This window comes from Streptomyces colonosanans, assembly GCF_001866645.1.
In the GTDB taxonomy this organism is placed as follows: domain Bacteria; phylum Actinomycetota; class Actinomycetes; order Streptomycetales; family Streptomycetaceae; genus Streptomyces; species Streptomyces colonosanans.
In genome coordinates, this window is the sequence record NZ_MLYP01000037.1 from 1 (window position 1) to 57,671 (window position 57,671).

General features: G+C 69.6%; 48 protein-coding genes and 3 pseudogenes (1 of these 51 running past the window's edge). 16 read left to right on the forward strand and 35 right to left on the reverse strand.

Going from position 1 to position 57,671, the window contains the following annotated elements:
* Nucleotides 1-251: pseudogene (locus BIV24_RS34815) on the reverse strand (hypothetical protein); the annotation flags it as partial.
* Nucleotides 252-540: 289 nt separating this feature from the next.
* Here BIV24_RS34815 and BIV24_RS13385 point away from each other — a divergent pair.
* On the forward strand, nt 541-1,743 hold the full coding sequence (locus tag BIV24_RS13385; RefSeq protein WP_071366499.1) for an amino acid deaminase/aldolase: 1,203 nt from the start codon (nt 541-543) through the stop codon (nt 1,741-1,743).
* A gap of 7 nt (nt 1,744-1,750) precedes the next feature.
* Here the strand turns inward: BIV24_RS13385 and BIV24_RS13390 are convergent, their stop codons facing one another.
* From BIV24_RS13390 to BIV24_RS13405, 4 genes are all read right to left on the reverse strand, one after another.
* Complete coding sequence (locus BIV24_RS13390) at nt 1,751-2,668, reverse strand: DUF2510 domain-containing protein (protein WP_071366589.1); 918 nt, start codon at nt 2,666-2,668, stop codon at nt 1,751-1,753.
* Nucleotides 2,669-3,078: 410 nt separating this feature from the next.
* Complete coding sequence (locus BIV24_RS13395) at nt 3,079-3,870, reverse strand: 3-oxoacyl-ACP reductase (protein WP_071366500.1); 792 nt, start codon at nt 3,868-3,870, stop codon at nt 3,079-3,081.
* Nucleotides 3,867-5,246 (reverse strand): aldehyde dehydrogenase family protein, encoded by a 1,380-nt coding sequence (locus BIV24_RS13400; RefSeq protein WP_071366501.1) that lies wholly within the window; start codon nt 5,244-5,246, stop codon nt 3,867-3,869. Before BIV24_RS13400 ends, BIV24_RS13395 begins: the two co-directional genes overlap by 4 nt.
* Before the next feature lie 11 nt (nt 5,247-5,257).
* Nucleotides 5,258-6,628: a glutamine synthetase family protein gene (locus BIV24_RS13405; protein WP_071366502.1), complete on the reverse strand. Its 1,371-nt coding sequence runs from the start codon at nt 6,626-6,628 to the stop codon at nt 5,258-5,260.
* Between the two features lie 75 nt (nt 6,629-6,703).
* On the opposite strand from BIV24_RS13405, the gene BIV24_RS13410 reads away from it, so the two are divergent.
* On the forward strand, nt 6,704-7,450 hold the full coding sequence (locus BIV24_RS13410; protein WP_071366503.1) for a FadR/GntR family transcriptional regulator: 747 nt from the start codon (nt 6,704-6,706) through the stop codon (nt 7,448-7,450).
* 78 nt (nt 7,451-7,528) lie between these two features.
* A complete protein-coding gene (locus BIV24_RS13415; protein ID WP_071366504.1) occupies nt 7,529-8,236 on the forward strand; it encodes a gamma-glutamyl-gamma-aminobutyrate hydrolase family protein in 708 nt (235 codons plus the stop codon).
* Nucleotides 8,237-8,495: 259 nt separating this feature from the next.
* On the opposite strand, the gene BIV24_RS13420 is transcribed toward BIV24_RS13415, so the two are convergent.
* A complete protein-coding gene (locus BIV24_RS13420; RefSeq protein WP_071366505.1) occupies nt 8,496-9,419 on the reverse strand; it encodes a LysR family transcriptional regulator in 924 nt (307 codons plus the stop codon).
* A 70-nt stretch (nt 9,420-9,489) separates the two neighbouring features.
* Here BIV24_RS13420 and BIV24_RS13425 point away from each other — a divergent pair, with 70 nt between their 5' ends.
* On the forward strand, nt 9,490-10,611 hold the full coding sequence (locus tag BIV24_RS13425) for a TDT family transporter (RefSeq protein ID WP_071366506.1): 1,122 nt from the start codon (nt 9,490-9,492) through the stop codon (nt 10,609-10,611).
* Between the two features lie 150 nt (nt 10,612-10,761).
* Here BIV24_RS13425 and BIV24_RS13430 read toward each other — a convergent pair whose 3' ends face one another.
* The 3 genes from BIV24_RS13430 to BIV24_RS13440 all read right to left on the reverse strand — a co-directional run bounded on the left by BIV24_RS13430 (nt 10,762) and on the right by BIV24_RS13440 (nt 15,543).
* Nucleotides 10,762-11,337, reverse strand: coding sequence for a helix-turn-helix domain-containing protein (locus tag BIV24_RS13430; protein ID WP_071366507.1), 576 nt, complete (start codon nt 11,335-11,337; stop codon nt 10,762-10,764).
* Nucleotides 11,338-11,849: 512 nt separating this feature from the next.
* On the reverse strand, nt 11,850-14,465 hold the full coding sequence (locus BIV24_RS13435) for an ABC transporter permease/substrate binding protein (protein ID WP_071366508.1): 2,616 nt from the start codon (nt 14,463-14,465) through the stop codon (nt 11,850-11,852).
* Nucleotides 14,458-15,543 (reverse strand): quaternary amine ABC transporter ATP-binding protein, encoded by a 1,086-nt coding sequence (locus BIV24_RS13440; protein WP_071366509.1) that lies wholly within the window; start codon nt 15,541-15,543, stop codon nt 14,458-14,460. The genes BIV24_RS13435 and BIV24_RS13440 overlap by 8 nt, the downstream gene beginning before the upstream one ends.
* A 199-nt stretch (nt 15,544-15,742) precedes the next feature.
* Here BIV24_RS13440 and BIV24_RS13445 point away from each other — a divergent pair, with 199 nt between their 5' ends.
* Nucleotides 15,743-16,663, forward strand: coding sequence for a 5'-3' exonuclease (locus BIV24_RS13445; RefSeq protein WP_071366510.1), 921 nt, complete (start codon nt 15,743-15,745; stop codon nt 16,661-16,663).
* Between the two features lie 102 nt (nt 16,664-16,765).
* Nucleotides 16,766-17,608, forward strand: a complete 843-nt coding sequence (locus BIV24_RS13450; protein ID WP_071366511.1) for a siderophore-interacting protein — start codon at nt 16,766-16,768, stop codon at nt 17,606-17,608.
* Between the two features lie 51 nt (nt 17,609-17,659).
* On the opposite strand, the pseudogene BIV24_RS33265 reads toward BIV24_RS13450, so the two are convergent.
* From BIV24_RS33265 to BIV24_RS13455, 3 genes and pseudogenes are all read right to left on the reverse strand, one after another.
* Nucleotides 17,660-17,818: pseudogene (locus BIV24_RS33265) on the reverse strand (ABC transporter permease); the annotation flags it as partial.
* Nucleotides 17,819-17,827: 9 nt separating this feature from the next.
* Nucleotides 17,828-17,971, reverse strand: a pseudogene (locus BIV24_RS33270) (ABC transporter); the annotation flags it as partial.
* 146 nt (nt 17,972-18,117) lie between these two features.
* Entirely contained in the window at nt 18,118-18,693 is a 576-nt protein-coding gene (locus BIV24_RS13455) for a GNAT family N-acetyltransferase (RefSeq protein WP_071366590.1), read from the reverse strand.
* Between the two features lie 83 nt (nt 18,694-18,776).
* Here BIV24_RS13455 and BIV24_RS13460 point away from each other — a divergent pair, with 83 nt between their 5' ends.
* A complete protein-coding gene (locus BIV24_RS13460; protein WP_079168245.1) occupies nt 18,777-19,718 on the forward strand; it encodes an RluA family pseudouridine synthase in 942 nt (313 codons plus the stop codon).
* A gap of 72 nt (nt 19,719-19,790) precedes the next feature.
* On the opposite strand, the gene BIV24_RS13465 is transcribed toward BIV24_RS13460, so the two are convergent.
* The 11 genes from BIV24_RS13465 to BIV24_RS13515 form a co-directional block, all read right to left on the reverse strand.
* Nucleotides 19,791-22,598 (reverse strand): DEAD/DEAH box helicase, encoded by a 2,808-nt coding sequence (locus BIV24_RS13465; protein ID WP_071366513.1) that lies wholly within the window; start codon nt 22,596-22,598, stop codon nt 19,791-19,793.
* A gap of 131 nt (nt 22,599-22,729) precedes the next feature.
* Entirely contained in the window at nt 22,730-23,674 is a 945-nt protein-coding gene (gene tatC / locus BIV24_RS13470; protein ID WP_177198710.1) for a twin-arginine translocase subunit TatC, read from the reverse strand.
* A 47-nt stretch (nt 23,675-23,721) separates the two neighbouring features.
* Complete coding sequence (gene tatA, locus BIV24_RS13475) at nt 23,722-24,006, reverse strand: Sec-independent protein translocase subunit TatA (protein ID WP_071366514.1); 285 nt, start codon at nt 24,004-24,006, stop codon at nt 23,722-23,724.
* Between the two features lie 254 nt (nt 24,007-24,260).
* A complete protein-coding gene (locus BIV24_RS13480) occupies nt 24,261-24,455 on the reverse strand; it encodes a hypothetical protein (protein WP_071366592.1) in 195 nt (64 codons plus the stop codon).
* 10 nt (nt 24,456-24,465) lie between these two features.
* Complete coding sequence (locus tag BIV24_RS13485) at nt 24,466-24,759, reverse strand: hypothetical protein (protein ID WP_071366515.1); 294 nt, start codon at nt 24,757-24,759, stop codon at nt 24,466-24,468.
* A complete protein-coding gene (locus BIV24_RS13490; RefSeq protein WP_071366516.1) occupies nt 24,756-25,793 on the reverse strand; it encodes a helix-turn-helix transcriptional regulator in 1,038 nt (345 codons plus the stop codon). Before BIV24_RS13490 ends, BIV24_RS13485 begins: the two co-directional genes overlap by 4 nt.
* Nucleotides 25,794-25,810: 17 nt before the next feature.
* Complete coding sequence (locus BIV24_RS13495; protein ID WP_071366517.1) at nt 25,811-26,788, reverse strand: helix-turn-helix transcriptional regulator; 978 nt, start codon at nt 26,786-26,788, stop codon at nt 25,811-25,813.
* Nucleotides 26,789-26,968: 180 nt separating this feature from the next.
* Nucleotides 26,969-27,340 carry an FKBP-type peptidyl-prolyl cis-trans isomerase gene (locus BIV24_RS13500; protein ID WP_071366518.1) on the reverse strand — a complete coding sequence of 124 codons (372 nt, stop codon included), beginning with the start codon at nt 27,338-27,340 and terminating at the stop codon, nt 26,969-26,971.
* 70 nt (nt 27,341-27,410) lie between these two features.
* Nucleotides 27,411-28,415, reverse strand: a complete 1,005-nt coding sequence (locus BIV24_RS13505; protein WP_071366519.1) for an FKBP-type peptidyl-prolyl cis-trans isomerase — start codon at nt 28,413-28,415, stop codon at nt 27,411-27,413.
* 128 nt (nt 28,416-28,543) lie between these two features.
* Nucleotides 28,544-29,905: a Pup--protein ligase gene (pafA, locus tag BIV24_RS13510; RefSeq protein ID WP_071366520.1), complete on the reverse strand. Its 1,362-nt coding sequence runs from the start codon at nt 29,903-29,905 to the stop codon at nt 28,544-28,546.
* 9 nt (nt 29,906-29,914) lie between these two features.
* Nucleotides 29,915-31,174 (reverse strand): MFS transporter, encoded by a 1,260-nt coding sequence (locus BIV24_RS13515; protein WP_071366521.1) that lies wholly within the window; start codon nt 31,172-31,174, stop codon nt 29,915-29,917.
* Between the two features lie 128 nt (nt 31,175-31,302).
* Here BIV24_RS13515 and BIV24_RS13520 point away from each other — a divergent pair, with 128 nt between their 5' ends.
* Nucleotides 31,303-32,313: a LacI family DNA-binding transcriptional regulator gene (locus BIV24_RS13520; RefSeq protein ID WP_071366522.1), complete on the forward strand. Its 1,011-nt coding sequence runs from the start codon at nt 31,303-31,305 to the stop codon at nt 32,311-32,313.
* 78 nt (nt 32,314-32,391) lie between these two features.
* Here the strand turns inward: BIV24_RS13520 and prcA are convergent, their stop codons facing one another.
* The 6 genes from prcA to arc form a co-directional block, all read right to left on the reverse strand.
* On the reverse strand, nt 32,392-33,144 hold the full coding sequence (gene prcA / locus BIV24_RS13525) for a proteasome subunit alpha (RefSeq protein ID WP_071366523.1): 753 nt from the start codon (nt 33,142-33,144) through the stop codon (nt 32,392-32,394).
* A 61-nt stretch (nt 33,145-33,205) separates the two neighbouring features.
* Nucleotides 33,206-34,048, reverse strand: a complete 843-nt coding sequence (prcB, locus tag BIV24_RS13530; protein WP_071366524.1) for a proteasome subunit beta — start codon at nt 34,046-34,048, stop codon at nt 33,206-33,208.
* Complete coding sequence (locus tag BIV24_RS31830; RefSeq protein ID WP_079168247.1) at nt 34,000-34,512, reverse strand: endonuclease domain-containing protein; 513 nt, start codon at nt 34,510-34,512, stop codon at nt 34,000-34,002. The genes prcB and BIV24_RS31830 overlap by 49 nt, the downstream gene beginning before the upstream one ends.
* Before the next feature lie 120 nt (nt 34,513-34,632).
* Complete coding sequence (locus BIV24_RS13535; RefSeq protein ID WP_020939002.1) at nt 34,633-34,851, reverse strand: ubiquitin-like protein Pup; 219 nt, start codon at nt 34,849-34,851, stop codon at nt 34,633-34,635.
* A gap of 179 nt (nt 34,852-35,030) precedes the next feature.
* Nucleotides 35,031-36,542: a depupylase/deamidase Dop gene (gene dop / locus BIV24_RS13540; RefSeq protein ID WP_342745249.1), complete on the reverse strand. Its 1,512-nt coding sequence runs from the start codon at nt 36,540-36,542 to the stop codon at nt 35,031-35,033.
* Between the two features lie 233 nt (nt 36,543-36,775).
* Nucleotides 36,776-38,542 carry a proteasome ATPase gene (gene arc, locus BIV24_RS13545; RefSeq protein WP_071366526.1) on the reverse strand — a complete coding sequence of 589 codons (1,767 nt, stop codon included), beginning with the start codon at nt 38,540-38,542 and terminating at the stop codon, nt 36,776-36,778.
* A gap of 245 nt (nt 38,543-38,787) precedes the next feature.
* On the opposite strand from arc, the gene BIV24_RS13550 reads away from it, so the two are divergent.
* Nucleotides 38,788-39,090 carry a ferredoxin gene (locus BIV24_RS13550; RefSeq protein ID WP_071366527.1) on the forward strand — a complete coding sequence of 101 codons (303 nt, stop codon included), beginning with the start codon at nt 38,788-38,790 and terminating at the stop codon, nt 39,088-39,090.
* An 84-nt stretch (nt 39,091-39,174) separates the two neighbouring features.
* Here the strand turns inward: BIV24_RS13550 and BIV24_RS13555 are convergent, their stop codons facing one another.
* The 3 genes from BIV24_RS13555 to BIV24_RS13565 all read right to left on the reverse strand — a co-directional run bounded on the left by BIV24_RS13555 (nt 39,175) and on the right by BIV24_RS13565 (nt 42,603).
* Nucleotides 39,175-39,750, reverse strand: a complete 576-nt coding sequence (locus BIV24_RS13555) for a hypothetical protein (protein ID WP_071366528.1) — start codon at nt 39,748-39,750, stop codon at nt 39,175-39,177.
* 215 nt (nt 39,751-39,965) lie between these two features.
* Nucleotides 39,966-40,868 (reverse strand): tRNA (adenine-N1)-methyltransferase, encoded by a 903-nt coding sequence (locus tag BIV24_RS13560; protein WP_071366529.1) that lies wholly within the window; start codon nt 40,866-40,868, stop codon nt 39,966-39,968.
* A gap of 130 nt (nt 40,869-40,998) precedes the next feature.
* Complete coding sequence (locus tag BIV24_RS13565; protein WP_071366530.1) at nt 40,999-42,603, reverse strand: site-2 protease family protein; 1,605 nt, start codon at nt 42,601-42,603, stop codon at nt 40,999-41,001.
* Between the two features lie 232 nt (nt 42,604-42,835).
* Here BIV24_RS13565 and BIV24_RS13570 point away from each other — a divergent pair, with 232 nt between their 5' ends.
* Together BIV24_RS13570 and BIV24_RS13575 are read left to right on the forward strand one after the other, a co-directional pair.
* A complete protein-coding gene (locus BIV24_RS13570; protein WP_071366531.1) occupies nt 42,836-43,723 on the forward strand; it encodes a RecB family exonuclease in 888 nt (295 codons plus the stop codon).
* Nucleotides 43,724-43,834: 111 nt separating this feature from the next.
* Entirely contained in the window at nt 43,835-44,506 is a 672-nt protein-coding gene (locus tag BIV24_RS13575) for a response regulator (RefSeq protein WP_071366532.1), read from the forward strand.
* Between the two features lie 261 nt (nt 44,507-44,767).
* Here BIV24_RS13575 and BIV24_RS13580 read toward each other — a convergent pair whose 3' ends face one another.
* From BIV24_RS13580 to metH, 3 genes are all read right to left on the reverse strand, one after another.
* Nucleotides 44,768-46,369, reverse strand: coding sequence for an ABC transporter substrate-binding protein (locus BIV24_RS13580; RefSeq protein WP_071366533.1), 1,602 nt, complete (start codon nt 46,367-46,369; stop codon nt 44,768-44,770).
* A 422-nt stretch (nt 46,370-46,791) separates the two neighbouring features.
* Nucleotides 46,792-47,493 (reverse strand): HAD family hydrolase, encoded by a 702-nt coding sequence (locus BIV24_RS13585; RefSeq protein WP_071366534.1) that lies wholly within the window; start codon nt 47,491-47,493, stop codon nt 46,792-46,794.
* Between the two features lie 209 nt (nt 47,494-47,702).
* The gene (metH, locus tag BIV24_RS13595; RefSeq protein ID WP_071366536.1) at nt 47,703-51,227 is read right to left on the reverse strand and encodes a methionine synthase; all 3,525 of its coding nucleotides are present in this window, start codon (nt 51,225-51,227) and stop codon (nt 47,703-47,705) included.
* Between the two features lie 270 nt (nt 51,228-51,497).
* On the opposite strand from metH, the gene BIV24_RS13600 reads away from it, so the two are divergent.
* From BIV24_RS13600 to BIV24_RS13620, 5 genes are all read left to right on the forward strand, one after another.
* On the forward strand, nt 51,498-52,262 hold the full coding sequence (locus BIV24_RS13600) for an IclR family transcriptional regulator (RefSeq protein WP_071366537.1): 765 nt from the start codon (nt 51,498-51,500) through the stop codon (nt 52,260-52,262).
* Nucleotides 52,263-52,772: 510 nt separating this feature from the next.
* On the forward strand, nt 52,773-53,570 hold the full coding sequence (locus BIV24_RS13605; RefSeq protein ID WP_071366538.1) for an MIP/aquaporin family protein: 798 nt from the start codon (nt 52,773-52,775) through the stop codon (nt 53,568-53,570).
* 86 nt (nt 53,571-53,656) lie between these two features.
* A complete protein-coding gene (gene glpK, locus BIV24_RS13610) occupies nt 53,657-55,216 on the forward strand; it encodes a glycerol kinase GlpK (RefSeq protein ID WP_071366539.1) in 1,560 nt (519 codons plus the stop codon).
* 6 nt (nt 55,217-55,222) lie between these two features.
* A complete protein-coding gene (locus BIV24_RS13615) occupies nt 55,223-56,830 on the forward strand; it encodes a glycerol-3-phosphate dehydrogenase/oxidase (RefSeq protein ID WP_071366540.1) in 1,608 nt (535 codons plus the stop codon).
* Nucleotides 56,831-57,016: 186 nt separating this feature from the next.
* A protein-coding gene (locus tag BIV24_RS13620) for a FadR/GntR family transcriptional regulator (protein WP_071366541.1) crosses the window boundary here: on the forward strand, nt 57,017-57,671 show its 5' portion. It continues 65 nt past the right edge of the window; 655 of the gene's 720 nt are visible here — the first part of the coding sequence; the start codon lies at nt 57,017-57,019; its stop codon lies beyond the right edge, outside the window.

Here is a 57,671-nt window from a genome sequence, read left to right on the forward strand (position 1 = left end):
TCGGGGAACCGCGCGGAGGCCGCCGGCGGGGGCGGGGGGGCGGGCCGCACCGGCACGTCGAAGGACGGCGGATTCCCCGTCGTGGGCGGGTGCCCCGGGCGGGGCGGGATCGTTCCGGCGGCGCCGTTGCGGGGCGTTGCCGACTCACCCTCGGGTATGGACTCGGCGGCCGGTTCAACCGGCGGGGCCGACGGGTGGGGCGGGATCGTGGGGCGCGGAGGGATGGAGGCGCGGCGCGCTTCCGTGCTCATGCACCCCCCGTTTCGTTGTGGCCGGGCCGCCCCGGGGTCCGCCGGGGTGTTCGACCGCCGTGGGGCGGCCGGGACGCGGGGGCGGGGACGCGCCGCCGTCCTTGGGCAGGCATACCCGCATGGGCGGACGCCCATCCCGGGTGCATGCGCCCGGGCGGCGTCGCAACTTCCCCACGTGCGCGTCACTCTACGGGTTGAACCGCCTCGAACGGGACCCGGTCCGCGGCACCGGGGTATCTGCCCGGAACATCCCCTACCCTGCGATGATCGCATCTGGCAGGCTTCGTTCATGACTGCCCGCGCCGCAGACCGGGCCCGCTACGACCGGGCCACCGCTCATCTCGAAGCGCCTGTCGCGATCGTGGACCTGGAGGCGTTCGACGCGAACGCCGAGGACCTCCTGCGCAGGGCCGGCGGCAAGCCGATCCGCGTCGCCAGCAAGTCCGTCCGCTGCCGCGCGCTGCTCGAACGCGTCCTGGCCCGGGACGGTTTCGCCGGCATCATGTCGTTCACGCTGGCCGAGTCCCTGTGGCTGGCCCGGTCCGGTTTCGACGACGTCCTGCTCGCCTATCCGTCGGCCGACCGGCAGGCTTTCGCCGAACTGACCGCCGACCCCAAGCTCGCCGCCGCCGTCACGGTGATGATCGACGACCCGGCCCAGCTGCGCCTCATCGACGACGCCCGCCAGGGAGGCACCGAAGTGGTGCGCGTCTGCCTGGAGTTGGACACATCGCTGAAACTGCTCGGCGGGCGCGTCCGGGTCGGCGCACGGCGCTCGCCCTTGCACTCCCCCGCCCAGGTCGCGGAGCTGGCCCGCCGGGTGGCGCGCACGCCCGGCTTCCGGCTGGTGGGGGTCATGGCGTACGAGGGTCACGTCGCCGGGGTCGGGGACGCGGTGGCCGGGCGGCCGGTGCGGTCGCGGGTCATCCGGTTGATGCAGGCCGCGGCGCGCCGGGAGCTGGCCCAGCGGCGCGCCGACGTGGTGCGCGCCGTCCGGGAGGTGGCCCCGGAGCTGGAGTTCGTCAACGGCGGCGGGACGGGCAGTGTGCAGTACACGGCCGCGGAGAACGCGGTGACGGAGATCGCGGCGGGTTCGGGGCTGTATGTGCCGCGGCTGTTCGACAACTACACCTCGTTCAGGGGGCGTCCGGCCGCACTTTTCGCCCAGCCGGTCGTGCGCAGGCCGGGGGTGGGTGTGGTGACCGTGCTGGGCGGCGGCTATCCGGCGTCGGGCGTTGCGGGCCGCGACCGGCTGCCGGTCCCGTATCTGCCCGAGGGACTGGAGTACGACCCCCAGGAGGGTCCCGGCGAGGTGCAGACGCCGCTGCTGGGCGCACCCGCCGACGACCTCCTCATCGGCGACAAGGTGTGGTTCCGGCACGCCAAGGCGGGCGAGCTGTGCGAACGATTCGACGCGCTGCACCTGGTCGAGGGTGACGCGGTCACGGCGACCGTGCCGACGTACCGCGGCGAGGGACGGACCTTCCTCTGACGGGCGGTCAGCGTCCGGTGCCGATGCTGCTGCCCACTCCCCCGCCCGTCGCCGCGTCGTCGACCGGCCTGATCCCCCTGGTGATCCGGTCCATGTCGGCGAGCGGCGGCCCGTCGGGGCCGGCGTCGAAGGCGAAGCGGACGAGGACGGGCGCCTGCGAGCCCGCGCTGGAGGGGAAGGCCAGCGTCTGGACGTACCCTCCGGGCCCCTTCGCGGTGGTGACACGCCAGCGCACGAAGTACCCGGCGCGCCCCGCGACCGCGATCTGACCGGACTTCACCAGCCGGTGGGACGTGATACCGCCGAAAGGCTTGCTGCCGGTCCCGTCGCGGTCGTACACCGTGTTCGCGGCGTCCTCGATGTCGCCCTTGGCGAGGGTCTCGGGGGCGACGCCGGCGGCGGCGGTGCGCGAGGACACCTGGCCGTGCTCGCAAAGGCCGGGGTCGCCCGGGCAGTGGTACGTGCCCGGTGTGCTCAGCACGATGTCGTCGTCGGCGACGTTGTCGGGCCCGGTCCAGCCCTCGATCACGGGGAAGGTGATGCCGTTGAGCTCGTCCGTGACGACGTTCGGATCCCCGGTGGCGGAGGCGGACGGTGGGGGCGAGGACGCACCGTGGGTGGGTGGCGAAGTCGCCGCCGTGGGCGAGGTCTCGGCCTGTGCCGCGCCGCCACCGCCGCGGCCGAGGACGACCGCGCCGGTGACGACGGCCGCGGCCAGGACGACCCCGGTCAGGGTGAGTACGACCGTGTTGGTGCGCCGGGGGCCGCCGCGGCCCGGGGGTGTGGGGGCCGGCGGGGACGCCAGGGGTGGCTCGGGCATCTGGGGCTGACGCCGGTGGTCGCTCCATGCGACGCCGTCCCACCAGCGTTCGGTGAGCGGGTACGAGGGGTCGCGGTACCAGCCGGGCGGGGGCGCACTGCTCACCCTGGCCACTCTAGGCGGTGTCGCACACGACCGCACCAACTCCCGGTCGGACGGAGACAGTTCGTGATCATCCGTGGTGGCCGTCGGTGCGGCCACCGGGGCGGTGGCCGCGACCGGGGGCCACGCCTGGTGCTCGAGCGGGAGGTGCCCCCACGACGCCGCTCCTTGACGGGCAAACGCTGCCCGCCGCGGCACGAGGGCCTGTTCTGAGTTCCCAGTCGTCCGCGCGGAGCGCGGGCGCAGCGGCGTTCGGTGCGTGCGATCGGCGTGCGGTGTCGCAGTTCATGTGGCGGAGCCACCTGTCCTGCGGCGCCGTGCGGCATGGGGGTCCCCCCTGCTCGAGCGAAGCCGAGAGCTTGGGGGAGTGCGTGCCGAACGCCGCTGCGCAGACGGGGAACTCAGAACAGGCCCTAGAGGGGGGTGACGTACGCGCCCGAGATCCCGCCGTCCACCAGGAAGTCGGTGGCGTTCACGAACGAGGAGTCGTCGCTGGCGAGGAACGCGACCGCCGCGGCGATCTCCTCGGCCTCCGCGAAGCGGCCGGCCGGGATGTGGACCAGCCGGCGGGCGGCCCGCTCGGGGTCCTTGGCGAACAGCTCCCGCAGGAGCGGGGTGTTGACCGGGCCCGGACACAGGGCGTTGACCCGGATGCCTTCCCGGGCGAACTGCACCCCCAGCTCGCGGGACATGGCGAGCACACCGCCCTTGGAGGCCGTGTACGAGATCTGCGAGGTGGCCGCGCCCATGCGGGCCACGAACGACGCCGTGTTGATGATGGAGCCCTTGCCCTGGCGCCGCATATAGGGGATCGCCGCCTTGCAGCACAGGTACACGGAGGTCAGATTGACCTCCTGGACCCGTTTCCAGGCCTCCAGCCCGGTCTCCAGGATGGAGTCGTCGTCCGGCGGCGAGATGCCCGCGTTGTTGAAGGCGATGTCGACGGAGCCGTAGGTGTCGTACGCGGCCTTGAAGAGCGCCTCGACCTGCTCGGCGACGGTGACGTCGGCCTTCACGAAGAGCCCGCCGACCTCCTCGGCCGCCGCCTTGCCACGGGGCTCGTCGACGTCGCCGCAGACGACGTGGGCGCCCTCGGCGGCGAGCCGGCGCGCGGTGGCCAGGCCGATGCCGCTGCCGGCGCCGGTGATGACGGCGGTACGGCCGGTCAGGCGGCGGCAGATGATGTCCGGTGTCTGTGAGGTCACTGTGCGGGGCCCTCCGTGCTGATGAAGATGTTCTTGGTCTCGGTGAAGGCGGTCAGGGCGTCCGGGCCGAGTTCGTGGCCGATCCCCGACTGCTTGAAGCCGCCGAAGGGGGTCCAGTAGCGGACGCTGGAGTGGGAGTTGACGGACAGGTTGCCCGCGCGGACGGCCCGCGAGACGCGCAGCGCCCGGCCGACGTCCCGGGTCCACAGGGAGCCGGAGAGGCCGTAGGGGGTGTCGTTGGCGAGGCGGATCGCGTCGGCCTCGTCCTCGAAGGGCAGGACGACGGCGACCGGGCCGAAGACTTCCTCGACCGCCACGCGCGCGTGTGGGTCGACGCCGGTGAGGACGGTGGGCGGGAACCAGAAGCCGGGGCCTTCGGGGGCCTTGCCGCGAATGCCTTCGGCGTCCGGGGAGACATACGAACGGACCTTGTGCAGCTGGGTCTTGGAGATCAGCGGGCCCATCTGCGTGCTCTCGTCGGCCGGGTCTCCGACGCGGAACGACTCGACGAGGGGGGCGAGGAGGTCGAGGAAGCGGTCGTACACGGAGCGCTGGACGAGGATGCGGGTGCGGGCGCAGCAGTCCTGGCCCGCGTTGTCGAGGAAGGACAGGGGGGTGGCGGCCGCGGCGGCTTCGAGGTCGGCGTCGGCGAAGACGACGTTGGGGCTCTTGCCGCCGAGTTCGAGGGTGACGCGCTTGAGGTGGGCGGCGCCCTTCGCCAGCACCTGTCGGCCCACGGTCGTCGACCCGGTGAAGACGACCTTCGCCACGCCCGGGTGCTCGACGAGCGCGTCGCCCGCGACGGGGCCGAGACCTGGAAGCACCTGGAAGAGCCCGTCCGGAAGCCCGGCCGCCAGGGCCAGTTCGGCCAGGCGCAGGGCCGTGAGCGGGGTGGCCTCGGCGGGCTTGAGGATCACGGCGTTGCCCGCCGCGAGTGCCGGGGCCGTACCCCATGCGGTGATCGGCATCGGGAAGTTCCAGGGTGCGATGACGCCCACGATGCCCAGCGGTTCGAGGATCGTCACGTCCAGGCCGCCCGGGACCGGGATCTGGCGGCCGGTGAGCCGTTCCACTCCCCCGGCCGCGTAGTCGAGCAGGTCGCGGACGTTACCCGCCTCCCAGCGGGCGTTGCCGATGAGATGGCCGGCCTCCCGCACTTCCAGCCAGGCCAGTTCTTCGAGGTGCTCGTCGACGGCGGCGGCGAACCGGCGCAGCAGCCGGGCGCGGTCGCCGGGCGGGAGCAGGGCCCACCGGCTCTGGGCCTGCGAGGCCCGTACGACCGCCGCGTCCACGTCCGCGGCGGTGGCGGCCGGCACGGTGGCGACGACCTTTTCGGTGGCCGGATCGAGTACCTGCAGCTCGTGCTGGTCGGACATGGGAAGACCTCTCACATGCGTTCGAAGGAGCGGCGCAGCTCCCAGTCGGTCACCGCGGCGTCGAAGGCCGCCAGTTCGACGCGGGCCATGTTGCGGTAGTGCGCGACCACCTCGTCGCCGAAGGCGGCCTTGGCGAGGGCGCTGTTCTCCCAGAGTTCGGCGGCCTCGCGCAGGGTGGTGGGCACGTGCGCGTACGCGGCGGTGTACGCGTTGCCCGGGCACGGTTCGGGAAGCTCCAGCTTCTGCTCGATGCCGTGCAGTCCGGCGGCGACCATCCCGGCGACCGCGAGGTGCGGGTTGACGTCACCGCCGGGCACCCGGTTCTCGAAGCGCAGCGAGCGGCCGTGGCCGACGATCCGCAGGGCGCAGGTGCGGTTGTCGTACCCCCAGGCGACGGCGGTCGGGGCGAAGGAGCCCTGCTGGAAGCGCTTGTAGGAGTTGATGTTGGGGGCGTACAGGAGGGAGAACTCGCGCAGGGCGGCGAGTTGGCCGGCCAGGAAGTGGCGCATGGTCTGCGACATCCCTCCGGGGTCGCCGGAGGACCCGGCCATGACGCTGCGGCCGTACTCGTCCGCGAGCGAGAGGTGGATGTGGCAGGAGTTGCCCTCGCGCTCGTTGTACTTGGCCATGAAGGTGATCGAGACGCCCTCCTGGGCCGCGATCTCCTTTGCGCCGGTCTTGTAGATCGCGTGCTGGTCGCAGGTGACGAGGGCGTCGTCGTAGCGGAACGCGATCTCGTGCTGGCCGGGGTTGCACTCGCCCTTGGCCGACTCGACGGTGAGCCCGGCGCCCGCCATCTCGTTGCGGATACGGCGCAGGAGGGGCTCGATGCGCCCCGTCCCGAGCACCGAGTAGTCCACGTTGTACTGGTTGGCCGGGGTCAGCCCCCGGTAGTTGGCGTCCCAGGCCTGCTCGTAGGTGTCCTTGAAGACGATGAACTCCAGCTCGGTGCCGACCTGTGCGGTGTGGCCGAGGGCGGCGAGGCGGTCGAGCTGGCGGCGGAGGATCTGGCGGGGCGCGGCGGCCACGGGCGAGCCGTCACTCCAGGCGAGGTCGGCGAGGAGCATGGCCGTGGTCTCGTGCCAGGGCACCCGGCGCAGTGTGCTCAGGTCGGGGCGCAGGACGAAGTCGCCGTAACCGCGGTCCCAGGAGGACATGCCGTAGCCGTCGACCGTGTTCATCTCGGTGTCGACGGCGAGGAGGTAGTTGCAGCCTTCGGTGCCGTGCTCCAGGACCTCGTCGAGGAAGAAGCGCGCGGCGAATCGCTTGCCCTGGAGGCGCCCTTGCATGTCGGGGAAGGCCAGCACGACGGTGTCGATCTCACCGCCGGATACGAGGACATGCAGTTCCTCGACGCCGAGCGGGGACGTTCGGTCTGCCACGGGAGGTCTCCTTAGGTCCGCCGAGAGCCATAAGGTATTCGTGAGAACCATTACTTGGGAAGGGGGCGCGGCCATATGTCGCAGACGGAACCCGGTGACGGCCCCGGCGGCCCGCAGGACCGGCTGACACCGGTACTGCGGCCGGTGCGGGCCGGCAACGGCTTCGAGGAGGCGCTGGAACAGATCCTTCAGATCGTCCGCCTCGGGCTGGTGCCGGACGGTGAACGGCTGCCCTCGGAAAGGGAGTTGGCGGAGCGGCTGGGGATCAGCCGGGTGACGCTGCGCGAAGTGCTGAAGGTGCTCCAGGACCAGGGCCTGGTGGAGTCGCGGCGCGGGCGGTACGGCGGCACGTTCGTGCTGCCGCGGGCCGACGGGGGCGGCGAGGACGAGCTGCGCCGGCGCGTCGAGAAGGTCGACATCGAGGACGTACTGCGCTTCCGCGAGGTACTGGAGGCGGGCGCGGCGGAGCTGTGCGCGACGCACGACCTGACGGGACCCCCGGCGGCACGGCTGCGGGAGGCACTGTCCCGCACGCAGGACGCACCGCTCGCCGAGTACCGGCGCCTGGACACACTGCTGCACCTCACGCTGGCCGAGCTGTGCGGGTCGCCGTCGCTGACGGCGCAGTACGCGGCCGTACGGGCGACGGTGAACGACCTGCTGGACTGCATCCCGCTGCTGGTACGCAACCTGGAGCACTCCCAGCGCCAGCACGAGGCGCTGGTGGAGGCGGTGCTCGACGGGGACGCGGACGGCGCGCGGGAGATGATGCGGCAGCACTGCGCGGGGACGGCGGCACTGCTGCGGGGGTTCCTGGCCTGAGCATCGGCCCGGGACCTTGCCGTTCACCACACCCTCGGCAAAGGTATGAAGTGATTCCTTTGCGGGGCGGGAGGGCGCATGACGGGCAGGCCGTTGATCGGCGTCAGTACGTACCTGGAGGCCGGGGCGCGCTGGGGCGTGTGGGAGCTGGAGGCGGCACTGCTGCCGGCCGGGTATCCGCGGCTCGTGCAGCGGGCGGGCGCTCTTGCCGCGATGCTGCCGCCGGACGACCCGGTGCACGCAGCGGCGGCGGTCGCCCGGCTGGACGGCCTGGTGATCGCGGGTGGCCCGGACGTCGAGCCGGTCCGGTACGGCGCACGCCCCGATCCCCGCACCGGCCCGCCCTCCCGGGCCCGGGACGCCTGGGAACTCGCACTGATCGAGGCCGCGCTGACCGCGGGCATCCCACTGCTGGGGATCTGCCGGGGGATGCAGCTGCTGAACATCGCCGTCGGCGGCACGCTCGTCCAGCACATCGACGGGCACACGAAGGCCCCCGGGGCCTTCGGCCGCCACCCGGTCAAGCCGGTGCCCGGCACCCGGTACGCGGATGCCGTCCCGGAGGAGACGTCCGTACCGACCTACCACCACCAGTCCGTGGACCGCCTCGGCAAGGGCCTGGTCGCATCGGCGCACGCGGCGGACGGAACGGTGGAGGCGATCGAACTCGCGTCGGCCGGCTGGGTGCTGGGCATCCAGTGGCATCCGGAGATGGGAGAGGACGTACGGGTGATGAGGGCCCTGGTGCGCGCCGCGTCCGCCGGCCGGGCCCAGGGCCTGTGCTGAGTTCCCCGTCGTCCGCGCGGAGCGCGGGCGCAGCGGCGTTCGGTGCGTGCGATCGGCGTGCGGTGCGTGCGATCGGCGTGCGGTGCGTGCGATCGGCGTGCGGTGCGTGCGATCGGCGTGCGGTGTCGCAGTTCATGTGGCGGAGCCACCCGTCCTGCGACACCGTGCGGCATGGGGTCCCCCCTGCTCGAGCGAAGCCGAGAGCTTGGGGGAGTGCGTGCCGGACGCCGGGGCGCAGACGGGGAACTCAGCACAGGCCCTAACCCCGGGTCAGCCCCAGCAGATCCCGTCCCGGCCCCGTCGGGCGATGGCCCCTGCGCCACACCGCCCGCAGGGCCCGGTCCAGCCGTACGCCCGCGACGGGGATGCTCACCAGCCGGCGGGCCGACAGCTCCTCCCCCACGGCCAGTTCGCTCAGGACCGCCGGGCCCGCGCCGCTCACCGCCGAGGACTTGACCGCCGTCGTCGAGGACAGTTCGAGCAGGGGGCGGGCCAGGCCGCCCAGGGCCGTTTCCAGGACCTGGCGGGTGCCCGAGCCCTCCTCCCTGAGGATCAGCGGGGTCGTCGCCAGCTCCTGGGCCGGCAGCGGGGTACGGCGGCGCGCCCACGGGTGCCCCGGCGCGGTCACCACGATCAGGCGGTCGTGGCCGACGACCACCGCGTCGAGGTCCGTCGGCACGGTCAGCCCCTCCACGAACCCCAGGTCCGCCTCGTCGGCGAGCAGGCGTTGGGCGACCGCCGCCGAGTTCCCGGCCAGCAGGGACACCGCCGTGTCGGGCCGCTGGGCGCGCAGCGCCATCAGCCAGCCCGGCAGGAGGTACTCGGCGATCGTCATGCTCGCGGCCACCCTCAGCCGTGAGTCGCGCCGGCCCCTGAGCGCCTGCGCCCCCGCGTCGAACGCCTCCGCCGCCTCCACGATCCGCCGCGCCCAGTCGGTGACCAGCGCCCCCGCGTCAGTCAGCCGCGAACCCCGCGGCGAGCGGTCCACCATCGCCACGCCCAGTTGCCGCTCCATCGACCGGATCCGGCTGCTCGCCGCCGGCTGGGTGATCCCCAGCTCCCGCGCGGCCCGCCCCAGGCTGCCCAGCCGCGCCACGGCCAGCAGCAGTTCCAGCGCCCCCAGATCCGGTACCCGGTGCGCCAGACCGGCCACCCGCAGCCCTTCGCCAACACCCTCGCTCATAAACCCAGCTTATGCCGTCATAGAAACATACTCCCTGGTCAGGAACCTGGCCTGGCGCGACCGTGGACATATGGTCACTGCAGCCCCGTCCCTCGCCCCGCCCACCCGACACCGTCGCGCCGCCGCCGTCCGGCACCTCGGGCCGAACTGGTACGCCGCCGTGATGGGCACCGCGATCGTCGCGACGGCCGGCGCCGGTCTGCCCGGCGCCGCGGACGTACCCGGACTGCGGACGGCCTGCACAACCGTCTGGGCACTGTCCGCGGCCCTGCTCGTGACCGTTCTCGGCGCCCGCACCCTGCACTGGATCCACCACCGCGACCAGGCCCGTGCCCATCTCCTCGATCCCGCCATGGCCCCCTTCTACGGCTGTCTGTCGATGGCCCTGCTCGCCGTCGGCGGCGGCACCATGGTGGTCGGCCGGGACTGGATCGGAATACGCCCGGCCGTCGCCGTGGACACCGTCCTCTTCACCGCCGGTACGGTCATCGGTCTCGTCGCCGCCGTGGCCGTCCCGTACCTGATGATCGCCCGGCACCGCATCGAGCCGGACCAGGCCTCCCCCGTATGGCTGCTGCCCCTGGTCGCCCCCATGGTCTCCGCCGCCCTGGGCCCGCTGCTGGTCCCGCACCTGCCTGCCGGCCAGCCCAGGCAGACCCTGCTGCTCGCCTGCCTCGCGATGTTCGGCATGAGTCTGCTGGCCACGCTCGTGATGCTGCCGCTGATCCTCGCGCGGCTCATCACCGCGGGCCCGTTGCCGCTCGCCCTGACCCCGACCCTGTTCCTGGTCCTCGGCCCGCTGGGGCAGTCCACCACCGCCGTCGGCGCGACCGCGAACGCCGCCCCGGGCGTCCTGCCGTCCTCCTACGCCGGCGGCCTCGGTGTCTTCGCCGTCCTCTACGGCGTCCCGGTGATCGGCTTCGCCCTGCTGTGGCTGAGCCTGGCCGCCGCGCTGGTGGTGCGCGCCCGGCGACGGGGCATGGGTTTCGCGATGACCTGGTGGGCGTTCACCTTCCCGATCGGCACCTGCGTGACCGGCGCGGAGGCACTGGCCCGGCGCACCGGCCTGGCCGCCTTCGACGTGCTCGCGATCGTCCTGTATCTGCTGCTCGTCACCGCCTGGGCCGTCGCGGCCGTCCATACCGGCCGGGGAGTCGTCAACGGCAAGCTGCTCGCGGCACCTCGCCGCTGACGTGCGGCACCTCGGCCGGCGATGGGCCGTACAGGTGAGATGACACCCGCCGACCAGCGCACACGGTCTGCCCGGAAACGGCTGCGGGCCGTCGTCGGCCGTCGGGCGAGGTCCGGCGCGGGGTGCCTGGCCGGGTGTCCCTCGGCGGGATCAGCGGCGGCGCGGGCGGTCCTCGATCGCCTCGATGTGGTCCGCGACCGCGACCACGATCACGCGGGTGTCCGGCACGGTCGCCCGCCAGCGGTGGCGCACTCCCCCGCTCAGATACAGCGTGTCGCCCCGCCCGAGCCGGTGTGCGCGGCCCTCCGCCTCGACCTCGACGGCGCCGTCGACGACGTACATCAACTCGTCGTTGCGGTGCTGGAACTCGCGCCCCTCGTCGTGATCACCGATGAACTCCATCGCGTGCAGCTGATGGTGTCCGCGCACCAGCGGGCGCAGCCGCGCCTGCTCCGGTGGGATCCCCTCGTCCTCGGCGCGCAGGACGTCGACGCTGCAGGCCGGGTCGGCGGCCGCGAGCAGTTCGGCGGCGGTGGTGCCCAGGGCGTCGGCGATCCGCTCCAGGGAGGGCCGGCTCGGGCGCGCCCGCTCGTTCTCGACCTGGCTCAGGAAGGGGACCGACAGTCCGCTGCGCTCGGCCACGACGGCGAGGGTGAGCTCCAGTGCCCGGCGCCGCCGCCGGACGGCCGCGCCCACCCGAAGGGGCTGTTCTTTGTGGTCGCCCATCGCTCCGGCTCCCTCCCACGCTCGTCGGTCCACTGCCTTGCCCGGCGGGCGTGCCGCCGCTGCCCGATGGTTTATCGGTGCACTGCTTGTGTTGCGCTGTCTGCACCCTACGCATGTTCGGCAAACCGTTTCATGCGCCCGTCACATCGGTGCCACATACAAGAGTGGCGAGGCTCACGGTTCGCGCCACCCGGCGAGCCGTCTCGCCGCCTCGCGCAGGCCGCCCTCTCCGCCTGACAAAAGGGCTGATCAGCGACGCCGCAGGGGCTCAGGGGCTCGCTTCCGGGGCGGTGCGGTCCGCCGAGGCGCGCGGGGTGGGCCGGCCGGCGCCCCGGCGCACGAAGGTGAGGCCCGGGGCACCCGCGTAGCAGCGCGCCCTGCCGGCAATGGGGCACCGAAGAAATGTTCGGTGCCCCCGCAGGCAGGGCGTGCGGACCGGTGGGGCCGGCAGGACGCGGTTGTCCGGATCCTTCTCCTTCGCCCGTGAGTACGAGGCGCGGCCCGGCGGCGGACTACTGCGGAGTCATCCGCTCCACCATGTCCGGGTGCTGCTTCAGCCACGCGGCCACGGCGTCCTTCTCGTGGCCGTGCCCACGCGTCTTGATCTCGCTCTCCAGGCTGCCGAGCTCGTCCTCGCTCATCCTGAAGTTCTTGATCCACCGGGTGAGCTGCGGGTACTTGTCCGGGAAGGTACGGCTGGAGATGGTGCGGATCGTGTTGCCCTCACCGAAGAGCTTCTTGTCGTCCTTCAGCTTGGTGAGCTGGTACTCGCTGTAGGCCCAGTGCGGCGACCACAGGACGACGGCGACGGGCTGCTTCTTGGCGTAGGCACGCTTCAGCTCGGCCAGCATCGCGGGCGTGGAGCCGTCGACGACCTTGTACTCCTTGTCCAGGCCGTAGCCGGGCAGGACCTTCGTCTTGAGCAGGTTCATCTCGCCGGTGCCCGGCTCGATGCCGATGATCCGGCCGCCGAAGGTCTTCCCCTTGCCCTTGAGGTCCTCAAGGGACTTGACGTCCTTCACATACGAAGGGACCGCGATCTCGAGCGAGGTCGGCTGGTACCAACTGCCCAGGTCCTTGAGGTCGGCCTTGTTCTTGTCCCAGTAGTTCTTCTGCGCGTACGGCAGCCACGCATCGAAGTTGAGGTCGAGGTCACCACTGGCCAGGCCCGTGTAGACGGGGCCGACGTCCATCTGCTTCAGGTTCAGCTTGTAGCCGCGCCGCTCCAGGACGTCCTTCCACAGGTAGGTGACGGCGACGTCCTCGTCCCAGGGGAACCAGGCGACGTTCACCGGGCGCTTCGCCTCGGCCGGGCTGGCGGAGGACGGCTGGTGGACGGGGGCGAGTTTGTCGACGATGCCCGGGTTCTTCTTCAGCCAGGCGCGCACGGCGTCCTGCTGCTTCCCCTTGCCGGCCTTGTTGATCTCGGCCTCGAGGCTCGTGAGCTGCTTCTCGTCCAACTTGAAGTTCTTGAGCCAGGTGCCCACCACGGGGTTGTCCTCGGCGAAGCCCTTGCGGGCGAGCGTGTGCACCCCGTCGCCCTTGCCCCAGGCACCCTTGGGGTCCTTGAGCTTCTTCAGGTCGTAGTCGCTGTAGGCCCAGTGCGGCGACCAGAGCGTGACGACGACGGGCTGCTTCTTGGCGTAGGCACGCTTCAGCTCGGCCAGCATCGCGGGCGTGGAGCTGTCGACGACCTTGTACTCCTTCTCGAGGCCGTACTCCTTGAGGACCTTGCTCTTGAGCAGGTTCATCATGCCGGCGCTGGACTCGATGCCGGTGATCTTCCCGCCGAACGTGGCGGCCTTCCCCTTGAGGTCCTCCAGCGAGTCGATGCCCTTCATGTACGAGGGCACGCTCAGCTCCAGGGACGTCGGTCCGTACCAGGAGCCCAGGTCGTCGAGCCGGTCGCCGTACTTCTTCCAGTACTGCTCGTGGGTGACGGGCAGCCAGGAGTCGGTCTCGAAGTCGACATCGCCCTGAGCGAGCGAGGTGTAGAGCGGTCCGGCGTCGAACTGCTTGGCGTCGACCTGGAATCCGCGCTGCTCCAGGATCTCCTTCCAGAGGAAGGTGGAGGCGACGCCCTCGTCCCACGGGATGTAGCCGATGGTGAGCTTCTTGCCCTGGCCGACATTCTGCACGTCGGCGGCGGTGGCGGTCTCGTTGCTGCCACCGAAGACGCCGATGCCGCCGGCCGTGAGCGCGAGCACGACCACGCCGATCACGGCCACGACGGGCCGGGGACGATAGGACCAGATCTTCAGGCCCTGCGCGGCACGCAGCCGGGCGGCGGCGCGCCGGCCGAGCGGGGAGACCTGGGTGCCCAGGGCGCTGGTCATCCGGTCCAGGTAGATCGCCAGGATGACGATGGCGACACCGGCCTCGGAGCCGAGACCCACGTTGAGCTGGCCGATGGCCTCGTTCACATCGCCGCCGAGACCGCCGGTGCCGACCATGCCCGCGATGGCCGCCATGGACAGGCCGAGCATGATGACCTGGTTGACGCCGGCCATGACGGTGGGCAGGGCGAGCGGGAACTGGACGCGCAGCAGGGTGTTGCGCGGGGTGGTGCCGAACGCCTCGGCGGCCTCGACCAGTTCCTTGTCGACCTGGCGGATGCCCAGCTCGGTCATGCGGACGCCGGGCGCGAGGGCGAAGATCAGGGTGGCCACGATGCCCGCGGGGGCGCCGGTGCCGAAGAACAGGATCGCCGGAATGAGGTAGATCATCGCGGGCAGCGTCTGCATGAAGTCCAGCACCGGCCGGACGATCCCGCTGACCCGGCTGGAGCGTGCCGCCCAGATGCCCACGGGCACGGAGACGACGAGCGCGATGATCGTCGCCACCAGGACCAGCGACAACGTCACCATCGCGTCCTCCCACAGGCCGAGGGAGTCGATGAAGGCGAAGCCCACGAAGGCGAGGACACCGGCGGACGCGCCGCGCAGCCAGAACGCGATCACCGCGAGGATGCCCGCGAGCAGCAGCGGCTCAGGGGCCTGCAGGACGGTGTTGATGCCGTCGAAGGTGCCCTGGAAGACGGTCTTGCAGAAGTCGAACAGCCACGCCATGTGGTGCAGCAGCCAGTCGACCGTGGAGTTGACCCAGTCGCCGAACGGAATCCTAGGCATCGGCGATCACCTGCCCTCCCTTGTCACGCGGGGAGTCGCAGGGTGTGGTCTCACCCGCCCCTTCACCGAGGAAGCCGAGGAGGCGCTGCCTGGGTACGACGCCGACGAGTTCCCTTTGCTCGTCGAGCACCGCCACCGGGTGCGTGAGGCGGGCGCTGATCGCGCACAGCTCCACGAACGGCGTGTCGGGCGTCGCGGTCTCGCAGTGGCAGCCCGCCTCGTCACCGCGCACGGCGGTGTCCATGACGGCACCCGCGGTCAGGACGCGGGAACGGTCGACGTCCTGGGTGAACGAGGCGACGTAGTCGTCGGCGGGGCGCATCAGGATGTCCTCCGCGCTGCCGATCTGCGCGATGCGGCCGTCCCGCATCACCGCGATGCGGTCGCCCAGGCGCATGGCCTCGTTGAGGTCATGGGTGATGAACACGATGGTCTTCTTCAGGGTCTTCTGCAGTTCCAGCAGCTGGTCCTGCATATCGCGGCGGATCAGCGGGTCGAGCGCGCTGAAGGACTCGTCCATCAGCAGCAGGTCGGCGTCCGTGGCGAGCGCCCGGGCGAGGCCGACGCGCTGCTGCATACCGCCGGACAGCTCGTCGGGCCAGGACTTCTCCCAGCCGGCCAGGCCGCACAGGGCGAGCGCCTCGCCGGCGCGCTTCTCGCGCTCGGCGCGGGGCACGCCCTGCACTTCCAGGCCGTAGGCGGCGTTCTCGCGGACGCTGCGGTGCGGGAAGAGGGCAAAGTGCTGGAAGACCATGCTGATCTTCTTGGAGCGGACTTCTCGCAGCTCACGGGCGCCCAGTGCGGTGAGGTCCTGGCCGTCGAAGCGTACGTGCCCCGCGGTCGGCTCCAACAGCCCGTTGAGCATGCGCAGCAGTGTGGACTTGCCGGAACCGGACAGGCCCATGACGACGAAGATCTGGCCCGGCTCCACCGTGAAGGACGCGTCGATCACGGCGGCGGTGGTGCCGTCTGCGCGCAGTTCCTCACGGTCGGCTCCCTGCCGGAGCCGCTCCACCGCCTCTTTTTGTCGTCTTCCGAACACTTTGTACAGATGTTCGGCTTCAAGCCTGGATGACACAGGTACCTCTCGTCTGAAAGCCTCCGAGCCGCTGCAAATGGTTGAAATTGCAACTGGCATCACTTCAAGGCGCGCCTGCCCGGACTCGGGCAGGGCAAACATATGAGTGGTCCAGTTCACAAGCCGTTCACGCAGGCCACATGGACGGTCACCCTGCGCCGACGCGGCGCTGTCGGGGCCGTACGGCATGATGCGGAAGATGACCCGACGCCTGATGCTCCTCGACACCGCCTCGCTGTACTTCCGTGCCTTCTTCGGCGTCCCGGAATCCGTGCGGGCCCCGGACGGCACGCCCGTGAACGCCGTGCGCGGGCTGCTCGAGTTCATCGACCGGCTGGTCAAAGACCACCACCCGGACGACCTCGTCGCCTGCATGGACGCGGACTGGCGTCCGCACTGGCGTGTCGAGCTGATCCCCTCCTACAAGGCGCACCGTGTGGCCGAGGCGCACGAGACGGGCCCGGACGAGGAAGAGGTGCCGGACACCCTGTCACCGCAGGTGCCGGTCATCGAGGACGTCCTGGACGCACTCGGCATCGCACGCGTGGGCATCGAGGAGTACGAGGCGGACGACGTGATCGGCACGTTCACGGCGCGTGCCAAGGGCCCGGTGGACATCGTCACCGGCGACCGCGACCTGTACCAACTGGTCGACGACGCCCGCGGGGTGCGCGTGCTCTACCCGCTGAAGGGCGTCGGCACGCTCCGCCTCACCGACGAGGCGGTACTGCGCGAGAAGTACGGCGTCGGGGGCCCTGGCTACGCGGATCTGGCACTGCTGCGCGGCGACCCGAGCGACGGACTGCCGGGCGTACCGGGCATCGGGGAGAAGACAGCCGCGAAGCTGCTCGCCGAGTTCGGCGACCTGGCGGGGATCATGGCCGCGGTCGACGATCCGGCGGCGAAGCTCACCCCGTCGCAGCGCAAGCGGCTCGACGAGGCGCGGCCCTACGTGGCCCTTGCGCCCAGGGTCGTACGGGTCGCCGACGACGTGCCCCTGCCGGACGTCGACACGGCGCTGCCGCACACACCGCGTGACCCGGCAGCGCTGGAGGCTCTGGGGATCCGCTGGGGCCTGGGCGGGTCGCTGCAGCGGCTGGTCACCACGCTCGGGACGTGACGGTTCGGGCGGCAGGCGCTCCTGACCTCCTCACGGGAAGGGCATCCACGGGATCAAACTGCTAACTTAGGTAGACCTCACCATGGGATCTGGGAGGTCGTCATGACAGAGCGCCCGGCAGGCAGGGCTCGGAAGACCCACTCCACGCGAGTAGTCCGCACGGAGCGGCTGACCCCGCACATGCAGCGCGTGGTGCTCGGTGGCGAGGGCCTGGCCGGTTTCGCGGCGGATACCTGCACCGACCACTATGTGAAGCTGCTGTTCCCGGCTGCGGGCGCCGTCTACCCCGAACCCTTCGACCTGCAGCGGATCCGCGAGGAATTCCCGCGCGAGCAGTGGCCGGTGACCCGGACGTACACCGTGCGGGCCTGGGATCCCGTGCACCGCGAGCTGACGCTGGACTTCGTGATCCACGGCGACGAGGGCCTCGCCGGACCGTGGGCGGTGCGCGTCCAGCCGGGCGAGACGGTGCGGTTCATGGGTCCCGGCGGGGCCTATGCGCCGGACACGAGCGCCGACTGGCATCTGCTCGCCGGGGACGAGAGCGCGCTGCCCGCGATCGCGGCCGCCCTGGAGGCGCTGCCCGCCGGCGCCGCGGCCCGCGCCTTCATCGAGGTCGCCGGCCCCCAGGAGGAGCAGAAGATCGTCTCCGATGTGGAGCCGGTCTGGCTGCACCGCGGGAGCCGTCCGGTCGGCGAGGCCTTGGTGGAGGCCGTCCGCGCACTGGAGTTCCCCGACGGCCGGGTGCACGCGTTCGTGCACGGCGAGGCCGGCTTCGTGAAGGAACTGCGCCGGCTGCTGCGCGTCGAGCGGCAGATCCCACGTGAGGACCTCTCGCTCTCCGGCTACTGGCGCCTCGGCCACAACGAGGACGGCTGGCAGGCGTCGAAGCGGGAGTGGAACGCGCGCGTCGCCGCCGAGCAGGAGGGCACGTCCGCCGTATAGGACGCCGTGCGGCGGCACCCCGGCAGGTGCCGCCGCCTCACGCCGCGGTGCTCACACCGCCCGCCGGTAGGACCGGAACGTACGGATCGACAGCCACACCGCGACGACCGCCAGTGTCGGCAGCACCCCGCCCCGGCTGAGCACGCCACCCCAGTCCGGGCGCTCCGACATCGCCGAACGGTCCGCGACCATGGCCCAGTTGAGCGGGTTGGTGGACTACTTCCCGGCGCCGTTCGGACCGAGGAATGCGAAGACGACGCCGCCCGGCTTGACGGTGACGTCCATGCCGTTCAACGCCGTGACATCATCGGAGTACTTCTTGATCAGCTGACGCGCCCCGACAGCGGGCGCTCGGGGGGTCATGACGACTGCTCTCCCGTGGACAGCGGACGACGGCAGATCCGCGGTGTGCGGAGAGGCCGCCTTCCGGACGGGCGGATGACGAGTGATCCGCGTCCCCTTCTCCCGGACGCCGGGCGCGATGTATCGCGTTGATGCTCCGGGCCCTGTCATGAGACGCGGGCGTGCAGGTGCATGTCGTGCCAGCCGTCCGGGTGGAGGAGGGCACTGCGCTTGGTGCCCTCCAGGGCGAAGCCCGTCTTCACCGCGACTCGGCAGGACGCCTCGTTGCGGACGGAGTGTGTCAGTTCGAGGCGGTGGAAGCCGATGCTCTCGAACGCCCAGCGGGTCAGGGCGGTCACCGCACGCGAGGCCACCCCTTGGCCGCGTGCTGCGGAAGCGGTCCAGTACGCAACCTCGGCCGCGCCCTCGAACGGCTCGATCCTGCGCAGGGCCACGCGCCCGAGCAGCCGGTCCGTGTCCTCGTCGGCAACCGCCCAGTAGGCGTTGCTCTCGCCCTCCCACGCCTTCCGCCACTCCTCGATCAGGCCGAGGACCTCCTCCACCGACTCGGTCGCGAAATGGTGCCACCGGTGCATCACCGGGTCCTGGAACGCCTCGTGGACAGCCGGGGCGTCCTCGGTCTTCCAGGGACGGAGCAGAAGTCCGTCATGGGTGGGGATCGAGGGTTGCGGGTTCTTGGCGAGCGTTCCGGCCGCGAGCACTTCACTGATCAGAAGAGGCATGCTGTGCATGGTCCCAGGCGACCGTCACCACCGGGCAATCTGTTTTCGCACCCCGTGCCGGCCGCCTCGTACGCTGGAGCCCCATGAGACGACGCCCCCGTATCCCGCCCTCTCCCCTGCCGCAGCGCGACGGAGTCGATCCCGTGCGGGTGCGGCTGCCGTTCACCGAGGGGTGGACCACCGTGCGGGACCATCTCGAGGCGCGGCTCGCGGCCGGGGACGGGGTGATCGACGGGATGCTCGGCGTGGGAGCGATCGTCGGGGCCGACGGACAGCCCATCACGCCGGACACCGCGTATGTGCCGGGCATGTACGTCTGGTTCCACCGCGCGCTGCCCGAGGAGGAGCGCGTGCCGTACCCGGTCGAGGTGGTGTACCGCGATGAGCACATCGTCGTCGCCGACAAACCGCATTTCCTCGCCACCACCCCGCGCGGCAGCCATGTCGCCGAGACCACCCTGGCCCGGCTGCGGCGCGACCTGGGCATCCCGTCACTGAGTGCCGCACACCGGCTGGACCGGCTCACCGCCGGGCTCGTGCTGTTCACCGTACGACCCGAGGAGCGCGGCGCCTACCAGTCGCTGTTCCGCGACAAGCAGGTCACCAAGGAGTACGAGGCCGTCGCCCCGTACGACCCCACCGTGGCCCTGCCGCGCACCGTGCGCAGCCGGATCGTGAAGGAACGCGGGGTCATGGCGGCCCGCGAGGTGCCGGGCGAGCCCAACGCGGTCAGCCGGATCGAACTCCTGGAGCGGCACGAGCAACGCGGGCGCTACCGGCTGCTCCCCCGCACCGGGCAGACCCATCAACTACGCGTCCACATGAACGCGTTGGGACTTCCGATCCTCGGCGACCCGCTCTATCCGGTGGTGGCCGCCGCCGGACCGGCCGGTGACTTCCGGCGCCCCCTCCAACTGCTGGCGAAGGCACTGGAGTTCACCGATCCGGTCACGGGCCGCGCACACCGCTTCGTCAGTGGGCGGGCGCTCCGGGCGTGGTCGGCGTACGACGAGTGGGCCGGCTGAAGGCTCTTATCGGCCCCACCACGGCAGCATCCGCTGCCACAGCCGGGACGCCGGCTCAGCCCGGGACGAGATTCAGCCCACCGACGAGTAGGCCACCACCCCGCGCAGCAGGCCGTCGACCGCCTTGCGGGCGTTCTTCGCGACCGTCGAGCCCTCGGCGGGTGCGGCGGCCGCAATCTGGCCGAGGACGTCGATGACCTGCTTGCACCAGCGGACGAAGTCACCGGCCGGCATCTCGGCCTCACGCAGGACCTCGTCCAGGCCCTTGCCGCTGGCCCACATGAACGCGGACCAGGCGAAGCCCAGATCCGGCTCCCGCTGCCCCACACCCTCGGTCTGCGTGATCCGGAAATCCTCCTCCAGAGCGTCGAGTCGGCCCCAGATGCGCACCATCTCGCCGAGCACGGCCTTGGCCCTGCCCGACGGCAGCTTCGGCGCCATCGCATCGTCACCGGCCCTGGCCTCGTACACCAGCGCGGAGACGCACGCGGCCAGTTCGGCCGGGTCGAGCCCCTCCCAGACGCCCTCGCGCAGGCACTCACTGGCCAGCAGGTCCAGCTCCCCGTACAGCCGCGCAAGGCGCTTGCCGTGCTCCGTCACCTCGTCACCGCGCAGGTAGTCCAGCTCCGTGAGCAGCGCCACGATGCGGTCGAAGGTGCGGGCAATGGTGTTCGTACGGCCGGCGATACGGCGCTCCAACTGCGAGGTGTCGCGCAGCAGACGGTGGTAGCGCTCGGCCCAACGGGCGTGATCCTCACGGTCGTTGCACCCGTGGCACGGGTGAGCGCGCAGGGCCGTGCGCAGCCGGGCGATCTCCCGGTCGTCGGCGGCCGCGGACCGCTTCTTGCGCTGCCGCTCCGGCGGAATGTGCCCGGCCTTGGTACGCAGCGCGGAGGCGAGGTCGCGACGGGACTGCGGCGAGCGCGGGTTGAAGGACTTGGGGATACGCATCCGCTCCAACGCCTCGACGGGCACCGGGAAATCTATGGACGCCAGCCGCTTGACCTGCCGCTCGGCGGTGAGGACCAGGGGGCGCGGGCCGTCGTGGTACTCCAGCCCGCGGTGGCCGCCTGCCCGCCCGGCGGGCACGCCGGGGTCGAGCACCAGGGCCAGGCCCGCATACTTGCCGGTCGGGACGTGGATGACGTCACCGGGCCTGAGCTTCTCCAGGGCGACGGCGGCCTCGGCACGGCGCTGCGCCGCACCCTGCCGGGCCAGCTCCGTCTCGCGGTCCTTCAGTTCGCGCCGCAGCCGGGCGTACTCATCGAAGTCGCCGAGGTGGCAGGTCATGGCCTCCTTGTAGCCGGTGAGGCCCTCCTCGTTGCGCTGCACCTGACGGGAGATCCCGACGACCGACTTGTCGGCCTGGAACTGGGCGAACGAGGTCTCCAGCAGTTCACGCGAGCGGTGCCGGCCGAACTGCTCCACCAGGTTGACCGCCATGTTGTACGACGGCTTGAAACTCGACCGCAGCGGATAGGTGCGCGTGCCGGCCAGGCCGCCGAGGTGCTCGGGGCTCAGACCGCGCTGCCACAGCACGACAGCGTGGCCCTCGACGTCGATGCCGCGGCGGCCGGCACGGCCGGTCAGTTGGGTGTACTCGCCGGGGGTGATGTCGGCGTGCTGCTCGCCGTTCCACTTGACGAGCTTCTCCAGCACCACCGAACGCGCGGGCATGTTGATGCCGAGCGCGAGGGTCTCGGTCGCGAACACGGCCTTCACCAGGCCGCGGACGAAGAGTTCCTCCACGACCTCCTTGAACGTGGGCAGCATGCCCGCGTGGTGGGCCGCTATGCCACGCTCCAGGCCCTCCAGCCACTCGTAGTAGCCCAGGACGTGCAGGTCCTCGGTGGGGATGGACGCCGTGCGCTCCTCGACAAGGGCGCGCACCTTGACCCGCGCTTCCTCGTCGTTGAGCCTGAGGCCCGCGTACAGGCACTGCTGGACGGCGGCCTCGCAGGCGGCCCGGCTGAAGATGAACGTGATCGCGGGCAGCAGGCCCTCGGCGTCGAGCCGCTCGATGACCTCGGGTCTGCCCGGCGTCCACACCCGGGCGCGCTGTCTGCGCTCCCGCTCGCGGTCGGCCTCGCGCATCGCACGGCCACGCTTGCGGTCCAGGTACGACGGGCGGCTGGCCTCCATGCGCGCCAGACGTGTGAGGTCGGGGTTGACGGCCTTCTTGTGGCCCTCGGCCTCCTCGAAGAGGTCGTACATCCGGCGCCCGGCGAGGACGTGCTGGAACAGCGGTACGGGACGGTGCTCGGAGACGATCACCTCCGTGTCACCGCGGACGGTGTCGAGCCAGTCGCCGAACTCCTCCGCGTTCGACACGGTCGCCGACAGGGACACCAGCGTCACCGACGCGGGCAGATGGATGATCACTTCCTCCCAGACGGCGCCACGGAAGCGGTCGGAGAGGTAGTGCACCTCGTCCATGACCACATGGCCGAGGCCGAGGAGGGTCTGTGAACCCGCGTACAGCATGTTCCGCAGGACCTCGGTGGTCATCACGACCACCGGGGCGTCGGCGTTGATGCTGTTGTCGCCGGTGAGCAGACCGACCTTGCCGCTGCCGTAGCGACGGCACAGGTCGGAGTACTTCTGGTTCGACAGCGCCTTGATGGGTGTCGTGTAGAAGCACTTCCTGCCCTGCTGCAGGGCGAGGTGGACGGCGAACTCGCCGACGATCGTCTTGCCGGAGCCGGTGGGCGCGGCCACCAGCACGCCCTTCCCCGCTTCGAGCGCCTGGCAGGCCTCGATCTGGAAGGGGTCAAGGCCGAAGTCGTACATCTCGCGGAAGGAGGCGAGCGCGGTGGCCTGCTCGGTAGCGCGCTGGCGGGCTGCCGCGTACCGCTCGGCCGGTGAGAGGTCCTCTGTCATCGTGCTTTCGAGCGTACCGGCAGCCACTGACAACAGGACGATCTTTATCCGGAACGTGGACAACGGCAACGAGAGGCGGCCGCGTCCCAGGGGACGCGGCCGCCTCTCGCACCATCAGTGACCGGAACCGGTCAGGTCACGTCGTCGTAGCCGTTCACATGATCCGGGCCCGGCAGCTCGGAGGCGCGGCTCGCGGCCACGGACTCGACCTCGCCGATGTCCTCGGGTGTGAGGTCCAGCACCGAGGCCTCGTCGTCCCCGGGCCCCTCGGCCTCACGACGGGCCCTGCGCCGGTCGTTGAACATCGACAGACCCACCGCCACGAAGAACAGCGCCCAGATCGGCGCGGCCAGTGCCAGCATCGTCAGCGGATCGGTGCTGGGTGTGGCCACGGCCGCGAACGCCGTGATGCCGACGATCATGCCCCGCCACCAGCCGAGCATGCGCTTGCCGGACAGGATGCCGGTGAAGTTGAGCATGACCAGCAGCAACGGCATCTCGAAGGCCAGACCGAAGACCACCACCATGCGCGTGACCAGGTCGAGCAGATCATCCAGCGGCAGCAGGTTGTCGACACCGGACGGCGTGAAGTCGATCAGCACCTTCGCCGTCGTGGGCAGCACGTTGTAGGCGAGGAACCCGCCGCCGAGGAAGAGCGGGAAACCGAACGCGACAAACGCGTAGGCGTACTTCTTCTCGTGGCGGTGCATGCCCGGCGCGACGAACGCCCACAGCTGGTAGAGCCACACCGGTGCCGCCATCACGATGCCGGCCATCAACGACACCTTCAGCGCCAGCGTGAACGGCGCCAGCAGACCGTTGATCGTGATCCGCGCGCAGGTGACATCCTTCGACGACTTCGCCAGTTCGTCGAAGGACTGCGAACATCCCACCGAGCTCAGCACCGGCTTGGTGATGAAGTTGATGATGTCCTTGTAGAAGAAGGCGGCCACGATCGTGATGACGATGATCGCCAGCACACCCTTCGCGAGCCGGTTGCGCAGCTCACGCAGGTGCTCCGCGAGCGGCATCCGCCCCTCGGGATCCTTCTCCGTGTTGCGGGCAGGCTTGGTCAACCCACGTCCTCATCTCGTGCAGCGGACCGGAGTCTCCGGACCTCGAGTCAGCCCTGGGTCGTGTCGTTCGGCTCCTTGACCGGCCGGGAGCTGGTCGTGTCGCCGGGCGAGGCCTGGATCGTACGCTGAGCCGTGGGCTGCTCCTCGGCCTGCTGAGCGGTCGGGGCGGACGACTTGCTGTCGTCCTTCATCGCCTTGGCCTCGCTCTTGAGGATCCGCGCGGACTTGCCGAGCGACCGTGCCATGTCCGGAAGCTTCTTCGAGCCGAACACGAGGACGACCACCAGAACCAGGAGCACCAGGTGCCACGGCTCAAGTGCGTTGCGGAACATAAGACTTCACCTTCTCACTGAGGCGGGGCGGCGGGCCATCCGACCGATCGGACAGGTGTCCGACCATCATGTTGGCAGCGATCGTAACGCCCAGGGGTGAATGCGAAACAATCCCTGCGCGTACTCCTGCTCTGCGGACCGCGCCTCCTATCCGGGCCGCGACCAGCAGCGTACCTGGCGGAAACGGGTGGGTGACAGGGCGAGGCCCCCAAACCGCTTGGCCCAGGGACACACCAGGCGCCCCTTGCGCTCGCTCACAGCGACTCCGCGGACCGGGTGGCGCTCACGGCCGCCCGCTCCAGATCCTCGGCAGCCCGGTTGATACGGTGCGCCGACTCCGAGACCTGCAGCCCCAGGCGCCGCGCCTCCACGAAGACCCGGACGGCGAACACACCGAGAACGGAAAGACCCAGGAACCCCGCGGCTACCGCGAACATCGGCCAGAACATGCCCATGAGACTAGAGGGTCGAGTGCAGGCGCAGTGTCCTGACCCCACCGCCGGTGAGCAGCTCGACGATCCGCTCGCCGGCCGGTTTACGGACCCCGGCGCCGCACTCGGGGCAGGTGAAGGAGTAGAAGGTGGTGCGGCTGCTGGCACCGATGGCCAGGCGCAGCGCGCTCGCCGCGAGCTCCAAGCGGGCGCGGCAGTCGGGGCAGCCCGCCCGGAACACCACCGGGGCCACGTTCCGCATCCCGGCGAACGCGGCCGCCACCGACATCCCCGGCGCACCGGACGACGCCGACTCGCTCACAGACCCTGCTCCCGCCTGTCATCCGCCCCGCCCGCGGCTCCCTCCGCGGCTTCGACGTCTTCGTACGCCGCCAGGGCCTCGCAGGCCGCCCGCCGGGCGCTGTCGGCCAGCTCGCGCGGCGCGACGATCCGCCCGTCTCGGCCCAGGCGCAGTGCCAGACGTCTGAGCGAGGCCGGGTCGGGGGTCCGCAAGGCGATGCGCAGTCCGCCGTCCGGCAGCTCGTCCGCGCTGTCGTGCGGGTAGTACTCGGCGACCCAGCGCCCGGCCGGCCCGACCTCGACCACCACCTCGGGGTCCTCCGCGGCGGGCTGGACGAGCCCCTCGGACAGATCACGCAGCTCGACCTCCGGCGGCGCCGACGGCTCGTCGAGGATCCTGATCTCGGCGACCCGGTCCAGCCGGAAGGTACGGCGCGCCTCGGAGCGGCGGCACCACGCCTCCACATAGGTGTGCCCGACGCTGACCAGGCGGATCGGGTCGATCTCACGCTCGGTGACCTCGTCGCGGGCCGGCGAGTAGTAGCGGATCCACAGACGGCGGCGCTCGGAGATGGCCCGGTCGACGTCCGCGAAGACACCGCCCTCGGACTCGAAGGTCACCGAGAGGCGGGAACTCGCGCCCGCGGCCTCCCCGGCGGCCGTCTCCACCTTGGCGGTGGCCCGCAGCAGCGCCTGACGGTCACTCTCCCGAAGGCCCGGCAGGGTGGCGACGGCCCGAGCGGCGACCAGCAGCGCGGTGGCCTCGTCGGCAGCCAGACGCAGCGGCTCGGCCGCGTCCGCCCCCAGGGCGGCCGGATTGTGCCACCAGATGTGCTCGCCGTCGGTGTCGATGTCGAGCAGGTCCCCGCCGCGGAAACTGGTGCCGCACATGGGCAGCACATCGAGGTCCGAGACCAGCTCGTCCTCACTGATTCCGAACGCCCGGGCCACATCCTCTACGCGCGCACCAGGACGCTCCCGCAGATACGTCACCAGGGACAGCATCCGCCGGGTCTGGTCGATGGCGTTCGCGGGCCTGGCCGCTTTGCCTGCCACTGTCGTCCCTCTTTCCCTCAGCCCTTGGCCACAGCGCGCAGTCGGTCCACCACGTCGGCACGAAGCTCGGCGGGCTCCAGCACCACGACGTCGGGCCCGAACTCGACCAGCCAGGCATCGAGGCCGTGTCCGTAGGGAATTTCCAACTCGTCCCAGCCGTCACCGAGTTCCCGTACGGCAGTGGCCTTCGCTCGAAGGGGGTACCCCGCGCCCGCGCGCAACCGGATCCGGGCCGAACGGTCAGCGGTCTCGCCGGCCCAGCCGGCAACGGTCTCGCGGACGGTCACCACATCGGGCACCTCCGCGGTGAAGCTGCCGGGGCGCGTACGCACCCTGCCGGTGATCCGGGAAAGCCGGAAGACACGCTCGGCACCGCGGTCGCGGTCCCAGCCGGCCAGGTACCAGTGCCCACGCCAGCACTCCAGCGCCCAGGGTTCGACATGGCGCGACTCGGGGCGGGCGGCGGTGGCCTTGCGGTAGTCGAAGACGACGGGGCGGCGGTCTCGGCAGGCCAGCATCAGCGGTTCGAAGGCGACCTCGTGCACGGGGATGCGCGGCTCCAGAGCGCCATGGGCCTCGTACGGGTCGACGTCCTCGGGCAGGCCGGCTGCGCGCAGCTTCTGCAGAGCACCGCTCGCGGCACCGGCGAGGCGGGCCTGCTGCCACACCTTGGCGGCCAGACCGAGGGCGGCGGCCTCCTCCGCGTCCAAAGTGATGGGCGGAAGGCGGTTGCTGTCACGACGAGCCAGATAACCGACCTCGCCGTCCAGGTTCTCCACGGTCTCGATGACCAGACCCAGCTCGCGCAGGTCATCCTTGTCGCGCTCGAACATCCGGTTGAAGGAGTCACCGGACCCGGTGGCGCTTTTCTCCGGACCGAAGGCCTCGACATAGGCCTCGATGGACTCACGCAGCTCACGCTTGCTGAGCGGGCGCCGCGTCCCGAGCAGACACAGCGCCAGGTTCATCAGCCGCTCGGCCTTGGCAATGGCCATCGACGCCCTTCACCTTCCCTCTGGTGCTTACGATCGATGACCGTACCCCCCGCACGCGTCGCGGCAAAAGCCGAGGGCCCACGCCCGGACAGGCATGGGCCCCACGTGATCGATTCCGGTCGGATCCCGAACGGCGACCCGACCGACGTCAGAGAGATCCTTGCGGATCCCGTACGACGATCAGACCGCGACCAGGTCCACCACGAAGATCAGGGTCTCACCGGGCTTGATCGCCGGGGTCGGGCTCTGGTTGCCGTAGGCGAGGTGGGCCGGGATGGTCAGCTGGCGGCGGCCGCCGACCTTCATGCCCTGCACGCCCAGGTCCCAGCCCTGGATGACCCGGCCGCCGCCCAGCGGGAAGCGGAAGGGAGTACCACGGTTCCAGCTGGCGTCGAACTCCTCACCCGTGCTGAAGGCGACACCCACGTAGTGGACGGTGACAGTCTGGCCCGCCTGCGCCACGGCACCGTCGCCCTCCCAGATGTCCTTGATCTCGAGGTCGGCCGGGGGCTCGCCACCCGGGAAGTCGATCTCGGGCTTCTCGATGCTCACGTCAAAAGCTCCTGCTTGCTCGTGTTGGGGCCATTACGGCACCACCGACACTCTCACATCCCCGCACGGGTTACATCTTCGCCAGAATGTCCACGGAGAAGACCAGCGTGGAGTCCTTCTTGATATCGCCGCCGGCAGGCGGGTTGTCCCCGTACCCCAGCTTCGGCGGGACGACGACGAGCACACGGCTGCCCACCTTCTTGCCGGTCAGCCCCTGGGCCCAGCCCTTGACGACCTGCTGCAACGAGAACGCGGTCAGCTGCTTCCGGCCGTACGTGGAGTCGAACTCCTTGCCGGTGTCCCACAGAACGCCCTTGTACTGCACCAGGACCGTGCTGTCCGCCGCCACCTTTGGACCGTCACCCTCGATGATGTAGCGCGCGACCAGACCGCTCGGCGCCTTCGCCTTCGGCACGTCGACAGACGGAGCCTTGCCGTCGGTGTTGGTACCCACCTTCGGCAGGTCGGCGTCGTCCTGCGCGACATCCTTCCCCTTGGCGGAACTCCTGCCGTTGAACGTGTTCTCGATGTCGACCACGAAGACCAGCGTGTCGGTCCCCTTGATGCCCCCCTGAGGATTGCCCTGAGGGCCGTACCCCCAGGTCGGAGGCACGGACATCAGCACCCGGCTGCCCGTCTTCTTCCCCACGAGGCCATAGCGCCACCCGTCGATGATGCCGCCCTGGCGAAGCTGGATCAGCAGCGGCGTCTTACGGTCGTAGGAGTTGTCGAAGACCTTCGCCGTGTCCCAGATCTGGCCCAGATAGTGCGCCTGGATGAAGTCGTTCTCGGCGACCGACCGGCCACCGCCCGCGATCACCGTCTTCACCGCCAGATCCTTCGACGGGGAGCCACTGCCCTTGGCCACGGTCGGCTTCTGACCGAACCCGGTGCCCGCGGTGATCGCCGGCAGCGGCCCCTCGACGATCTTCGGCGACGGGGGGGCGGACCCGGCCGTGGCCGAGGGAGACGAGCTGGTATCCGCCTTGCCCCGGCCGGACTTGTCGTCGCCGCATCCGGCGAGCGTGACCAGTCCGGCAGGCACGGCGGCAAGGAGGAGGGAGCGTCGGCGCACGATGAGAGCCTCGTATCGGTCGATCTTGATGGATGGCGTGCGCGCAACTCTACGGCGAGAGAAGGGCGCCGCACGGTAAACGTACGGCGCCCGCGTTGCGTTCCGGCGATGGCCGCGAAACGCATGCCTCACATTCCAGCGATCAACTTCTCCACCCGGTCGTCCACCGAACGGAACGGGTCCTTGCACAACACCGTGCGCTGCGCCTGGTCGTTGAGCTTGAGATGCACCCAGTCGACCGTGAAATCGCGACGCTGTTCCTGCGCACGCCGGATGAAGTCACCGCGCAGCCGGGCCCGAGTGGTCTGCGGAGGAACCGACTTGCCCTCAAAGATCTTCAAGTCGTTGCAGATCCGGGTGACTTGCCCCCTCTTCTCCAGCAGGTAGTACAGGCCACGGCGACGATGGATGTCGTGGTACGCGAGGTCTATCTGCGCAACCCGCGGATGCGACATCGTCATGTTGTGCTTCGCGCGGTACCGCTCGATGAGCTTGTACTTCATCACCCAGTCGATTTCGGTATCGACCCGGTCCAGATCCTCGGTCTCGATCGCGTCCAGCGTGCGGCCCCACAACTCCAGGACCCGCTCGACCGTGCCGGTACGGATCCCCCGGCGCTCACAGAAGTCCACGGCCTTCTCGTAGTACTCCCGCTGCACCTCCAGAGCCGAGGCCTCACGGCCACTGGCCAGACGCACCTTGCGGCGGCCCGTGATGTCATGACTGACCTCGCGGATCGCCCGGATCGGGTTCTCCAGGGTCAGATCACGCATCACCGTGCCCGCCTCGATCATCCGCAGCACCAGGTCGGTCGCCCCGACCTTGAGCAGCATCGTCGTCTCCGACATGTTCGAGTCGCCCACGATGACATGCAGACGGCGGTAGCGCTCCGCATCCGCGTGCGGCTCATCACGCGTGTTGATGATCGGCCGGGAACGGGTGGTCGCCGAGCTGACGCCCTCCCAGATGTGCTCGGCCCGCTGACTGACGCAGTAGACAGCACCCCGCGGCGTCTGCAGCACCTTGCCCGCACCGCACAGCAACTGCCGGGTGACCAGGAACGGAATCAGGATGTCCGCGAGCCGGGAGAACTCCCCATGCCGGGCCACCAGATAGTTCTCATGGCAACCATAGGAGTTGCCCGCCGAATCCGTGTTGTTCTTGAAGAGGTAGACGTCACCCGCGATTCCCTCCTCATGCAGACGACGCTCGGCGTCGACCAGGAGCCCCTCGAGAATGCGCTCACCGGCCTTGTCGTGGGTGACAAGCTCCGTCACGTTGTCACATTCGGGTGTCGCATATTCCGGATGCGAACCCACGTCGAGATACAGGCGGGCACCGTTGCGCAGAAAGACATTGCTGCTACGGCCCCATGACACGACACGGCGGAAGAGGTACCGCGCCACCTCGTCAGGCGACAGGCGGCGCTGTCCCCTGAACGTGCACGTGACGCCGTACTCGTTCTCCAGCCCGAAAATGCGGCGGTCCATGACTGAACATTACGCCCGATCCCCTGAGCTGAAACGGGGTTCGACAGCACGGTTCGGATCATTTTCCGAGGAAGCCGCAACCACCCCACCCTCAACGGGAGCAGCAAGCACCCGCCCGGTGGCCAGCAACACCAGCAGGGACACAGCCCCCGCCGCACCCGGCACGGCGAAACCCCACAAGGCACCGCCCGCCTGGACGACCGGACCCGCAACACCCGTACCCACCGACGCACCCACCGTGAACGTCGTCACCAGCCAGGAGAACGCCTCCGTGACCGTACCGCTCGGCGCGTGCCGGTCGACGATGATGAACGCACAGGCGATGCACGGCGCCAGGAAGACCCCCGCCAGCACCGCCAGCACCACCATGGCGACCACACCAGGCATGAGCATCAACGGCAGATAACACAACGCCAACAGCGCCACCAGCACACGCAGCCGCCGCTCCGGTGTGCCACTCCACCGCCGCGCCCCGTACACGGTCCCGCCGACGAGCGCACCGAGCCCCAGGGCGGCCATCAGCCAGCCGTACACTGCGTTCCCGCCATGGCCGTCGGCATACGACACGGCCGCGACCGCGATGGAACCGAGCGCGACCCCGACGAACAGGAACGCGCCGAGGAGCGCGATCAGCCCCGGCGAGCGCAGGGCACCGAGCCAGTGCGCCTCACGCGGCGCCGAGCGCCACGCGCGCGACGGCGGCGCGAGGACCACGACAAGCGCCCCCAGCACACCGACGGCATTGAGCACGACGAGCGCGACCTGAGCGGACCACAGAGACACGCACACGGTCACCAGCAACGGGCCGACGGTGAACATCACCTCCTGAGCCACTGCGTCCATCGCGTACGCCGTGTGCACCTGCTCCTCCCGGCGCAGCACATCAGGCCAGAGGGCCCGCAGACCGCCCTCCAGGGGCGGCGTGAACAGCCCCGCGACCACCACGGCCGCATACGCCTGCGGAAGCGGCTCGAGACCCGTAAGAGCGAACACGGTCATGGCCAGCGCGGAGACCAGCGCGGCGGGCAGCTGGACGCGCGGCTGGCCGTGCAGGTCGACAAGCCGGCCCAGCAGCGGCTGCCCCACGGCGTTGGCCACCCCGTACACCGCGGCCAGCGCCCCGGCCAGGCTGTAGGTACCCCCCTCCGCGCGGACGAACAGCACGATGGCGATCGCCGCGATGGCGTTCGGCAGCCGGCCCACAAGCGTCCCGACGAGCAGGCGAGCGACATGCCTCGCCCTGAGGATCTCCAGGTATCCGGCGGCCATACCCCACCCTTCTCGGTGCCTCTTCGCACTTCTTCGTGCCGACGACACACGAAGTTTTACGTATAACTAACGCTGTCATACGTACCATGTGCGCTGTCCGCGAGTCCAGACGAAGGAGCAGGTCGACGGTGGCACGAGGTAGCACGCGACCCACTAGCCGCGATGTCGCCCAGGCCGCCGGGGTCTCACAGGCCGCCGTGTCCCTGGTCCTCGGCGACAAATGGCGCGGCCGCGTCTCCGAGACCACCGCCGAACGCGTCCGGCAAGCCGCAAGAGAACTCGACTACCGGCCCAACCTCGCCGCACGCAACCTGCGCCTCGGCCACACCCGCACCATCCTCCTCGTAGTACCCGCACTCACCACCGAATTCTTCGCCGGCGTCTACACCGGCGCCGCCCGAGTCGCCGCCGAACACGGCTTCGGCGTCGTCCTCTACCCCTCCCCCCAAGGCGTCGGCCCCGCCAAAGACCCCTTCCACTCCGCCCAGGCCGCACTGGACGGCGTCATCGCCTCCTCCATGGCCGCGGACGCCCTCACCGCGATCCGCGGCGACCGACTGCCCCTCGTCATGCTCGACAGCGACCCACACGGCAGCCTGGGCGCGGCAACCGTCAACCTCGACATCGCCGACGGCGCCCGACAAGTGGCACACCACCTCCTGGCGCAGGGCCACCGCCGCTTCCTCCACCTCGCCGCGGACATCCCCTCCTGGACCTTCGAGACACGAGCACGCGAACTGGCCGCACGCCTCGCCGAGGTACCGGGAACCACCCTCCGCACCACCCACGCACCGATCTCCGTCGAAGACGCCCGCACCGCCGCCGAAGCCGCCCTCACCACCCCCGGCCCCCGCCCCACCGCCCTCGTCTGCGACGACGACAAACTGGCCGCCGGCGCCTACAAAGCCGCCCGCCGCCTCGGCCTACGCATCCCCGACGACCTCTCCGTCACCGGCTTCGACGACCTCACCCTCGCCACCGCCATCGACCCCGAACTCACGACCGTCCGCCTGGACGCCGAACTCTTCGGCCAACGCGGCATGGAAGCCCTCCTCGCCGTCCTGAACGGCCGCACACCCACAGAAGGCGACATCCCGGTGGAACTGGTCGTACGCGGCTCCACCGCCCCACCTCGATAGCCACGCACACTCCCCCACAACACCGCGCGCCCCGACCGAAGACGGCCGGGGCGCACACGGAACGGGCAAGGCAGGAGATCACTCCTCGGACGCCGAGGACTCCTCCCCCTCATCCGAAGCAGCCGCCGCACCATCCCCCGCCAGCAGACGAGACAGCTGACGACCCACGATGCGCTTGAACTTACGCTGCTGCGGACGCGTACGGTCCAGCACCGCAACCTCCAGACGCTCCGCCGGGATCTCCCGCTCACTGCCGTTCGTATCCCGCGACAGCGCCTGCACGGCCAGCTTCAACGCCTCGGCCAGCGTCATACCGTCCCGATGGCGCTGATCCAGGAAACCGCTGATCTGCTCCGCATTGCCACCCACCGCGACCGAACCGTGCTCGTCCACGATCGACCCGTCATGCGGCAGCCGGTAGATCTGGTCGCCCTCCGGGGTCTCCCCCACCTCGGCCACCACCAGCTCCACCTCGTACGGCTTCTCAGCCGCACTCGAGAAGATGGTGCCCAACGTCTGGGCATACACGTTCGCAAGACCACGCGCGGTCACATCGTCACGGTCGTACGTATAGCCCCGCAGATCCGCATAGCGGACACCACCGATGCGCAGGTTCTCGTACTCGTTGTACTTACCGGCGGCCGCGAAACCGATCCGGTCATAGATCTCGCTGAACTTGTGCAGTGCACGGGACGGGTTCTCACCGACGAACACGATGCCGTCGGCGTACTGCATCACGACCAGGCTGCGGCCGCGCGCGATGCCCTTACGGGCGTACTCCGCCCGGTCGGCCATGGCCTGCTGGGGGGAGACATAGAACGGCGTCGACACCGGTTACCCATCCCTTTCTGTCGAAGTCACACGATCACCCTGACAATCACCGGGCCCGCCGTCAGAGCAGGGCGGCCCTCGGGCCGTCGGGCTGCTCCAGGCGCCGCTCCAGAACCGCACGAGCGATCCCGGAGGACTCCTCCTCGGTGAGCCGGCGGAAACCGTCCTCGGTGATCACGGTGACGATCGGATAGATCCGGCGCGCGACATCGGGACCACCGGTCGCCGAGTCGTCGTCCGCCGCGTCGTACAGGGCCTGGACCACCAGGGTCGTGGCCTGGTCCTCGGTCAGATCCTCACGGAAAAGCTTCTTCATGGCGCCGCGCGCGAAGATCGAGCCGGAGCCCGTGGCCGCGAAGCCATGCTCCTCGGAACGGCCACCCGTCACGTCATAGGAGAAAACGCGACCCTTGCCACGGTCCAGGTCATAACCGGCGAAGATAGGCACCACCGCCAAGCCCTGCATGGCCATGCCGAGGTTGGAGCGGATCATGGTCGACAGGCGATTCGCCTTGCCCTCCAGCGAAAGCCGAGCGCCCTCGACCTTCTCGAAGTGCTCCAGCTCCAGCTGGAACAGCTTCACCATCTCCACGGCGATACCCGCCGTACCGGCGATACCGACCGCCGAGTACTCGTCCGCCGGGAACACCTTCTCGATGTCCCGCTGCGCAATCACATTGCCCATGGTCGCCCGCCGGTCACCCGCGAGCACGACGCCCCCCGGGAACGTCGTGGCCACGATCGTGGTGCCGTGCGGGGCCTCGATCACACCCTGAGCGGGCAGCTGCCGCTTGCCGGGCAGCAGCTCGGGCTGGTGCTCCGACAGGAAGTCCATGAAGGACGACGACCCGGGCGTCAGGAAGGCAGCCGGTAGACGCCCGGTGCCACGAGGGTTGGCTTCCACGCGTTTCCTTCCACGTATGTCGCAGCCCGCCTTATGATGTCGGGCCGATCCTTGAACTGCCCCAGTGCGGCGTTGCAGCTGAAGCACAGTACGCCACGGACCCTACCCGTCTCGTGGCAGTGGTCCACATGCTCGGCCGGGGCAGCAAGACAGATACAGCAAACACCCCGCTGCCCTGCGATCAGCTCGTCCAACTCCGCCGGGGTGAGACCGTACTTTCGTTTGAAATAGCTGATCCGATTGCGCTCGGCACGGCACTCACGGCAGTAGCTCGCCCAGCCATCCGACGAGGATTTGTTGCGCTCCCACTGCGCATGCGGCTTCACTTCTCCGCACTGCGGGCACCGCTTGTGGTCTTGTGGGACAGCAATCCTGACCCGAACCTTCTTGCCCTTGGCCTCCTGGCGCTGCCGGTGGTACTCAGCGGAGCACTCCTTGCAGTACGCCTGGAGGCCATCAGGCATGGACTTGTTACTGGCGAACGCTGCCCGCAGGAGGTGCCGCTTGCACCGCGAGCAGCGTCGCAAAGTTCGCTCTTCGCTCACCAGGAGACCCCCGACTTCACCTTCGAATCTAAGGTGAAATCACTCTCCGCCCTTCTGAACGAAGGACCTCACGAAATCCTCGGCGTTCTCTTCGAGTACGTCATCGATTTCGTCGAGAACCGAGTCCACGTCATCCGACAATTTCTCGTGCCGCTCCTTGAGGTCCTCGGAAGCCTGCGCGTCCTGCGCCTGCTCCTCGACCTCCTCAGTGGAGCGCGTCGCCTTCTGCTGCCCGCCGCCGGTGTCCTTGGTCGCCATAAACCCTCACCCCGCTCAGTTCGCCCGACATGGTCGGCATTCCCGCCGATCGGTGATGATCAGACCCTACTCGCCCGGTCCGACATCGGCCCCGCAGTTACTCCAACGTACGGGGACCATCTCGATGATTCCCGGTCGCCGGGTTTTACACCCCCGGTCCGACCGGCCCGTACTTCTGCTCAGCCGCCCGAGAGAACTCTGACCAGGTCCTCCGCGGTGCGGCAGCGGTCCAGCAGTTCCTTGACGTGATTACGCGTTCCGCGAAGGGGTTCGAGGGTTGGGACGCGTTGCAGGGAGTCCCGGCCCGGCAGGTCGAAGATCACCGAGTCCCAGGACGCCGCCGCGACGTCGTCCGCGTACTGCTCCAGGCAGCGGCCGCGGAAGTATGCGCGGGTGTCCTCCGGCGGCTTGGTGCAGGCCCGCTCGACGTCGTTCTCGTCCAGAAGGCGCTTGATGCGGCCGCGGGCGACCAGCCGGTTGTAGAGGCCCTTCTCGGCGCGTACGTCGGCGTACTGGAGGTCGACGAGATGCAGCCGGGCGGCGTCCCAGTCGAGGTCGTCGCGGCGCCGGTAGCCCTCCATGAGTTCTCGTTTGGCGACCCAGTCCAGTTCGCCGGCGAGGCTCATGGGGTCCCTCTCCAGGCGGTTGAGGGTGTCCTCCCAGCGGGTCAGGACGTCCTTGGTCTGTTCGTCGACGTCGGCGCCGTAGCGCTCCTCGATGTATTTGCGTGAGAGTTCGTAGTACTCCATCTGGAGCTGGACCGCGGTGAGTGTCCGGCCGCTGCGGAGGGTGATCAGGCGCTTGAGGCCGGGGTCGTGGGAGACCTGGTGGAGGGTGCGTACGGGCTGGTCGACGGCGAGGTCGACGGCGATGAAGCCGTCCTCGATCATGGAGAGGACGAGTGCGGTGGTGCCCAGCTTCAGGTAGGTCGAGATCTCCGAGAGGTTCGCGTCGCCGATGATCACGTGGAGGCGGCGGTACTTCTCGGCGTCGGCGTGCGGCTCGTCGCGGGTGTTGATGATGGGGCGCTTGAGCGTTGTTTCGAGGCCCACCTCGACTTCGAAGTAGTCGGCGCGCTGGCTGAGCTGGAAGCCGTGTTCGTGCCCGTCCTGGCCGATGCCGACGCGGCCCGCGCCGGCGAAGACGGGGCGGGAGACGAAGAACGGGGTGAGGTGCCGCACGATGTCCGAGAAGGGGGTCTCCCGCTTCATCAGGTAGTTCTCGTGGGTGCCGTAGGAGGCGCCTTTGTTGTCGGTGTTGTTCTTGTAGAGGTGGATCGGCTGGGCGCCCGGGAGCTGGGCGGCTCGTTCCGCGGCCTCGGCCATGATGCGCTCGCCGGCCTTGTCCCAGAGGACGGCGTCGCGCGGGTTAGTGACCTCGGGTGCGCTGTATTCGGGGTGTGCGTGGTCGACGTAGAGTCGTGCGCCGTTGGTGAGGATCACGTTGGCCAGGCCGATGTCCTCGTCCGTGAGCTGGCTGGCGTCGGCGGTCTCGCGGGCGAGGTCGAAGCCTCGTGCGTCCCGCAGAGGGTTCTCCTCCTCGAAGTCCCAGCGGGCCCGGCGGGCCCGGTGCATCGCCGCCGCGTAGGCGTTGACGATCTGGGATGAGGTGAGCATGGCATTGGCGTTCGGGTGGCCGGGGACGGAGATGCCGTACTCCGTCTCGATGCCCATTACTCGCCGTACGGTCATGCGGCCCTCCTTGCCAGGCGGCGCCCTCGGTCGGGGGCGGCGCTCGAGTACCGCCGGTGCTTCGGTGCGCGTGCGGTGCCCGTCCCCGCACGGCGCGACACGGCGGTACGAAAGAGCCTAGAACGCCTTTGCGCTGGTGGGGAGATCATTTGCCTTATTGCCTTGCTCCGGCCGTGGCCCGAAAAGCGGACGGCTGCGGTACCCGGTGTGGGTACCCGCAGCCGCCCTGCGTTTTACAGGTACTGACCGGTGTTCGCCACCGTATCGATGGAGCGTCCGGTGTCCGCGCCCTGCTTTCCGGTGATGAGGGTACGGATGTAGACGATCCGTTCGCCCTTCTTTCCGGAGATCCGGGCCCAGTCGTCGGGGTTGGTGGTGTTGGGCAGGTCCTCGTTCTCCTTGAACTCGTCCACGCATGCTTGGAGGAGGTGGGAGACCCTGAGGCCTTTCTGGCTGTGTTCGAGGAAGTCCTTGATCGCCATTTTTTTGGCGCGTCCGACGATGTTTTCGATCATTGCGCCGGAGTTGAAGTCCTTGAAGTAGAGGACTTCCTTGTCGCCGTTGGCGTAGGTGACTTCCAGGAAGCGGTTCTCGTCGGATTCGGCGTACATCTGCTCCACGGCGGTCTGGATCATGCCGTGGACGGTGGCGGCCTTGTCGCCTCCGTGCTCGCTGACGTCGTCGGCGTGCAGGGGGAGGTTTTCGGTGAGGTACTTCCCGAAGATGTCCTTGGCCGCTTCGGCGTCCGGACGTTCGATCTTGATCTTCACATCGAGTCGGCCGGGCCTCAGGATGGCGGGGTCGATCATGTCCTCGCGGTTGGAGGCGCCGATGACCACCACGTTCTGGAGGCCTTCGACGCCGTCGATCTCGGCGAGCAGCTGGGGGACGATGGTGTTCTCCACGTCCGAGCTGACGCCGGATCCGCGGGTGCGGAACAGGGACTCCATCTCGTCGAAGAAGACGATGACGGGGGTGCCTTCGCTGGCCTTCTCGCGGGCGCGCTGGAAGATGAGGCGGATCTGTCGCTCGGTCTCGCCGACGTACTTGTTGAGGAGCTCGGGGCCCTTGATGTTGAGGAAGAAGCTCTTGCTGGCGGCCTGGCCGGTGACTTCGGCGACCTTCTTGGCCAGTGAGTTGGCGACGGCCTTGGCGATGAGTGTCTTGCCGCATCCTGGGGGCCCGTACAGCAGGACGCCCTTGGGCGGCCGCAGTTCGTGCTCCTTGAACAGGTCGGGGTAGAGGTAGGGGAGCTCGACCGCGTCGCGGATGGCTTCGATCTGGCCGGCGAGGCCGCCGATCGCTTCGTAGCCGATGTCGGGTACCTCTTCGAGGACGAGTTCCTCGACTTCGCTCTTGGGTACGACTTCGTAGACGTAGCCGGAGCGGGATTCGAGCAGGAGGGCGTCGCCGGGGCGGATGGTGACGTCCAGCAGCGGCTCGGCGAGCCGTACCACCCGTTCCTCGTCGGTGTGCCCGAGCACCAGGGCGCGTTCGCCGTCCTCGAGGACTTCCTTGAGGGTGACGATGTCCCCGACTCGCTCGAACTCCATGGCTTCGACCACGTTGAGCGCTTCGTTGAGCATGACTTCCTGGCCGCGGCGGAGCTCGTCGATCTCCACGCTGGGGCTGACGTTCACCCTGAGCTTGCGGCCTCCGGTGAAGATGTCGGCTGTGCCGTCCTCGTTCGCCTCCAGGAAGACGCCGAAGCCGGCGGGTGGCTGGGCGAGGCGGTCGACTTCTTCTTTGAGGGCCACGATCTGGTCGCGGGCCTCACGGAGTGTGTTGGCGAGTCGCTCGTTCTGTGCGGACACGCCGGCCAGGTTGGTCTGCAGCTCGACGATCCGCTCTTCGAGAATCCTCGTGTGTCGCGGAGAGTCGGCGAGCTTGCGTCGCAGGACGGCGATCTCCTGCTCAAGGTAGGCGATCTGCCCGGCCGGGTCTTCGGACCCTCGTCCCGGGCGGATGCCGCGGTTCATGTCGTCGTCGTGGGCTGCCACGGTCCTCACCTCCTCCAAGGGGAGCTGGACGCTTCCAGACCCTACCTGGGCGGGTGCCGATTGAAACCCCTAGATCACAAAGACTGTCGGGGTGTGTCCGATCTTCACCCTTGCGCTCTCCCTCACGCCAGGGGAATACCCACCGAACATGATTGGGAAGCGGCCGAAGGTAGGGTCGAAGTGTTCAACACCCGTCAGAGCTGGCCCGATTCCCGGGCCGCTCCGCGCAGGAATCGGCAGGAGAGATGACCGTGCAGCAGGCCGGAATCGACGGCGAGGCGCTGGAGGTCTGGATCGACCAGGATCTGTGTACCGGCGACGGCATCTGTGCCCAGTACGCGCCCGAGGTTTTCGAGCTGGACATCGACGGCCTGGCTTATGTGAAGGGTCCGGACGAGGAGCTTCTGCAGGCGAGCGGAGCCACAACGCCCGTACCGCTGCCGCTTCTCACGGATGTGGTCGACTCGGTGCGGGAGTGCCCCGGGGAGTGCATTCATGTGCGTCGGATCGCGGACGGGGTGGAGGTCTACGGCCCCGACGTGGAGTGATCGTACGACCACTCCACGCCATGTGTGTCGGTTGTGTGTCCCGGCGGTCGTGTGTGCCGGGCGCCGGGGGCGTGGTGTGCGGGGTCACACGGCCTGGGTGCCGGAGGGTGTGGAGCGGATGAACGCGCCTCCCTTCCACTGCCACTTGGCGGGGGTCTTCGTGTCGGGGCAGCAACTCGGTACGTCGGACGAGGAGTAGCCGAGGAGGGTGGCGGTGACCGCCGCGTCGCGGACGGCGAAGTCGGTGATGGTGAGGCGGTCCTTGGGGTCGACGAGGGTGGCGACGACGCGGGGCTTGGAGGAGTCCGCGGCCTGGGTGAGGACGTAGACGCCGTCGGGCGGGGTGCCCATGCCGGCGTCGCAGTGGGCTACGGCCACGGTTTCGGGGCGGCCGTCGCCGTCCAGGTCGCCGGTGGCCTTCTTCTCGACGATGACCTTGACGGGGCCGCAGTCGAGGGGGATGTCGGCTCTGGCGGGGTCGGGGGGCGTCGTCGTGGCGGGGGCCGTCTTGGCTTCGGTGGGAGGCTGGGCCGCTGTCGCGGAGCCGGGCTGCAGTGCGGAGGACAGGGCTATCAGGCCGGAGACGGCGGCGGCCGTGACGATCCAGTGGATGGGTCGGGTGGTGGTGTGGGCGAGTTCCGGGACGGCGGGGTGCTGCACGAGAGAGGTGTCTCCTGTGAGGGCTGTGCCGGTGGAGGTGTCCCGCATCGTGCCACACGTCACAGTGCGGGGGAACGGTGGGGTCCGCGCTACTGGCGGCGCGTCAGGGTCGGTGGCGCGCCGGTGTTTCAACGTGTGAGCGCCGTGGTCGAGTTCCCCGGTGTCGGGGGGAACTCGGCCACGGCGCCTGTGGGTTGGTGGGGGTGCGGGCCGTTTCAGCGGCCGGCGCCTCCGTCGGCGTTGGGGCCGGCGTAGTCCTCGCCGTAGGCGCCCTTGGCGGGCCGGCGGCGGCGCATGGGCGGTTCGACGCCGTCGGCGAGGCGGCGGGCGGTCAGGAGGAAGCCGGTGTGGCCGATCATGCGGTGGCCGGGGCGGACGGCCAGGCCTTCGATGTGCCAGTTGCGGATCATCGTCTCCCAGGCGGTCGGCTCGTTGAAGCAGCCGATCTCGCGGATGGACTCGACGGTCCGGGCGAGCTGGGTGGTGGTCGCCACGTAGCAGCACAGGATGCCGCCGGGGACGAGTGCCTTGGAGACGGCCTCGAGGCATTCCCAGGGGGCGAGCATGTCGAGGATGACGCGGTCGACGTCGGTGTCGCTCAGGTTGTCCTGAAGATCGCCGACGGTGAGCTGCCAGGCGGGGTGGGGGCCGCCGAAGTAGCGCTCGACGTTCGCCTGTGCGATCTCGGCGAAGTCGGCGCGGCGCTCGTAGCTGTGGAGCATGCCCTGGTCGCCGATGGCGCGCAGCAGGAAGCTGCTGAGCGAGCCGGAGCCGACGCCGGCCTCGACGACGCGTGCGCCGGGGAAGATGTCGGCGAAGGCGAGGATCTGTCCGGCGTCCTTGGGGTAGACGACGGCTGCCCCGCGGGGCATGGACAGGACGTAGTCGGGGAGCAGGGGGCGCAGCGCGAGGTAGGCGACGTTCCCGGTGGTGCGGACAACGCTGCCCTCGGGTGCGCCGATCAGTTCGTCGTGCGGGAAGGAACCCTTGTGGGTGTGGAAGTTCTTCCCGGCTTCGAGCGTGAACGTGTAGTGGCGGCCCTTGGGGTCGGTCAGCTGAACCTGGTCCCCGACCTTGAAGGGCCCGCGCCTGCGGGCGGCACCGGTCGGTTCGGACATGTGACCAGCCTACCGGCAGCCGGGAGGGTCGCCGACCACTCGGGGGTGCGGGGGCTCGAGGGGTGTGTGCGTTCGTCTCCGCGGCGGTGGCTGGTGTGCTCTGGAGGCGAACGGTTGGGGGGAGGGGTGGTCAGCTGGGGCGGGCCATGGCTTTGACGAAGGCGCGTTCCACGTCTGTGGCGGACAGGACACCGTAGATCTCGCCGGTGTCTTCGATGACCAGGTATTCGGTGGCGGGGGTGGCGCGTAGGGCGTCGAGGAGGTCTTCGCCGGCGAGTTCTGCGGAGACGCGCATGCCGTCGGTGAGTTCCTGGGCGAGGCCGCTGACGGTGACCCAGGGACGGCGGTGTTCCGGTACGCCGACGATGGCGGCCTCGCGGACGAGTGAGAGAGGTTCGCCGTGGGCGTCGACGACGACGAGGGCGCGGGCGCCGACCTCGTTGGCGCGGCGCAGTGCTTCGGAGAGGGGGGTGTCGGTCTCGACGGGGACGGCGCGGCGGGTGAGCGCGCGGGCGCGTAGTTCGGGGAGGTGTTCGCGCAGGCGTGCCATGCGCAGGCTGTTGCCGGCGCCGGTCCAGATGATCGCGGCGAGGATGGCGGCGAGCAGGGCGTCGGTGATGGTGTCCATGCCGACGTTGTCCTGGGGGGCGGAGCCGAGGGCGTCGGACTGGGTGAGCAGGGGGAGGCCGATGAGGACGGAGATGGCGAGGGCGCGGCCGACCCAGGCGGCGGCGGTGGTGCCGGTCATGGGCCTTCCGGTGATCTTCCAGACGATGGCGCGGAGCATGCGGCCGCCGTCGAGGGGCAGTCCGGGGAGCAGGTTGAAGATGGCCACGATGAGGTTGGAGATCATGAGGCCGGCCAGGAGGACGCCGGGGACGGTGTCTGGTTCGACGGGCTGCAGGGCGAGGTAGAAGATCCCGGCGAGGATGAGGGAGAGCAGGGGGCCGACGAAGGCGAGGATGAATTCCCGGCCTGGGGTTTCGGCTTCCTTCTCGATCTCGGAGACGCCGCCGAAGAACTGGAGCTGGATGCGGCGCACCGGCAGTTTGAAGCGGAGGGCGGCGACGGTGTGGGCGAGTTCGTGGACGAGGACGGAGGCGTAGAAGGCGACGGCGAAGAAGAGGGAGACGAGGTAGCGGGCGGCGCCGAGTTCGGGTAGTACGCGGTCGAGCTGGCCGCCGAATACCCAGGTGATGAGGGCGGCGACGAGGAACCAGCTGGGTGCGACGTAGACGGGTACGCCGAAGGGGCGGCCCATGAGGATGCCGCCGCCGGGCTCCTTCGGGGGTTGCGGGGGGCGGCTCTGGCTCGGGGTGTCGGCGTGGGCCAGGGTGCGGGCGGGTGTGGGGGTGCCGGGGTGGTCGTGGGTGGGCGTGGCCTTGGGCTGCTCGGTGTGCGGTTCCGGTCCGGTGTCGCCGCGTGTGTCGGCCGGCTGTGTTTGTGTGCTCTGCGGCTGGGGTGACGGGTCCGCGGTGGCGGGTGGGGCGGAGCCGGGATCGGTCTGGGGGGCGGCAGCCTGGGTGGGTGCGTCGCCTGGCGACGCTGTTGGGTTGTCGCCTGCGGCCGTGGGCTCACGCGTGCTGTCGTCGGCCGGTGCCGTCCGGGCTTCGGTGCGTTTCCGCTGCTCCTGGGGGGCTGCGGTGTCGGCGGTCCGTGCCGTGGGGGCTTCCTCGTGGCCGGTCGCACCGTCGTTGCCGGTGCGCGGCTGTCCGCTCCCGCCGCTCTCGTCCACACTGTCCCCTCGATCTAAGCGTCTCCCCGGCCCCGGTCGTATCGGGTGGGAGGGTTTGTGGTCGATGGTATGCGGCCGTCGCGTCGTGTTCCGCCCCGGCACCCCTTCTGTTTTCGGCTCGGTTGTCCGTGCCGTCGCGCGGGTTGCCCTGGTATCGGTGGTTCCGGTCTTGTGGTGCATGGCCGGGGAGCGGGTGTGTCACTGTCAGTGGCGGGTCGTAAGGTCTGTGGTCATGGAAACCAGCACCGACGGCGCGGCCGGGCCGTCCACCCCGGCCGCCGTGCCTCCGGCGTCGTTGTCGCCCTCGCGCGCCGGCGATTTCATGCAGTGTCCGCTGCTCTACCGGTTCCGGGTGATCGACAGGCTGCCGGAGAAGCCGAGTGAGGCGGCGACTCGGGGCACCTTGGTGCATGCGGTGCTGGAGCGGCTCTTCGATGCGCCGGCGGCCGAGCGGACCGCTTCGCGTGCCAGGTCGTTGGTGCCGGGGCAGTGGGATCGGCTGCGGGAGAGCAGGCCCGAGGTGGTGGAGCTGTTCGCGGATGATCCGGGTGGTGAGCGGCTGGCGCGCTGGCTGGGTGAGGCGGAGCATCTGGTCGAGCGCTGGTTCACGCTGGAGGATCCGACGCGTCTTGAGCCGGCTGAGCGTGAGTTGTTCGTCGAGGCGGAGTTGGAGTCCGGGCTGAAGCTGCGCGGGATCATCGACCGTGTCGATGTCGCGTCGACGGGTGAGGTGCGGATCGTCGACTACAAGACGGGCAAGGCGCCCCGGCCCGAGTACGCGGAGGGCGCGCTGTTCCAGATGAAGTTCTATGCGCTGGTGGTGTGGCGGCTGAAGAAGGTCGTGCCGCGGCGGTTGCAGCTGGTGTATCTCGGCAGTGGTGATGTGCTGACGTACGATCCGGTGCTTGCCGATCTGGAGCGTGTCGAGCGCAAGCTGCTCGCGTTGTGGGAGGCGATCTTGTCGGCGACGGAGACGGGTGACTGGCGTCCGCGGCCCACGAAGCTGTGTGGTTGGTGCGACCATCAGGCGGTCTGCCCGGAGTTCGGTGGCACTCCCCCGCCGTATCCACTGTCGGTGCGATCGGCTGACGGGCGTGAGGCGGGGAGTGCGAGGGATTGATCTTCGTTTGAGGGGTGCCTGCGGCAGGGGGCGGCGGCTGTCGGTCAGGGTGCCGGAGTCGGGCGGCGGCGAGCAGGGCAGAATGGGGCCGGACTAGCGAAGGAGACTTACGTGGCCATCCGTGTCCTACTGGTCGACGACCAGCCGCTGCTGCGCACAGGCTTCCGGATGATTCTGGAGGCCGAGCAGGACATCGCGGTCGTCGGCGAGGCCGGAGACGGCCTCCAGGCCCTCGACCAGGTGCGTGCCTTGCAGCCCGATGTGGTGTTGATGGACATCCGCATGCCCCGGATGGACGGGGTGGAGGCGACCCGGCAGATCACGGGGCCGGGGCGGGACGGTCCGGCCAAGGTGCTGGTGCTGACCACTTTCGACCTTGACGAGTATGTGGTGGAGGCGCTGCGCGCCGGTGCCAGCGGTTTTCTCCTCAAGGACGCCCCGGCCAACGAGTTGGTGCAGGCGATCCGGGTGGTCGCCGCGGGTGAGGCGTTGCTGGCGCCGAGCATCACGCGTCGGCTGCTCGACAAGTACGCGGTGCATCTGCCGTCCGGGGACGAGCCGGTTCCGGACACGCTGCACACGCTCACCGAGCGCGAGGTGGAGGTGCTGAAGCTGGTGGCGCGCGGGTTGTCGAACGCCGAGATCGCCGCCGATCTGTTCGTCAGTGAGACCACGGTCAAGACGCATGTGGGTCATGTCCTGACGAAGCTGGGGCTGCGGGACCGGGTGCAGGCGGCGGTGTATGCGTACGAGAGCGGACTGGTGCGCCCTGGCTCGCAGTAGTGCCTTGCCGCCCGGCGGGCCGGGCAGCCGGTGAGAGCGTCTCCTTCTTGTGAGGGGGCGCCCTTCGCGTTCGTGTGGCCTGCGTTCCGCGGGAGCCTGTCCGTTCACAGGGCGTCTGTGTGGGTGCCGCGGCGTGCTGGTGCCGTGTGTTCGGCTTCCGGCGAGGGGGTGCCGGGGTCGTGCGGGCGTCCACGGTGGGCGGGGCGGACCACGGCGAAGACCCCCGGGCCGGGTGGCGCCGGGGGTCTGGAGCGTGCCCGGTCAGCCGCTCACACCGCGGCTGAGCTCCCAGAGCTGCAGATCGGACGAGGTGCTCATGGCGTATTCGCTGCCCATGACGTCGTCGCGGGCGGCGATGTACTGCTTGCCCTGCCACAGCGGGAGGATCGGCACATCCTCGGCGATTTTGTCCTGGATGTCAGCGATGCTCTTCGATGCGGTGAGCCGGTCGGCCTCGCGCTGGGACTGAGGGATCAGGGTGTTGCGGATCTCGCTGTTGGCGTACGGCAGGTTGAGGAAGTTGTCCTTGCCGAAGAACGGCGAGAGGAAGTTGTCCGCGTCCGGGAAGTCCGGGAACCAGCCCATGCCGAAGACGTCGTACTGGCCCTTCAGTTCGGCCGGGCGGAACTTGTCCCAGGCGGTGCCCTCGATGCTGACGTCGAACAGTCCGCTGTCGTTGAGCTGCTTCTTCAGCACCTCGAACTCCTTGGCGGTGGCCGCGCCGTAGTGGTCGGTCGTGTAGTGCAGCGTCATCTTCACCGGGGTGGTGATGTTCGCTTGGGCCAGCAGCGTGCGGGCCTGGTCCACGCTCGGGTTGCCGTACTTGTTGAAGAACGAGTTGGAGTGGCCGGTGATGGTGGCCGGGACGAGCGAGTACAGGCTCTGGGCCTGGGAGCCGTACACCTTGGAGACCAGCTCGTCGCGGTCGATGAGCTGCGCCATGGCCTGGCGGACGGCCTTGTTCTTCACCGTCGGCGCGTCGGTCTTGAAGCCCAGATAGCGGATTCCGAGGCCTGGCATCTCGACCAGGTTGACGTTGCCGGTGGTGTTGTTCTGGAGCTCGTTGATCTGATCGGGCGTCAGGGTACGCGCCATGACGTCGATGTCACCCTTGTCGAGGGCGGTACTCATGGCGGCGGCGTCGCTGAAGGACTCCATCACCGCCTTGTCGTTCTTCGGGGTGAGCAGGCCCTTGTAGTGGGGGTTCTTGGTGAACGTGATCTTGGTTACTTCGTTGTTCTTGACTTCGGCCTGCATCGTGTACGGGCCGGAGCCGTCGACCTGGAAGCCCTCGCGCAGCTTCTTCTTCTCGTACTGCTTGGAGTTGAGGATGCCGGCGACCGGTGTGGACAGCTTGAACGGGAAGGTGGCGTCCGCGGTCTTCAGGTGGAAGATGACCTCGTTGTCGCCCTGCGTCTCGACGGTGTCCACGGTGGACAGCAGGCCGGCGACACCGCTGTCGTCGTTGATGGCGATGGCGCGGTCGATGGAGAACTTCACGTCGGCCGCGGTCAGCGGGTCGCCGTTGGAGAACTGCAGGCCCTTGCGGAGCTTGCAGGCGTAGCGCTCGTTGCCCTTGTCGGTGAAGTGGCAGTCCTCGGCGGCCTCGGGTTCGGGGTCACCGCCACCGCGGGGCTGGACCATCAGCGTCTGCACGACCTGACGGAGGACGTTCCAGCCGGAATCGTACGTGTACGCCGGGTCGAACGGCGCGGGGGCGTCGCTGGAGGCGGTGAACCGGTCGGTGGTGCCGACGACGATGGCGTCACCGCTCTTGCCCCCACTGTCGGAGCCACCGCAGGCAGCGAGGACGGGGGTGAGCAGACCGACGACGGCCGGCAGCACCAAGGTCTTGCGGTTCATGCTCGATTTCTCCAGAGCTATCGAGTCCGTGTACCCGGCAGGCATGGGTGGTGCGACGGATTCACGGGGATGTGGCGATGTTCTCGCGACGAGATTAGTCCGCACCTGCACAAGGGCTCACCGCTACCGGAGTTGAGCTCCCATCACGCTGCGAAGCCGGTCGCGGACGCACCGGAAAACCGATCGGGGAAGGATTCGTGCAGCGTTCCACCAATCGGGACACAAGGGCACACCAGGCCTGTCCGATTTGGGCGGGAACGGCACACGCCGGGCACGCCGTCGACCCTCTTGCGTGTGATCAACGTCACGGTATCAACTCGGTTATGACGTACCGGAATTCGGCCATACGGCGGATGTCAATTCATTCGGCTTGGGCGGCCCTCGGTAAATCCGCCCATTCGAGGTGCACGCTGGGTGAACACCTAGCGCATTTCCGTCATCAATCCGCGGAGAAAAGGCAGGTCGACCTCTTCGAGTGACGTCACGACGGTGCGGCTGGCGGCCGGGGCGATGGGGGCGACCGACGGCACGGCGACCACCCGGCAGCCGGCGGCTTCGGCGGCCGCGACGCCGGTCGTGGTGTCCTCGATGACGGCGCAGCGGCCGGGATCCGCGCCGAGGCCCGATGCGGCCAGCAGGTACGGGTCGGGGAACGGCTTGGTGCGTTCCACTTCGTCGCCCGCGACGGTCAGCGCGAAGTACTGCGGGCCGAGGGAGGTCAGGACGCGGTCGATGATGCGCCGGTGCGAGGCGGAGACCAGGGCCGTGGGGATCTCGTGCGCCGCCAGTTCGGCCAGCAGCCGGGCGGCACCCGGCATCAGGGGCAGTGTGCGGCCGATGCGGTCCTCGAAGCCGTCGTTGAGCAGCAGGGTGAGCTCGTCGAGCCTGATGTCGGCCCCGGTGGCCTCGATGAGGAACCCCGCGCTGCGCGTCATGGGGCCGCCGACCACGACGTGGCGCCAGGACGGGTCGAGGGTGTGGCCGAGGCCGGCGAAGACCTCGACCTCGACGTCCCACCAGAACCCTTCGGTATCCACCAGGGTGCCGTCCATGTCGAGGAGTACGGCCTGCAGGGCTGAGCCTTCGCCCGTGTGGGTGCCGAGGGCGGGGACCGTGGTGGTCATCCGGGCGTACCTCCTTGAGGGGACGGCCAGGCCGGTTCCCGGACAGGGAACCGGCCTGCGGTGGACCGATCAGTTTACGACCGTCGTGAGCAAAGTGCCTCTCGGCGCGGGAGCGACGCGCCCGCGGGCCTGGGGGAAGGGCTTCGGGCGCACCAGAGGCCTTCGTGGCGCGGCCCCGGCGGTCCGGGAGGCTGCGCCGGATGACGGCTTCAGCGGGCGTTGAAGTACTTGGCCTCCGGGTGGTGGATCACGATGGCGTCCGTGGACTGCTCCGGGTGGAGCTGGAACTCCTCGGAGAGGTGGACGCCGATCCGCTCCGGTTCGAGCAGCCGGGCGATCTTGGCGCGGTCCTCGAGGTCGGGGCAGGCGCCGTAGCCGAGCGAGAAGCGGGCACCGCGGTATTTGAGGGCGAACATGTCCTCGATGCCGGCCGGGTCCTCGCCCGCGAAGCCCAGTTCACAGCGCACGCGCGCGTGCCAGTACTCGGCCAGTGCCTCGGCCAACTGGACGGACAGGCCGTGCAGTTCGAGGTAGTCGCGGTAGGAGTTCGACGTGAAGAGCCGTCCGGTCTCCTCGCCGATCTTCGAGCCGACGGTGACGACCTGGAAGCCGACGACGTCCCTTTCTCCCGACTCCTCGGGGCGGAAGAAGTCGGCCAGGCACAGCCGGCGGCCGCGGCGCTGGCGCGGGAAGGTGAACCGAGTGCGTTCGTTGCCCTGTTCGTCCAGGATGATCAGGTCGTCGTCCTTGGACACGCACGGGAAGTAGCCGTAGACGACGGCTGCTTCGAGGAGGTTGTCGGTCTGGAGCCTGTCCAGCAGACCGCGCAGCCGGGGCCTGCCCTCGGTCTCGACCAGTTCTTCGTAGGTCGGCCCGTTGCCGGTGCGGGCCTGCTTGAGGCCCCACTGGCCCTTGAACAGCGCGCCCTCGTCCAGCCAGCTCGCGTACTCCTTGAGCGGGATGCCCTTGATGACGCGGGTGCCCCAGAACGGCGGTGCGGGGACGGGGTTGTCGGTGGCGACGTCGGAACGGACGTGGCCTTCCTCGGGCCGTTCCTCGATCTCGACCGTGGCCGCCCGCACCCGGCGCTGCTTGAGTTCGGGCAGCTTCGCCCCGGGCACGCCGCGCTTGAGTCCGATCAGCGCGTCCATCAGGTGCAGGCCCTCGAACGCGTCGCGGGCGTAGCGGACTTCGCCCTCGTAGATCTCGTGCAGGTCCTGTTCGACATAGGCGCGGGTGAGTGCGGCGCCGCCGAGGATGACCGGGTAGGTGGCCGCCAGCTTGCGCTGGTTGAGCTCCTCCAGGTTCTCCTTCATGATCACCGTGGACTTGACGAGGAGCCCGGACATGCCGATGACGTCGGCGTTCTGTTCCTCGGCGGCCTCCAGGATCGCGGAGACGGGCTGCTTGATGCCGAGGTTGACGACGTTGTAGCCGTTGTTGGACAGGATGATGTCGACGAGGTTCTTGCCGATGTCGTGGACGTCGCCGCGCACGGTGGCCAGGACGATGGTGCCCTTGCCGGAGTCGTCGGACTTCTCCATGTGCGGTTCGAGGTAGGCGACCGCGGTCTTCATGACCTCGGCGGACTGGAGTACGAACGGCAGCTGCATCTGGCCGGAGCCGAACAGTTCGCCGACGACCTTCATGCCGTCCAGCAGTGTCTCGTTGACGATGTCCAGGGCGGGGCGTTCCTCAAGTGCTTTGTCCAGGTCCTGCTCCAGGCCGTTCTTCTCGCCGTCGATGATCCGCCGCTTCAGGCGCTCCGCCAGCGGGAGGGCGGCCAGCTCCTCGGCCTTGCCGGCCTTCAGGGACTTGGCGGTGGCGCCCTCGAACAGCGCCATGAGCTTCTGCAGCGGGTCGTAGTCCTCGCCGCGGCGGTCGTAGATCAGGTCGAGGGCGGTGGTGACCTGCTCGTCGTCGAACCGGGCGATCGGCAGGATCTTCGAGGCGTGGACGATGGCGGAGTCGAGTCCGGCCTTGACGCATTCGTCGAGGAAGACGGAGTTGAGCAGGATGCGGGCGGCCGGGTTGAGGCCGAAGGAGATGTTCGACAGGCCCAGCGTGGTCTGCACGCCCGGGTGCCGCTTCTTCAGCTCGCGGATCGCCTCGATGGTGGCGATGCCGTCCTTGCGGGACTCCTCCTGACCGGTGCAGATGGTGAAGGTCAGGGTGTCGACGAGGATGTCCCCCTCGTGGATGCCCCAGTTCCCGGTGAGGTCGGCGATCAGCCGCTCGGCGATCTCCACTTTTTTCTCCGGGGTGCGGGCCTGACCCTCCTCGTCGATGGTGAGCGCGATGAGTGCGGCGCCGTGCTCCTTCGCGAGGTGGGTGACCTTCGCGAAGCGGGAGTCGGGGCCGTCTCCGTCCTCGTAGTTGACGGAGTTGATGACGGCGCGGCCGCCGAGCTTCTCCAGTCCGGCCCGGATGACGTCGACCTCGGTGGAGTCCAGCACGATCGGCAGGGTGGAGGCGGTGGCGAAGCGGCCGGCCAGTTCCTCCATGTCGGCGACGCCGTCACGGCCCACGTAGTCGATGCACAGGTCGAGCATGTGCGCGCCCTCGCGGATCTGCTCGCGGGCCATCTCCACGCAGTCGTCCCAGCGGCCGCCCAGCATGGCCTCACGGAACTTCTTCGAACCGTTGGCGTTGGTGCGCTCTCCGATCGCCAGGTACGCGGTGTCCTGACGGAAGGGCACGGTCTGGTAGAGGGAGGCGGCGCCGGGCTCGGGCTGCGGGTGGCGCTCGGTGGGGGTGAGGTCGCGGACGCGCTCGACGACCTGGCGCAGGTGCTCGGGGGTGGTGCCGCAGCAGCCGCCGACGAGGGAGAGGCCGTAGTCGCGGACGAAGTTCTCCTGGGCGTCGGCCAGTCCCTCGGGGCCGAGCGGGAAGTGCGCGCCGTCCTTGGTGAGGACGGGCAGGCCCGCGTTCGGCATGCACAGCAGCGGGATGCGGGAGTGGCGCGTGAGGTAGCGCAGGTGCTCGCTCATCTCCGCCGGGCCCGTCGAGCAGTTCAGGCCGATCATGTCGATGCCGAGCGGTTCCAGCGCGGTCAGCGCGGCGCCGATCTCGGAGCCCAGCAGCATCGTGCCCGTGGTCTCGAACGCCATCGAGCACAGCAGGGGCACGACGATGCCGGTGGCCTCCATCGCGCGCCGGGCGCCCAGGACGGACGCCTTCGTCTGCAGCAGGTCCTGGGTGGTCTCGACGATCAGCGCGTCCGCGCCGCCGGCGAGCAGGCCCTCCGCGTTGGCCTGGAAGCCGTCGCGGATCGTGGCGTAGCCGACGTGGCCGAGGGTGGGGAGCTTGGTGCCGGGGCCCATGGAGCCGAGTACCCAGCGCTGCCGGCCGTCGCCGGCGGCGAACCCGTCCGCGGCCTCGCGGGCGATCCGGGCACCCGCCTCGGACAGTTCGTACACGCGGTCGGCGATCTCGTACTCGGCCATGGCCGCGTGGTTCGCACCGAACGTGTTCGTCTCGACGCAGTCGACGCCCACCGAGAAGTACGCCTCGTGGACGGAGCGGACGATGTCGGGGCGGGTGAGGTTCAGAATCTCGTTGCAGCCCTCGAGTCCCTGGAAGTCCTCCAGTGTCGGATCCTGGGCCTGGAGCATCGTGCCCATCGCGCCGTCGGCCACGACGACACGGGTGGCGAAGGCTTCCCGGAGGGTTTCGGTTCGGGTCCGGCTGTCGGTGCAGGCGGACGAAAGGGACGGGTTCGGCAACGAGGCCATGGAAGATGCTCCCTGGGGTGCGACGGCTGTCGGCTTTGCGCTTCCCGTGGAAGACGCACCCGCACAGGGTAGCCCGGGGCGGGGCAGTACGGTCAGGTGAGTCCGCGGGGTGGGACGGGCGTGGCCCGTGTGCTGTGGGGGGATTCCGGCGGGCCGGGTGGCGACCACCCATTAACGGGAGGTCGACGACGGCAGGTAGTGTTCGACATTGCCGAACGACGGTGTGCGACCGTCGTCTGACGGCGGAAGGGGACGGAGGGCAGGACGGCGATGGCACGGAACATCCAGTCGCTCGAGCGGGCGGCCGCGATGCTGCGACTGCTCGCCGGCGGCGAGCGGCGGCTCGGCCTGTCGGACATCGCCTCGTCACTGGGCCTCGCCAAGGGCACGGCCCACGGCATACTCCGCACGCTCCAGCAGGAGGGGTTCGTCGAGCAGGACCCGGCCTCGGGCCGCTATCAGCTCGGCGCCGAACTCCTGCGCCTGGGGACCACCTACCTCGACGTGCACGAACTTCGGGCGCGCGCCCTGGTGTGGACGGACGATCTGGCCCGCTCCAGCGGCGAGAGCGTCTATCTGGGGGTGCTGCACCAGCAGGGCGTGCTGATCGTGCACCATGTCTTCCGGCCCGACGACAGCCGGCAGGTGCTTGAGATCGGGGCCATGCAGCCGCTGCATTCCACAGCCCTGGGCAAGGTGCTGTCGGCGTACGACCCGGTCGCGCACAGCGAGGCGCTGGAGGCCGACCGGCCGGCGTTCACCGACCGGACGGTCTGTGACCTGGACGGCTTCGAGCACATCCTCGACATCACGCGCGCGCGTGGCTACGCGGCCGACGTCGAGGAGACCTGGACCGGCGTGGCCTCGATCGCCGCCCCCATCCACGACCGGCGGCGGATGCCGGTGGGCGCGGTGGGGATCACCGGCGCGGTGGAGCGGGTGTGCCGGGACGGGGAGCTGCGCCATGAACTGGTCGCGGCGGTCCGCGACTGCGCCCGCGCGGTGTCACGGGACCTGGGCGCCGGGCGGTTCTGAGCCCCGCACTACCGGGAGATCGGGGTCAAGCCGAGGGTCGGGCATGGCCGAGGGCCGGTACGGACCGGGCACGGCCAGAGGACCGGGAACGGCAGGAGCCCCCGTCCGTGCACCCCATGGGGCTCGCGTGACCGCGGCCGGTACGTCACCGTCGTACCGGCCTTTCCGCCTGCCCGCGCACCGGCGTGTATCACGCCCCCACGCGGGCAGCCTTCCGGCAACGCTGCGCGACCACGAAACGCACCTCCTCGTACACGGGGCGCACCCGCACCGAGATTGATGACTCGGAGCGATCAGTAACGATCGTGCATTCGATAACAGAACTCTTGACGACCTGGTGAAACGGGAGCGAGACTCCCGTCCGACGGTCGGCATTGTCGAACACCTACCGGTAATACGCGTTAGAGTGTGACAACGCCAAGGGCCGGCATCGCCCTCACCCCGAGGGCGCGGACCACCGGAGGGACCCGGGGTTCGCCTTCCCCTGGACGAAGGACAAAGGAGTCGCGGGTGTCCAGCTCCGACATCTTCATCGGCGAGACCATCGGTACCGCCATACTCATCCTGCTCGGCGGCGGCGTCTGCGCCGCGGTGACGCTGAAGGCCTCCAAGGCCCGTAACGCCGGCTGGCTCGCCATTGCGTTCGGTTGGGGTTTCGCCGTCATGACGGCGGTCTACACGTCCGCACCACTCTCCGGTGCCCACCTCAATCCGGCGGTGACACTCGCGATCGCCATCAAGGACGGCGACTGGAAGAACGTCCCGGTCTATTGGGGCGGACAAGTCCTCGGCGCCATGATCGGTGCGGCCCTGGTCTGGGTCACCTACTACGGCCAGTTCCACGCCCACCTCACCGACCGGGAGATCGTCGGCGGTCCGGGCGCACAGGACACCAAGGTCGCCAAGGCCGCTGAGGCGCGGGAGGCCGCGGCCGGCCCCGTGCTCGGCGTCTTCTCGACCGGTCCCGAGATCCGCAACGTCGCGCAGAACCTCGCCACGGAGATCATCGGCACGGTCGTGCTGGTGCTGGCGGTCCTCACGCAGGGCCTCAACGACAAGGGCAACGGTCTCGGCATCCTCGGCGCCCTGATCACCGCGCTCGTGGTCGTCTCGATCGGTCTGTCCCTGGGCGGCCCGACCGGCTACGCCATCAACCCGGCACGTGACCTCGGCCCGCGTATCGTGCACGCCCTCCTTCCCCTGCCCAACAAGGGCGGTTCCGACTGGGGCTACGCCTGGATCCCGGTCGTCGGCCCGCTGGTCGGCGGGGCGATCGCCGCAGGCATCTACAACGTCGCTTTCGCGTGAGCCGAGCGAGCTCTCCCCAGACATCGCCCGACAGCATCGCGCCGTACCAGCCGCCCCTCATACCCACGGAATCCCAGGAGCACACCGTGACCGACGCACACACCGCCGGCATCGCTTCCCACGGCCACGGGCCGTTCATCGCCGCCATCGACCAGGGCACGACCTCTTCGCGCTGCATCGTCTTCGACCGGGACGGCCGCATCGTCTCCGTCGACCAGAAGGAGCACGAGCAGATCTTCCCGAAGCCGGGCTGGGTCGAGCACGACGCCACCGAGATCTGGACCAACGTCCAGGAGGTCGTCGCCGGAGCCATCGAGAAGGCCGGCATCACGCGGGACGACATCAAGGCGATCGGCATCACCAACCAGCGCGAGACCACCGTGCTGTGGGACAAGAACACCGGTGAGCCCGTCCACAACGCCATCGTCTGGCAGGACACCCGCACCGACGCGCTGTGCAAGGAACTCGGTCGCAACGTCGGCCAGGACCGCTTCCGCCGCGAGACCGGCCTGCCGCTGGCCTCGTACTTCGCCGGCCCGAAGGCCCGCTGGCTGCTCGACAACGTCGAGGGGCTGCGCGAGCGCGCCGAGGCGGGCGACATCCTCTTCGGCACGATGGACACCTGGGTCATCTGGAACCTGACCGGCGGTGTCGACGGAGGCCACCACGTCACCGACGTGACCAACGCCTCCCGCACCCTGCTGATGAACCTGAACACCATGCAGTGGGACGACCGCATCTGCGAGTCCGTCGGTGTCCCGCAGACGATGCTGCCTCAGATCCGGTCCTCCGCCGAGGTCTACGGCGAGATCACCGGCGGGCGCCTCGGCGAGCTGCTCGGCGGCATCCCGGTCGCCTCCGCGCTCGGCGACCAGCAGGCGGCCCTGTTCGGCCAGACCTGCTTCTCCGAAGGCGAGGCCAAGTCCACCTACGGCACCGGCACCTTCATGCTGATGAACACCGGTGAGAAGATCATCAACTCCTACTCGGGCCTGCTGACCACCGTCGGCTACCAGATCGGCGGCCAGAAGCCGGTCTACGCCCTGGAAGGTTCCATCGCGGTCACCGGCTCCCTGGTGCAGTGGATGCGCGACCAGATGGGCCTGATCAAGACCGCGGCCGAGATCGAGACGCTCGCCCTGTCGGTCGAGGACAACGGCGGCGCCTACTTCGTGCCCGCCTTCTCCGGCCTGTTCGCCCCGTACTGGCGCTCCGACGCCCGCGGTGTGATCGCCGGTCTGACCCGGTACGTGACCAAGGCGCACCTCGCGCGCGCCGTCCTGGAGGCCACCGCCTGGCAGACCCGTGAGATCACGGACGCCATGACCAAGGACTCGGGCGTCGAGCTCGCGGCCCTCAAGGTCGATGGCGGCATGACCTCCAACAACCTGCTGATGCAGACGCTCTCGGACTTCCTGGACGCGCCGGTGGTGCGCCCGATGGTCGCCGAGACCACCTGCCTCGGCGCCGCCTACGCCGCCGGTCTCGCCGTCGGCTTCTGGACCAGCACCGACGATCTGCGCGCCAACTGGCGCCGGGCCGCCGAATGGACCCCCCACATGGACGCGGAGACCCGCGACCGTGAGTACAAGAACTGGCTCAAGGCCGTCGAGCGGACCATGGGCTGGATCGAGCACGAGGAGTAATCAGCGATGACCACCCTGCAGAGTGTCCCGGCTCTTGGGACGCACCCGGCCCGCGGCTCCAACCCGAGCCGTGCCGAGACCCGGGAGCAGCTGTCCAAGGCGACCTACGACCTCCTCGTGATCGGCGGCGGAATCCTGGGCATCTCCACTGCCTGGCATGCCGCGCAGTCGGGCCTGCGGGTGGCGCTGGTGGACGCCGGCGACTTCGCCGGCGCCACCTCCTCCGCCTCCTCCAAGCTGCTCCACGGCGGTCTGCGCTATCTGCAGACCGGCGCGGTGAAGCTGGTGGCGGAGAACCACTTCGAGCGCCGTGCGGTCTCCCGTCTGGTGGCCCCCCACCTGGCGAACCCGCTCACGTTCTACCTCCCCGTGTACAAGGGCGGGCCGCACGGCGCGGCGAAGCTCGGAGCGGGCGTCTTCGCCTACTCCGCGCTGTCGGCGTTCGGTGACGGCGTCGGCCATCTGCTCTCGCCCGCCCGGGCGCAGCAGGACGTGCCGGAACTGCGCACCGAGAACCTGAAGGCCGTGGCCGTCTACGGCGACGACCAGATGAACGACGCGCGCATGGCGCTGATGACGGTCCGCGCGGCCGTCGAGTCCGGCGCGGTCGTCCTCAACCACGCCGAGGTCACCGGGCTGCGCTTCACCCGGGGCCGGGTGACCGGTGCCGAGCTGAAGGACCGGGTCTCCGGAGACGAGTTCGGCGTCGACGCACGGCTGGTGCTGAACGCGACCGGCCCGTGGGTCGACCACCTGCGCCGGATGGAGGACCCGAACGCGGCGCCGTCCATACGCCTGTCCAAGGGTGCGCACCTGGTCCTCAAGCGCACCTCCCCGTGGAAGGCCGCGCTCGCGACGCCGATCGACAAGTACCGCATCACCTTCGCTCTCCCCTGGGAGGACATGCTGCTGCTCGGTACGACCGACGAGGAGTACGAGGGCGACCCGGCCCAGGTCGCGGTGACCGAGAAGGACATCACCCAGATCCTCGACGAGGCCGCCTTCTCCGTCCGCGACCAGCAGCTCGACCGTGACCTGATCACATACGCCTTCGCCGGTCTGCGGGTGCTGCCCGGCGGCCCCGGCGACACCGCCAAGGCCAAGCGCGAGACCGTCGTCACCGAGGGCAGGGGCGGCATGCTGTCCGTCGCGGGCGGTAAGTGGACCACCTTCCGGCACATCGGCCGTACGGTCATGAAGAAGCTGGAGTCCCTGCCGGGCCACCCGCTCGGCGACGACTTCGAGCCGGTCTCCAAGCTGCCGCGGAAGCTGCCGCTGCCCGGCATCGCCAACCCGCGCGCGGTCGCCCACCGACTGGTCGTCGATGGGCCGGCTCCCGGCCCGCGCATGGCGCCCGACACCGCCAAGCACCTGGCCACCCACTACGGTTCGCTGGCCTTCGACATCGCGCGGCTGGCCAACGAGAACCCTGAGCTGGGCGAGCGCGTCCACCCGGACGCCCCGGAGATCTGGGCGCAGGTCGTCTACGCCCGGGACCACGAGTGGGCCGAGACGGCGGACGATGTGCTGCGCCGCCGCACCACGCTGACGATCCGCGGCCTGGCCACGGACGAGGTGCGCGGCAAGGTGCAGGACCTGCTGGACACGAAGTAGGTCCGACCGGACCCAGGGGCGGCTTTCCGCGGGGGGAGACCGCCCCTTCTGCGCTGCCACACCGCGTACGCACGCCGGAGCGGGCATGGAGGTCGCCCTCGTGCGTCCCCTCCCCGTTCCGCCCGCTGGGCCTCCATAATGACGCCGAGACATCGGATGTCTGAGCATCAGGGAGGCGGGCACGCCATGACGGTCACGGACGAGGCGATCGAGAAGATCAAAGGGATGATCGTCTCCGGTGTGCTGCGCCCCGGCGGCCGCCTGCCCAAGGAGAGCCAACTCGCCGCCGAGCTGGGGCTGTCCCGCAACTCCCTGCGCGAGGCCGTGCGCGCCCTGGCGCTGTTCCGCATCCTGGACGTACGGCAGGGCGACGGCACGTATGTGACGAGCCTCGATCCCCAACTCCTGCTGGAGGCGCTGAACTTCGTCGTCGACTTCCACCGCGACGACACCGCGCTGGAGTTCCTCGCGGTGCGCCGCATCCTGGAGCCGGCCGCGACGGCGCTGGCGGCCTCACGGATCAGCGAGCGGCAACTGGACGCGCTGGCGGCGCGGTTGGACGAGCTGGGCCCGGAACCGTCCGTGGAGGAACTCATCGCCTGCGACCTCGAGTTCCACCGGGGCATCGCGCGGAATTCCGGTAACTCGGTGCTGTGCTCCCTGCTCGAGGGCTTGTCCGGGCCCACCACCCGGGCCGGGATCCGGCGCGGCCCGACCCGGGAGGACGCGGTCAGCCGCACCCTGTACGAGCACCGGGCGATCCTGGGCGCCCTGCGTGACCGTGACGCGGAGGCGGCCCGTTCCTGGGCGACCGTGCACATCGCGTCCGTGGAGCAGTGGC

Excerpts from the sequence above, each read along its gene's own strand:
- BIV24_RS13535 (WP_020939002.1), bottom strand. The coding sequence starts at position 34,851 with ATGGCGACCAAGGACACCGGCGGCGGGCAGCAGAAGGCGACGCGCTCC.
- BIV24_RS31830 (WP_079168247.1), bottom strand. The coding sequence starts at position 34,512 with ATGCCTGATGGCCTCCAGGCGTACTGCAAGGAGTGCTCCGCTGAGTAC.
- BIV24_RS13425 (WP_071366506.1), top strand. The coding sequence starts at position 9,490 with ATGGTCACTGCAGCCCCGTCCCTCGCCCCGCCCACCCGACACCGTCGC.
- BIV24_RS13450 (WP_071366511.1), top strand. The coding sequence starts at position 16,766 with ATGACAGAGCGCCCGGCAGGCAGGGCTCGGAAGACCCACTCCACGCGA.
- BIV24_RS13435 (WP_071366508.1), bottom strand. The coding sequence starts at position 14,465 with ATGCCTAGGATTCCGTTCGGCGACTGGGTCAACTCCACGGTCGACTGG.
- pafA (WP_071366520.1), bottom strand. The coding sequence starts at position 29,905 with ATGGACCGCCGCATTTTCGGGCTGGAGAACGAGTACGGCGTCACGTGC.
- BIV24_RS13580 (WP_071366533.1), bottom strand. The coding sequence starts at position 46,369 with ATGAACCGCAAGACCTTGGTGCTGCCGGCCGTCGTCGGTCTGCTCACC.
- BIV24_RS13465 (WP_071366513.1), bottom strand. The coding sequence starts at position 22,598 with ATGACAGAGGACCTCTCACCGGCCGAGCGGTACGCGGCAGCCCGCCAG.
- tatA (WP_071366514.1), bottom strand. The coding sequence starts at position 24,006 with ATGTTCCGCAACGCACTTGAGCCGTGGCACCTGGTGCTCCTGGTTCTG.
- BIV24_RS13400 (WP_071366501.1), bottom strand. The coding sequence starts at position 5,246 with ATGTCCGACCAGCACGAGCTGCAGGTACTCGATCCGGCCACCGAAAAG.
- BIV24_RS13410 (WP_071366503.1), top strand. The coding sequence starts at position 6,704 with ATGTCGCAGACGGAACCCGGTGACGGCCCCGGCGGCCCGCAGGACCGG.
- BIV24_RS13550 (WP_071366527.1), top strand. The coding sequence starts at position 38,788 with ATGACCGTGCAGCAGGCCGGAATCGACGGCGAGGCGCTGGAGGTCTGG.
- BIV24_RS13615 (WP_071366540.1), top strand. The coding sequence starts at position 55,223 with ATGACCACCCTGCAGAGTGTCCCGGCTCTTGGGACGCACCCGGCCCGC.
- BIV24_RS13560 (WP_071366529.1), bottom strand. The coding sequence starts at position 40,868 with ATGTCCGAACCGACCGGTGCCGCCCGCAGGCGCGGGCCCTTCAAGGTC.
- BIV24_RS13585 (WP_071366534.1), bottom strand. The coding sequence starts at position 47,493 with ATGACCACCACGGTCCCCGCCCTCGGCACCCACACGGGCGAAGGCTCA.
- BIV24_RS13460 (WP_079168245.1), top strand. The coding sequence starts at position 18,777 with ATGAGACGACGCCCCCGTATCCCGCCCTCTCCCCTGCCGCAGCGCGAC.
- BIV24_RS13600 (WP_071366537.1), top strand. The coding sequence starts at position 51,498 with ATGGCACGGAACATCCAGTCGCTCGAGCGGGCGGCCGCGATGCTGCGA.
- BIV24_RS13445 (WP_071366510.1), top strand. The coding sequence starts at position 15,743 with ATGACCCGACGCCTGATGCTCCTCGACACCGCCTCGCTGTACTTCCGT.
- BIV24_RS13515 (WP_071366521.1), bottom strand. The coding sequence starts at position 31,174 with ATGGCCGCCGGATACCTGGAGATCCTCAGGGCGAGGCATGTCGCTCGC.
- BIV24_RS13570 (WP_071366531.1), top strand. The coding sequence starts at position 42,836 with ATGGAAACCAGCACCGACGGCGCGGCCGGGCCGTCCACCCCGGCCGCC.
- BIV24_RS13415 (WP_071366504.1), top strand. The coding sequence starts at position 7,529 with ATGACGGGCAGGCCGTTGATCGGCGTCAGTACGTACCTGGAGGCCGGG.
- BIV24_RS13430 (WP_071366507.1), bottom strand. The coding sequence starts at position 11,337 with ATGGGCGACCACAAAGAACAGCCCCTTCGGGTGGGCGCGGCCGTCCGG.
- BIV24_RS13420 (WP_071366505.1), bottom strand. The coding sequence starts at position 9,419 with ATGAGCGAGGGTGTTGGCGAAGGGCTGCGGGTGGCCGGTCTGGCGCAC.
- metH (WP_071366536.1), bottom strand. The coding sequence starts at position 51,227 with ATGGCCTCGTTGCCGAACCCGTCCCTTTCGTCCGCCTGCACCGACAGC.
- dop (WP_342745249.1), bottom strand. The coding sequence starts at position 36,542 with ATGACCGTACGGCGAGTAATGGGCATCGAGACGGAGTACGGCATCTCC.
- BIV24_RS13455 (WP_071366590.1), bottom strand. The coding sequence starts at position 18,693 with ATGCCTCTTCTGATCAGTGAAGTGCTCGCGGCCGGAACGCTCGCCAAG.
- BIV24_RS13480 (WP_071366592.1), bottom strand. The coding sequence starts at position 24,455 with ATGTTCTGGCCGATGTTCGCGGTAGCCGCGGGGTTCCTGGGTCTTTCC.
- BIV24_RS13495 (WP_071366517.1), bottom strand. The coding sequence starts at position 26,788 with ATGGCCATTGCCAAGGCCGAGCGGCTGATGAACCTGGCGCTGTGTCTG.
- BIV24_RS13385 (WP_071366499.1), top strand. The coding sequence starts at position 541 with ATGACTGCCCGCGCCGCAGACCGGGCCCGCTACGACCGGGCCACCGCT.